Source organism: Photobacterium lutimaris (genome assembly GCF_003025555.1).
Lineage (GTDB): Bacteria > Pseudomonadota > Gammaproteobacteria > Enterobacterales > Vibrionaceae > Photobacterium > Photobacterium lutimaris.
The window spans coordinates 1-57,671 of record NZ_PYMH01000012.1 but is presented as its reverse complement, the minus strand read 5'-3'; the positions used below and the strand labels follow the sequence as shown (position 1 = coordinate 57,671).

49 protein-coding genes and 2 tRNA genes are annotated in these 57,671 nt (G+C 49.1%); 39 read left to right on the top strand and 12 right to left on the bottom strand.

The annotated features are described in order from the left end of the window. Positions 1-394: 394 nt before the first annotated feature. Positions 395-868: a transcription elongation factor GreA gene (gene greA, locus C9I99_RS20480; protein WP_107350691.1), complete on the top strand. Its 474-nt coding sequence runs from the start codon at positions 395-397 to the stop codon at positions 866-868. Between the two features lie 96 nt (positions 869-964). Here the strand turns inward: greA and yhbY are convergent, their stop codons facing one another. Beyond that, positions 965-1,261, bottom strand: a complete 297-nt coding sequence (gene yhbY / locus C9I99_RS20475; RefSeq protein WP_107300350.1) for a ribosome assembly RNA-binding protein YhbY — start codon at positions 1,259-1,261, stop codon at positions 965-967. A gap of 138 nt (positions 1,262-1,399) precedes the next feature. Here yhbY and rlmE point away from each other — a divergent pair, with 138 nt between their 5' ends. The 15 genes from rlmE (at position 1,400) to nlpI (ending at position 17,454) form a co-directional block, all read left to right on the top strand. Then, the gene (rlmE, locus tag C9I99_RS20470) at positions 1,400-2,029 is read left to right on the top strand and encodes a 23S rRNA (uridine(2552)-2'-O)-methyltransferase RlmE (protein WP_107350690.1); all 630 of its coding nucleotides are present in this window, start codon (positions 1,400-1,402) and stop codon (positions 2,027-2,029) included. 49 nt (positions 2,030-2,078) lie between these two features. Then, complete coding sequence (gene ftsH / locus C9I99_RS20465) at positions 2,079-4,055, top strand: ATP-dependent zinc metalloprotease FtsH (protein ID WP_107350689.1); 1,977 nt, start codon at positions 2,079-2,081, stop codon at positions 4,053-4,055. An 82-nt stretch (positions 4,056-4,137) separates the two neighbouring features. Next, entirely contained in the window at positions 4,138-4,977 is an 840-nt protein-coding gene (gene folP / locus C9I99_RS20460; RefSeq protein ID WP_107350688.1) for a dihydropteroate synthase, read from the top strand. A gap of 47 nt (positions 4,978-5,024) precedes the next feature. Beyond that, positions 5,025-6,362: a phosphoglucosamine mutase gene (glmM, locus tag C9I99_RS20455; protein WP_107350687.1), complete on the top strand. Its 1,338-nt coding sequence runs from the start codon at positions 5,025-5,027 to the stop codon at positions 6,360-6,362. A gap of 197 nt (positions 6,363-6,559) precedes the next feature. Next, positions 6,560-6,895, top strand: a complete 336-nt coding sequence (gene secG, locus C9I99_RS20450) for a preprotein translocase subunit SecG (protein ID WP_107350686.1) — start codon at positions 6,560-6,562, stop codon at positions 6,893-6,895. Positions 6,896-6,907: 12 nt separating this feature from the next. Then, positions 6,908-6,992 (top strand) — tRNA-Leu (locus tag C9I99_RS20445). 58 nt (positions 6,993-7,050) lie between these two features. Continuing rightward, positions 7,051-7,127, top strand: a tRNA-Met gene (locus C9I99_RS20440). Between the two features lie 178 nt (positions 7,128-7,305). Further along, positions 7,306-7,761, top strand: coding sequence for a ribosome maturation factor RimP (rimP, locus tag C9I99_RS20435; RefSeq protein ID WP_107350685.1), 456 nt, complete (start codon positions 7,306-7,308; stop codon positions 7,759-7,761). Between the two features lie 22 nt (positions 7,762-7,783). Beyond that, positions 7,784-9,271, top strand: coding sequence for a transcription termination factor NusA (gene nusA, locus C9I99_RS20430; RefSeq protein WP_107350684.1), 1,488 nt, complete (start codon positions 7,784-7,786; stop codon positions 9,269-9,271). Between the two features lie 27 nt (positions 9,272-9,298). Continuing rightward, positions 9,299-12,049 (top strand): translation initiation factor IF-2, encoded by a 2,751-nt coding sequence (infB, locus tag C9I99_RS20425; RefSeq protein ID WP_107350683.1) that lies wholly within the window; start codon positions 9,299-9,301, stop codon positions 12,047-12,049. 96 nt (positions 12,050-12,145) lie between these two features. Then, entirely contained in the window at positions 12,146-12,544 is a 399-nt protein-coding gene (rbfA, locus tag C9I99_RS20420) for a 30S ribosome-binding factor RbfA (protein ID WP_107350682.1), read from the top strand. Between the two features lie 3 nt (positions 12,545-12,547). Next, complete coding sequence (gene truB, locus C9I99_RS20415) at positions 12,548-13,492, top strand: tRNA pseudouridine(55) synthase TruB (RefSeq protein WP_107350681.1); 945 nt, start codon at positions 12,548-12,550, stop codon at positions 13,490-13,492. A 239-nt stretch (positions 13,493-13,731) separates the two neighbouring features. After that, a complete protein-coding gene (gene rpsO / locus C9I99_RS20410) occupies positions 13,732-14,001 on the top strand; it encodes a 30S ribosomal protein S15 (RefSeq protein WP_006646210.1) in 270 nt (89 codons plus the stop codon). Between the two features lie 247 nt (positions 14,002-14,248). Next, entirely contained in the window at positions 14,249-16,372 is a 2,124-nt protein-coding gene (pnp, locus tag C9I99_RS20405; protein WP_107350680.1) for a polyribonucleotide nucleotidyltransferase, read from the top strand. A 173-nt stretch (positions 16,373-16,545) separates the two neighbouring features. Further along, the gene (gene nlpI, locus C9I99_RS20400) at positions 16,546-17,454 is read left to right on the top strand and encodes a lipoprotein NlpI (RefSeq protein ID WP_208113443.1); all 909 of its coding nucleotides are present in this window, start codon (positions 16,546-16,548) and stop codon (positions 17,452-17,454) included. Positions 17,455-17,539: 85 nt separating this feature from the next. On the opposite strand, the gene C9I99_RS20395 is transcribed toward nlpI, so the two are convergent. The 3 genes from C9I99_RS20395 to C9I99_RS20385 all read right to left on the bottom strand — a co-directional run bounded on the left by C9I99_RS20395 (position 17,540) and on the right by C9I99_RS20385 (position 21,622). Continuing rightward, positions 17,540-18,415, bottom strand: a complete 876-nt coding sequence (locus C9I99_RS20395) for a U32 family peptidase (RefSeq protein ID WP_107350678.1) — start codon at positions 18,413-18,415, stop codon at positions 17,540-17,542. Positions 18,416-18,425: 10 nt separating this feature from the next. Next, positions 18,426-19,433 (bottom strand): ubiquinone anaerobic biosynthesis protein UbiU, encoded by a 1,008-nt coding sequence (gene ubiU, locus C9I99_RS20390; RefSeq protein ID WP_107350677.1) that lies wholly within the window; start codon positions 19,431-19,433, stop codon positions 18,426-18,428. Between the two features lie 155 nt (positions 19,434-19,588). Beyond that, positions 19,589-21,622, bottom strand: a complete 2,034-nt coding sequence (locus C9I99_RS20385; RefSeq protein ID WP_107350778.1) for a sensor domain-containing protein — start codon at positions 21,620-21,622, stop codon at positions 19,589-19,591. A 197-nt stretch (positions 21,623-21,819) separates the two neighbouring features. On the opposite strand from C9I99_RS20385, the gene ubiT reads away from it, so the two are divergent. The 14 genes from ubiT to deoD all read left to right on the top strand — a co-directional run bounded on the left by ubiT (position 21,820) and on the right by deoD (position 35,690). Beyond that, positions 21,820-22,341, top strand: a complete 522-nt coding sequence (gene ubiT / locus C9I99_RS20380; RefSeq protein WP_107350676.1) for a ubiquinone anaerobic biosynthesis accessory factor UbiT — start codon at positions 21,820-21,822, stop codon at positions 22,339-22,341. Beyond that, on the top strand, positions 22,331-22,834 hold the full coding sequence (locus tag C9I99_RS20375; RefSeq protein ID WP_107350675.1) for a GNAT family N-acetyltransferase: 504 nt from the start codon (positions 22,331-22,333) through the stop codon (positions 22,832-22,834). The genes ubiT and C9I99_RS20375 overlap by 11 nt, the downstream gene beginning before the upstream one ends. A 160-nt stretch (positions 22,835-22,994) precedes the next feature. Next, positions 22,995-23,396: a DNA polymerase III subunit psi gene (locus C9I99_RS20370; RefSeq protein WP_107350777.1), complete on the top strand. Its 402-nt coding sequence runs from the start codon at positions 22,995-22,997 to the stop codon at positions 23,394-23,396. Then, positions 23,386-23,832 (top strand): ribosomal protein S18-alanine N-acetyltransferase, encoded by a 447-nt coding sequence (rimI, locus tag C9I99_RS20365; RefSeq protein ID WP_107350674.1) that lies wholly within the window; start codon positions 23,386-23,388, stop codon positions 23,830-23,832. The genes C9I99_RS20370 and rimI overlap by 11 nt, the downstream gene beginning before the upstream one ends. Positions 23,833-24,019: 187 nt before the next feature. Next, positions 24,020-25,600 carry a peptide chain release factor 3 gene (gene prfC / locus C9I99_RS20360; RefSeq protein ID WP_107350776.1) on the top strand — a complete coding sequence of 527 codons (1,581 nt, stop codon included), beginning with the start codon at positions 24,020-24,022 and terminating at the stop codon, positions 25,598-25,600. 155 nt (positions 25,601-25,755) lie between these two features. Next, positions 25,756-27,888: a glycogen debranching protein GlgX gene (glgX, locus tag C9I99_RS20355; RefSeq protein WP_107350673.1), complete on the top strand. Its 2,133-nt coding sequence runs from the start codon at positions 25,756-25,758 to the stop codon at positions 27,886-27,888. 6 nt (positions 27,889-27,894) lie between these two features. Further along, positions 27,895-28,077: a hypothetical protein gene (locus C9I99_RS20350; protein ID WP_107350672.1), complete on the top strand. Its 183-nt coding sequence runs from the start codon at positions 27,895-27,897 to the stop codon at positions 28,075-28,077. Continuing rightward, positions 28,067-28,861 carry a TatD family hydrolase gene (locus tag C9I99_RS20345; RefSeq protein WP_208113442.1) on the top strand — a complete coding sequence of 265 codons (795 nt, stop codon included), beginning with the start codon at positions 28,067-28,069 and terminating at the stop codon, positions 28,859-28,861. The genes C9I99_RS20350 and C9I99_RS20345 overlap by 11 nt, the downstream gene beginning before the upstream one ends. 205 nt (positions 28,862-29,066) lie before the next feature. Continuing rightward, positions 29,067-30,326 (top strand): NupC/NupG family nucleoside CNT transporter, encoded by a 1,260-nt coding sequence (locus C9I99_RS20340; RefSeq protein ID WP_107350671.1) that lies wholly within the window; start codon positions 29,067-29,069, stop codon positions 30,324-30,326. A gap of 363 nt (positions 30,327-30,689) precedes the next feature. Next, positions 30,690-30,860, top strand: a complete 171-nt coding sequence (locus C9I99_RS20335) for a XapX domain-containing protein (protein WP_107350670.1) — start codon at positions 30,690-30,692, stop codon at positions 30,858-30,860. 415 nt (positions 30,861-31,275) lie between these two features. Beyond that, positions 31,276-32,049: a deoxyribose-phosphate aldolase gene (deoC, locus tag C9I99_RS20330; protein ID WP_107350669.1), complete on the top strand. Its 774-nt coding sequence runs from the start codon at positions 31,276-31,278 to the stop codon at positions 32,047-32,049. Between the two features lie 212 nt (positions 32,050-32,261). Beyond that, positions 32,262-33,593 carry a thymidine phosphorylase gene (gene deoA, locus C9I99_RS20325; RefSeq protein ID WP_107350668.1) on the top strand — a complete coding sequence of 444 codons (1,332 nt, stop codon included), beginning with the start codon at positions 32,262-32,264 and terminating at the stop codon, positions 33,591-33,593. Positions 33,594-33,603: 10 nt separating this feature from the next. After that, positions 33,604-34,824 carry a phosphopentomutase gene (locus C9I99_RS20320; protein WP_107350667.1) on the top strand — a complete coding sequence of 407 codons (1,221 nt, stop codon included), beginning with the start codon at positions 33,604-33,606 and terminating at the stop codon, positions 34,822-34,824. Positions 34,825-34,970: 146 nt separating this feature from the next. After that, positions 34,971-35,690, top strand: coding sequence for a purine-nucleoside phosphorylase (gene deoD / locus C9I99_RS20315; RefSeq protein ID WP_107350666.1), 720 nt, complete (start codon positions 34,971-34,973; stop codon positions 35,688-35,690). 88 nt (positions 35,691-35,778) lie between these two features. On the opposite strand, the gene C9I99_RS20310 is transcribed toward deoD, so the two are convergent. After that, positions 35,779-36,393, bottom strand: coding sequence for a YtjB family periplasmic protein (locus C9I99_RS20310; RefSeq protein ID WP_107350665.1), 615 nt, complete (start codon positions 36,391-36,393; stop codon positions 35,779-35,781). A 153-nt stretch (positions 36,394-36,546) separates the two neighbouring features. Here C9I99_RS20310 and serB point away from each other — a divergent pair, with 153 nt between their 5' ends. Further along, positions 36,547-37,512, top strand: a complete 966-nt coding sequence (gene serB, locus C9I99_RS20305) for a phosphoserine phosphatase (RefSeq protein WP_107350774.1) — start codon at positions 36,547-36,549, stop codon at positions 37,510-37,512. Positions 37,513-37,534: 22 nt separating this feature from the next. On the opposite strand, the gene C9I99_RS20300 is transcribed toward serB, so the two are convergent. Beyond that, entirely contained in the window at positions 37,535-39,892 is a 2,358-nt protein-coding gene (locus C9I99_RS20300) for a PilZ domain-containing protein (protein ID WP_107350664.1), read from the bottom strand. 136 nt (positions 39,893-40,028) lie between these two features. Between C9I99_RS20300 and radA the strand changes: the two genes are divergently transcribed. After that, positions 40,029-41,417, top strand: a complete 1,389-nt coding sequence (gene radA, locus C9I99_RS20295; protein WP_107350663.1) for a DNA repair protein RadA — start codon at positions 40,029-40,031, stop codon at positions 41,415-41,417. Positions 41,418-41,491: 74 nt separating this feature from the next. Here radA and ettA read toward each other — a convergent pair whose 3' ends face one another. After that, positions 41,492-43,159, bottom strand: a complete 1,668-nt coding sequence (ettA, locus tag C9I99_RS20290) for an energy-dependent translational throttle protein EttA (RefSeq protein ID WP_107350662.1) — start codon at positions 43,157-43,159, stop codon at positions 41,492-41,494. Positions 43,160-43,547: 388 nt separating this feature from the next. On the opposite strand from ettA, the gene sltY reads away from it, so the two are divergent. Next, positions 43,548-45,479, top strand: coding sequence for a murein transglycosylase (gene sltY / locus C9I99_RS20285; RefSeq protein WP_338069668.1), 1,932 nt, complete (start codon positions 43,548-43,550; stop codon positions 45,477-45,479). A gap of 83 nt (positions 45,480-45,562) precedes the next feature. Continuing rightward, positions 45,563-45,880, top strand: coding sequence for a trp operon repressor (gene trpR, locus C9I99_RS20280; protein WP_107350660.1), 318 nt, complete (start codon positions 45,563-45,565; stop codon positions 45,878-45,880). Positions 45,881-45,940: 60 nt separating this feature from the next. Here trpR and yjjX read toward each other — a convergent pair whose 3' ends face one another. From yjjX to C9I99_RS20265, 3 genes are all read right to left on the bottom strand, one after another. Further along, the gene (gene yjjX / locus C9I99_RS20275) at positions 45,941-46,462 is read right to left on the bottom strand and encodes an inosine/xanthosine triphosphatase (protein WP_107350659.1); all 522 of its coding nucleotides are present in this window, start codon (positions 46,460-46,462) and stop codon (positions 45,941-45,943) included. A 207-nt stretch (positions 46,463-46,669) separates the two neighbouring features. After that, positions 46,670-47,308 (bottom strand): helix-turn-helix domain-containing protein, encoded by a 639-nt coding sequence (locus tag C9I99_RS20270; RefSeq protein WP_107350658.1) that lies wholly within the window; start codon positions 47,306-47,308, stop codon positions 46,670-46,672. A gap of 536 nt (positions 47,309-47,844) precedes the next feature. Then, positions 47,845-48,951: a M20/M25/M40 family metallo-hydrolase gene (locus tag C9I99_RS20265; RefSeq protein ID WP_107350657.1), complete on the bottom strand. Its 1,107-nt coding sequence runs from the start codon at positions 48,949-48,951 to the stop codon at positions 47,845-47,847. A 245-nt stretch (positions 48,952-49,196) separates the two neighbouring features. Here C9I99_RS20265 and C9I99_RS27715 point away from each other — a divergent pair, with 245 nt between their 5' ends. Beyond that, the gene (locus tag C9I99_RS27715) at positions 49,197-49,700 is read left to right on the top strand and encodes a very short patch repair endonuclease (RefSeq protein ID WP_107350656.1); all 504 of its coding nucleotides are present in this window, start codon (positions 49,197-49,199) and stop codon (positions 49,698-49,700) included. A 45-nt stretch (positions 49,701-49,745) separates the two neighbouring features. On the opposite strand, the gene C9I99_RS20255 is transcribed toward C9I99_RS27715, so the two are convergent. After that, positions 49,746-49,943 (bottom strand): hypothetical protein, encoded by a 198-nt coding sequence (locus C9I99_RS20255; protein ID WP_107350655.1) that lies wholly within the window; start codon positions 49,941-49,943, stop codon positions 49,746-49,748. Between the two features lie 234 nt (positions 49,944-50,177). On the opposite strand from C9I99_RS20255, the gene C9I99_RS20250 reads away from it, so the two are divergent. The 3 genes from C9I99_RS20250 (at position 50,178) to C9I99_RS20240 (ending at position 56,359) form a co-directional block, all read left to right on the top strand. Next, positions 50,178-51,353, top strand: coding sequence for a DNA cytosine methyltransferase (locus tag C9I99_RS20250; RefSeq protein ID WP_107350654.1), 1,176 nt, complete (start codon positions 50,178-50,180; stop codon positions 51,351-51,353). A gap of 88 nt (positions 51,354-51,441) precedes the next feature. Beyond that, positions 51,442-54,501 (top strand): ATP-binding protein, encoded by a 3,060-nt coding sequence (locus C9I99_RS20245; RefSeq protein ID WP_107350653.1) that lies wholly within the window; start codon positions 51,442-51,444, stop codon positions 54,499-54,501. After that, complete coding sequence (locus tag C9I99_RS20240; protein ID WP_107350652.1) at positions 54,494-56,359, top strand: response regulator receiver domain; 1,866 nt, start codon at positions 54,494-54,496, stop codon at positions 56,357-56,359. Before C9I99_RS20245 ends, C9I99_RS20240 begins: the two co-directional genes overlap by 8 nt. Before the next feature lie 447 nt (positions 56,360-56,806). On the opposite strand, the gene C9I99_RS20235 is transcribed toward C9I99_RS20240, so the two are convergent. After that, on the bottom strand, positions 56,807-57,361 hold the full coding sequence (locus tag C9I99_RS20235) for an HNH endonuclease (RefSeq protein WP_107350651.1): 555 nt from the start codon (positions 57,359-57,361) through the stop codon (positions 56,807-56,809). A 233-nt stretch (positions 57,362-57,594) separates the two neighbouring features. Between C9I99_RS20235 and C9I99_RS27470 the strand changes: the two genes are divergently transcribed. Next, positions 57,595-57,671 (top strand): transposase (locus tag C9I99_RS27470; protein WP_244916300.1); only part of this gene is annotated, 77 nt, incomplete at its 3' end.

Genomic DNA, 57,671 nt, shown 5'->3' with positions numbered 1-57,671 from the left:
GTGCTTTTTGTGGTGTTTATTTCGCTATATATCAGGTGGTTAGTTGTGATCGATAAAGTTCGGTTGTAGGGGTGTTTTTTAGTTATTTTTAGGCTTTGATGCTTGTTTTTTTAGCTTGGGATAATTGTTCTATTGCGTGAATTTGTGATCCCCAGCGCATAAAAAATAATCGCTATGCGTTAGGCGTATGGATTATGACGTTTTTATGATTTAGCGTGTGCAGGGTAGCGCCTGTCATGCAAAGTATGCCGCTCAATGAACAGGATGATCTCTTGGGCATCTTTGTTTAGAATGAAGTGTTCCCATTAGTAATCGCTGAGTTCGACCAACCTGTCGGACTGGCTTTGTTTTGCCTAATAGCAGTGGCTATACGGGCGTTGAGGTAATAAGAGTTATGGATAAGATTCCAATGACGGTACGCGGCGAGAAGCTGCTACGCGAAGAGCTGGAAGTACTAATGAAGCGTCGCCCGATCATTTCACAGGCCATTGGTGAAGCCCGTGAATTGGGTGATTTGAAAGAGAATGCTGAATATCATGCCGCCCGTGAAGAGCAAGGTATCTGTGAAGCACAAATCCGTGATATCGAGTACAAGCTGTCTGTATCTCAAGTCATCGACGTGACCAAGATGCAGAACACTGGCAAAGTGATTTTCGGCACGACGGTAAGCCTGATTGACGTGGATACTGAAGAAGAAGTGACTTACCAGATCGTGGGTGACGATGAGGCGGATATCAAAGCGGGTCGTATTTCTGTGAACTCGCCGATTGCCCGTGGCCTTATCGGTAAGATGCAGGATGACGAAGTGACCATCACCACGCCGGGTGGCACGCGTGAGTTTGAAATTGCGGAAGTCGCTTACATTTAATCCCATTAAATTGTTATTAAATGTATCACCAAAGAATGGATCATGGCATTCCGTGCCATGATACAGACATAAAAAAGGCCGCAGCGGCGGCCTTTTTTATTTGCGCGGAAGCTCGATCTTACGCTCTTCGCTCTGGCGGTATAGTACCAGCGTCTTACCAATCACCTGGACTTTCTCTGCCTTGGTTTCGCGAACAATTGCGTCAACGATCAAAACCTTAGTCTCGCGCTCTTCAGCAGCCACTTTAACCTTGATAAGCTCGTGATGGTTAAGTGCCAGTTCAATCTCGGCAATCACGGCTTCAGTCAGGCCATTTGCGCCCATTAGGACAACAGGCTTTAGGTTGTGGGCAAGACCTTTAAGGTATTGCTTCTGCTTGGTGCTTAGATTCATGTCGGCTCTATTATTAAATTAGGGTTGAAAACCGCGTATTCTAACGCCATATAGTCTAGATGACTAATTTGTTTAGTATACGCCATTTGTGGTGTTGCTGAGTATACTTGATAAGTACCCAAACTCATTAGGTAAATCATGAGTAAGAAAAAACATTCGGGCAGTTCAGGCCGATGGCTGAAGGAACATTTTGACGACAAATATGTTCTAGAAGCTCAAAAGAAGGGCTATCGCTCTCGCGCGATTTTCAAAATCGAAGAAATTCAAAACAAAGACAAGCTCCTGAAACCCGGTATGACTGTGGTTGACTTGGGTGCGGCTCCTGGTGGGTGGTCACAGTATGCGGCAGAGGTTGTTGGTGATGAAGGGCAGGTGATTGCCTGTGACATCTTGCCAATGGATTCGCTGCCTGGCGTGAGTTTCTTGCAGGGGGATTTTCGAGAGGAGACAGTATTGGATGCGTTACTTGAGCGTATCCAGCCGGACATGGTTGATGTCGTGTTATCGGACATGGCACCGAACATGAGTGGCAACTTGGCATCAGATCAGCCTAGAGCTATGTATCTTGTTGAACTAGCATTAGATATGTGTCGACAAGTACTTGCACCCGATGGCAGCTTTGCGGTAAAAGTTTTCCAAGGTGAAGGCTTTGACCAATATCTGGCAGAAGTGCGTAGTATGTTCAAGGCAGTCAAAATACGAAAGCCAGATTCATCACGAGATCGTTCTCGTGAGGTATATATTGTAGCTACAGGTTACAAACTGTAGTACCCTAAATTCATCTATTAGTTATCGCGAGGTTAACACCTTGAGTGACATGGCAAAAAACTTGATTTTGTGGTTGGTCATCGCTGTGGTTCTGATGTCTGTTTTTCAGAGTTTCGGTCCCGGTGATAGTGCTGGCCGTCAAGTCGACTATACAACCTTTGTCCGTGAAATCGGTCAGGATCAGATAAGGGAAGTGCGATTCAATGATCGTGAAATTACCGTATTCAAACGTGATAACACGCGATACGTCACTTATCTGCCTGTCGTTAACGACCAAAAGCTGTTAGACGATCTTATTAACGCTAACGTAAAGGTCATGGGAACTCCGCCTGAGGAGCCAAGCCTACTGGCCTCAATCTTTATATCCTGGTTCCCGATGCTCTTGCTCATCGGTGTCTGGATCTTCTTCATGCGCCAAATGCAGGGCGGAGGTGGCAAAGGAGCCATGTCGTTCGGTAAGTCTAAGGCTCGTATGATGAGTGAAGACCAGATCAAAACAACGTTCGCTGACGTAGCGGGTTGTGATGAAGCCAAAGAAGACGTGAAAGAATTGGTGGATTACCTGCGCGATCCAAGCCGCTTCCAGAAACTGGGCGGTAAGATCCCAACAGGTGTCCTGATGGTTGGTCCTCCTGGTACAGGTAAAACCCTGTTGGCGAAAGCCATTGCCGGTGAAGCGAAAGTCCCATTCTTTACTATTTCAGGTTCTGACTTCGTTGAAATGTTTGTTGGTGTGGGTGCATCCCGTGTCCGTGACATGTTCGAGCAAGCGAAAAAAGCCGCGCCTTGTATCATCTTTATCGATGAAATTGATGCGGTAGGTCGTCAGCGTGGCGCTGGTGTGGGCGGTGGTCACGATGAGCGTGAGCAAACCCTGAACCAGATGCTGGTTGAAATGGATGGTTTCGAAGGTAACGAAGGAATCATCGTTATCGCCGCAACTAACCGTCCTGACGTACTGGACCCTGCACTATTGCGTCCTGGTCGTTTCGACCGCCAGGTTGTGGTTGGCTTGCCAGATGTACGTGGTCGTGAGCAAATCCTGAAAGTTCACATGCGTAAAGTACCGTTAGACGGTGATGTTAAACCTGAGCTTATCGCTCGTGGTACGCCGGGCTTCTCGGGTGCAGATCTAGCGAACTTGGTTAACGAAGCGGCATTGTTTGCTGCCCGTGGTAACAAGCGCGTTGTATCAATGGTGGAATTCGAACTGGCGAAAGACAAAATCATGATGGGCGCAGAGCGCAAGTCAATGGTGATGACTAACGAACAGAAAGAATCGACTGCATACCACGAAGCGGGCCACGCGATTATCGGTCGCTTGGTGCCGGATCACGATCCGGTCTACAAGGTTTCTATCATTCCTCGTGGCCGTGCGCTGGGTGTGACCATGTACTTGCCTGAGCAAGACCGTGTTAGCCATTCCCGTGAATTCTTGGAGTCAATGATTTCAAGCTTGTACGGTGGTCGTTTGGCTGAAGAGCTAATCTACGGTGTTAACAAAGTATCGACTGGTGCTTCGAACGATATCGAACGTGCTACCGATATTGCCCGTAAGATGGTGACTCAGTGGGGCTTCTCTGAAAAGCTTGGTCCATTGCTGTACGCGGAAGATGAAGGCGAGGTATTCCTCGGTCGTTCAGTAACGCAAAGCAAGCACATGTCAGACGATACGGCGAAGCTTATCGATAATGAAGTTCGTACGCTTATTGACCGCAACTATGAGCGCGCACGTGAAATCCTAGAGCAAAACATGGATATCATGCACGCAATGAAAGATGCGTTGATGAAGTACGAAACGATTGATGCTGGTCAAATTGATGACCTGATGGAGCGTAAGACTGTTATTCGAGCACCAAAAGGCTGGGGTAACGAAGACGACACCATGAAAGCTGACGCTGTCGCTGATGAGCAACCTGCTGAGCAAGAGGAAGCGGTGGCCGAGCCAAAAGCCGAAACGCAACCTGAGCAAGCACCTGATACTCAGTCAGTACAGAACAAAGAAGACGATAAGCCACAAGCCTAATCGTTGATAGCTAATCAAAAACCCCGACTTAGTTCGGGGTTTTTTTGCATATAGAACACCGAATACCTCAGGAGCGGTACACGTGATCCTCAAGAGCAAAACCAAAACGTTAGATCTTTCCCGTCCCCATACCATGGGGATTTTGAATGTTACCCCTGACTCTTTTTCTGATGGCGGGCGCTTTAACCGGATGGACGCGGCCTTACGTCATGCTGAGGAGATGCTGGCTGCAGGCACGTCGATTCTGGATATCGGTGGTGAATCAACCCGACCGGGTGCCGATGAAGTGGCGGCTGAGCAAGAGCTTGAGCGAGTCGTGCCGGTAATTGAAGCCCTGCGCCAGCGCTTTGATTGCTGGATATCGATAGATACCAGCAAGGCACTGGTGATGAGCGAGGCGGTGACGGCTGGGGCCGATTTGATCAATGATGTCCGCGCCCTGCGGGAGCCAGGAGCGCTGGGGGCGGCAGCGAAGGCCGGTGTCCCTATTTGTGTAATGCACATGCAGGGTCAACCGCGTACAATGCAACATCAGCCGTCATACCAAGATGTTATCGCCGATGTCGGTGATTTTTTGGCTGAACGTATTCATGCCTGTGAGCAAGTCGGGATCCCCCGCGATCAGTTGTTGCTGGATCCTGGATATGGGTTTGGCAAAACCCTTGAGCATAATTACCAGTTACTTGCTCACCTTGATGAGTTTCATCGTTTTGGCCTCCCGCTGTTGGTTGGAATGTCAAGAAAGTCGATGGTGTTCAAATTATTAAATAAAGAGCCGGCCGATTGTTTGGCCGGTAGCCTTGCCTGCGCTGTTATCGCCGTCATGAAAGGGGCACAGATCATCAGAGTTCACGATGCGAAAGAGACCGTTGATGTCCTCAAAGTGTGCGAGATGACACTGGCCCAGTTGCGGGGCGAGTAAATGCCTGCGGGCAGGAAAGAAAATAGATAAATTGCTAGGAGCAGATAATGGCTGAGCGTAAGTACTTTGGTACCGACGGGATTCGTGGTTTGGTGGGCAAGGGCCCGATTACACCAGACTTTGTATTGAAACTGGGTTGGGCGGCGGGACGTGTGTTGTCCCAGCAGGGCACCAAGAAAGTGATTATCGGTAAAGACACCCGTATCTCTGGCTACATGCTGGAATCGGCACTGGAAGCAGGCTTGGCAGCAGCAGGCTTGCAGGCAGCATTTACCGGCCCAATGCCAACCCCGGCTGTCGCTTACCTGACGCGTACGTTTCGTGCAGAAGCGGGTATCGTGATTTCGGCGTCTCATAACCCTTATTACGACAACGGCATTAAGTTCTTTTCATCAGAAGGAACAAAACTGCCGGATGAAGTCGAATTGGCGATTGAAGCAGAACTGGACAAGCCGCTGACCTGCGTGGAATCGGCTATGCTGGGCAAGGCATACCGCATTAACGATGCGGCCGGTCGTTATATTGAGTTTTGTAAAGGCACCTTCCCGAGTAAATATGATCTATCTGGCTATAAAATTGTGGTCGACTGTGCCCACGGCGCGACGTATCACATTGCCCCAAGCGTGTTCAAAGAGTTAGGTGCCGAGGTGATCAGTATTGGCTGTGAGCCAAACGGCACTAACATCAATGACAAAGTTGGTGCGACAGATGTTGCTGCTCTTCAAGCTAAGGTGTTGGAAGAGAAAGCTAACTTTGGTATTGCGTTGGACGGTGATGGTGATCGTGTGATCATGGTCGACGAGGAAGGCAATAAAATTGATGGTGATCAGATCGCCTACATTATTGCCCGTGATGCCCTGCGCCGCGGCGAGCTCAAAGGCGGTGTGGTCGGTACGCTGATGACTAACCTGGGGATGGAGAATGCCCTGAAGAACCTAGGGATCCCGTTTGTTCGTGCCAAAGTGGGTGACCGCTACGTGATGGAAGAACTGAAGAGCCAAGGTTGGTTGATCGGTGCCGAAAATTCAGGCCATGTTATCTTGCTTGATAAGGTGACGACAGGTGACGGTATTGTTGCTGGCCTGCAGGTGATGGCGTCGATTGTTGGCAGCAAAATGACCCTGAAAGAGTTGGCAGATGGCATGACCATGTACCCCCAGGTGCTGGAGAACGTCCGTTTTGAAGGGGATTCTAATCCGTTGGAATCCGGTGCAGTTGTTGCTGCAACCGCAGCCGTTGAAGCTAAACTCGGTGATAAGGGGCGCGTATTATTACGTAAATCAGGCACCGAACCTTTGATCCGTGTGATGGTGGAAGGGGAAGATGCTGCATTGGTTAAAGAGTCAGCCTTGCTGATTGCTGACGCAGTGAAAGAAAGCTGCTGATTTTGCCCTAAATTCAACTAATCTGTGTCGGTTTTGTTTAAATCTTCGACAAGTGATTCAAGAAACAGAGTTTTCATTGAGATTTTACTTGTCAGTGAAGAGCGCTTTCGCTAGTATTCATTCCGCTCCTAATGGAAGGGGTGCGCTGGCACTGCTGAAGCAAAGCCGGCACAACAATTTAACCATAGGTGGAACCCATGTACGAAATTCTACTTGTGATTTATCTGTTGGCTGCGCTTGGTGTTATTGGCCTAGTATTGGTTCAGCAAGGTAAAGGCGCAGATATGGGAGCTTCATTTGGGGCTGGCGCATCAGGAACCCTGTTTGGCGCAAGCGGCTCTGGAAACTTTTTGACCCGAATGACCGCAGTTTTTGCGACTATTTTTTTCGTTATTAGCCTAGTGCTTGGTAATATGAGCAGCAAAAAGGCGCACGAAACCAGTGGTTGGGAAGACCTAAGCGCTCCGGCAACTGAGCAAGTTGTTGTTGAGCCAACTCAGAATGCACCTGCTAATAGTGACATTCCTGAGTAAATAAAGAATTTAGCCGAGATGGTGAAATTGGTAGACACGCTAGCATGAGGTGCTAGTGCCGCAAGGTGTAGGGGTTCAAGTCCCCTTCTCGGCACCATTATTTAGTCACTTGAAAGAGTGATGTCTGAGCGATATAATCGCTATCAGATTACGGACGCGGGGTGGAGCAGCTTGGTAGCTCGTCGGGCTCATAACCCGAAGGTCGTCGGTTCAAATCCGGCCCCCGCAACCACTTTCCGAAAAAGCAGCTATTATTAGTAAGGTTGTTTTTTCTATCACAGCGACCCGCTGTGGTAATCAGGGTCCAGTGATAAAAAACCCCGTAATTCGGGGTTTTTTATTATCTGAAACATGACCATTCAGGTATCTACTGGGCTTTATAGCCCTTTTTTTGTTTCCGGGGGGTTGTCTTGACAGCTTTAGAGATGCAATTGACCGAACTGCTTGAGGCGCCGGTAACGGCCACGGGCTATGAACTTGTCGGTCTGGAATTTATCCGTGCCGGTGAACACTCAACACTACGAGTATTCATCGATCATGAAAACGGTATTAACGTTGATGATTGTGCCGAAGTAAGCCGCCAGGTAAGCGCGGTGATGGATGTTGAAGATCCTATCACTGTAGCCTATCACCTGGAGGTCTCTTCCCCTGGTCTAGAAAGGCCGCTGTTTAAAGCCGCACATTACCAACAGTTTATTGGCCACGAGGTCAACTTGGTGTTGAAAATGGCGATGGGCAACCGTCGTAAGTGGAAAGGTGATATCGTTGCCGTTGAAGGTGAGCTTGTCACATTAAATGTTGATGGCAATGAAGAAACATTTGCACTGAGCAATATTTCCAAGGCCAACCTGGTTCCAAAATTCTAACCGCTAAATTGGGGCATTAGAAATGAACAAAGAAATCTTGGCTGTCGTTGAAGCGGTATCCAACGAAAAAGCTGTACCTCGTGAGCGTATCTTTGAAGCACTGGAGATCGCACTGGCCACAGCAACGAAGAAAAAACATGAAGCGGAAATCGATGTTCGCGTAGCTATCGACCGTAAGACTGGTGAATTCGAAACCTTCCGTCGCTGGAAAGCGGTTGAAGAGGTGACTCAGCCTACGCTGGAAATCACTTTGGAAGCAGCCCAGTTTGATGATGAAACCATCGAGCTTGACGGCTTCGTTGAAGACGAAATCGAATCGGTTACTTTCGACCGAATCACCACGCAGACTGCGAAGCAGGTTATCGTACAGAAAGTACGTGAAGCTGAACGTGCTCAAATCGTTGAACAGTTTGTTGACAACGAAGGTGAGCTAATCACCGGCGTAGTAAAGAAAGTTAACCGCGATGCTGTTATCATTGACCTTGGTAACAATGCAGAAGCTGTTATCCAGCGCGACGACCAGTTGCCGCGTGAAAACTTCCGCCCAGGCGACCGTATTCGTGGCCTTCTGTACGCAGTACGTCCTGAAGCACGCGGTTTCCAGTTGTTCATGACTCGCTCTAAGCCTGAAATGCTAACAGAGCTATTCCGCATCGAAGTGCCGGAAATCGGCGAAGAGATGATTGAACTGATGGGTGCGGCTCGTGATCCAGGTTCTCGTGCCAAGATCGCTGTGAAGACGAACGACAAGCGCATTGACCCTGTGGGTGCATGTGTGGGTATGCGTGGTGCACGTGTACAGGCTGTCTCTGGCGAACTAGGTGGCGAGCGTATCGATATCGTACTGTGGGATGAGAACCCTGCTCAGTACGTGATCAATGCGATGGCTCCGGCAGAAGTTAGCTCGATCATCGTTGATGAAGATAACCATACTATGGATATTGCGGTAGAGAAGGATAACCTTGCTCAAGCAATCGGCCGTAGTGGTCAGAACGTTCGCTTGGCGTCTCAGCTTACTGGCTGGGAACTGAATGTGATGACAGTTGAAGATCTTCAGAAGAAACACCAAGAAGAAGCCCAAGAGTCTATCGAAGTGTTCACTAAGCACCTTGATATTGACGCAGACTTCGCCACTGTATTGGTTGAAGAAGGTTTCACTACGCTTGAAGAAATCGCCTACGTACCAGTAGCCGAGCTGATGGGTGTAGAAGGCTTGGACGAAGACACAGTTGAAGAGCTGCGTAACCGCGCGAAAGAAGCGCTAACCACGCTTGCCCTTGCTCAGGAAGAAACTTTTGAAGGTGTTGAGCCTGCTGAAGATCTACTGGGTCTGGAAGGCTTGGAGCGTGAGCTTGCGTTCAAACTGGCCGCGAAAGGTGTTGCGACGCTAGAAGATCTTGCTGATCAGGGTACTGACGATCTTACTGATATTGAAGGTGTCGATGAAGCAAGAGCGGGCGAGTTAATTATGGCTGCTCGCAACATTTGCTGGTTCAGTGACGAAGCATAAAAAATTCATACGCAAGGGAGAAGCAGCATGTCAGAGGTTACAGTTAAAGCATTAGCCGAGGAAATTGGTACGCCGATTGACCGTGTGCTTCAACAGTTTGCCGATGCTGGTATCAGCAAGAAAGCTGAAGAAAGCGTAAGCCAACAGGAAAAACAGACACTGTTAGCCCACCTGAAGAAAGAACATGGTGGTGATAGCAGTGCTGGCGAGGCTCCTACACGCCTTACTTTGCAACGTAAGACCCGAAGCACCCTGAGTGTTTCGGGCTCTGGTGGCAAAAATAAAAGTGTTCAGGTAGAAGTGCGCAAAAAGCGCACCTACGTAAAGCGTTCTGCGCTTGAAGAAGAACAGCGTGCCGCGGAAGAAGCAAAGCGCCAGGCTGAAGATACAGCCCAGCGCGAAGCGGAAGAAGCCGCTCAGCTAGCAGCCAAAGAAGCTGCCAAGCGTGAAGCAGAAGAGCAGGCAAAACGCGAAGCTGAAGAAGCGGCTAAGCGTGCTGCTGAAGAAACGCGTTTAGCTGAAGAAAAAGCTAAACAAAATGCAGAACAGAATGCGGATCGCAATGCTGAGGATAAGCAGAAGCGTGACGCAGAAGATAAGCGTTTGGCCGAAGAAAAAGCTAAACGCGCCGCCGCTGATGAACAGGCTAAGAAAGAAGCTGAGTCGCTACAACGTCGCCGGGAAGAGGAAGCCAAGCGTAAAGCCGAAGAAGACAGTCAGCGTCAGCTAGAAGAGGCACGCAAAATGGCAGAAATTAATGAAAAGAACTGGTCAAAACCTGACCAGGAAAAAGGTAATATGGATAAAACAGACTACCATACTACAACGTCTAGCTACGCACGCGCAGCTGAAGACGAGCAAGATCGTAAGGAAGAGGGGGGTACTACCCGTCGCCGCAAGAAGAAAAAAGCGGCTCCTAAACAAGACAACCGCGGTGGCCGCAACCAGCGTGGCCGTGGTAAGCCTCAGATGAACAAGCCGACGTCAATGCAGCATGGCTTTGACAAGACCGCGACTGTTGCTAAGCAAGATGTCGTTATCGGCGAGACTATCGTTGTCTCTGAACTTGCTAACAAGATGTCTGTAAAGGGCGTTGAAGTTATCAAGGTGATGATGAAGATGGGTGCGATGGCAACCATCAACCAGGTTATTGATCAGGAAACTGCAGCACTAGTTGCAGAAGAAATGGGTCACAAGGTTGTTCTACGTAAAGAGAACGAACTTGAAGAAGCGGTACTGTCTGACCGTGACGAAAACCTGACCGTTGTTCCTCGTGCTCCTGTTGTTACCATCATGGGTCACGTTGACCACGGTAAAACATCAACACTGGATTACATCCGTAAAGCGCACGTTGCTTCTGGCGAAGCGGGCGGTATTACCCAGCACATCGGTGCATACCACGTTGAAACTGACAACGGTATGATCACTTTCCTTGATACTCCTGGACACGCTGCGTTTACCGCAATGCGTGCTCGTGGTGCTCAAGCGACAGATATCGTTGTTCTTGTTGTTGCAGCAGATGATGGTGTGATGCCACAGACTGTTGAGGCAATCCAGCACGCGAAAGCGGCAGGTGTTCCTCTAATTGTTGCTGTTAACAAGATCGATAAAGAAGACGCAAACCCAGACAACGTTAAGAATGAGCTAGCTCAGTATGATGTTATCCCTGAAGAGTGGGGCGGTGAGAACATGTTTGTTCACATCTCTGCGAAACAAGGGACTAACATTGACGGTCTGCTAGAAGCTATCTTGCTTCAGTCTGAAATTCTTGAACTGACAGCAGTTGAAGAAGGCATGGCGAGCGGTGTTGTTGTTGAATCACGCCTAGATAAAGGTCGCGGTCCTGTTGCAACAGTACTTGTACAAGCTGGTACACTTCGCAAAGGTGACATCGTTCTGTGTGGTCTTGAGCATGGTCGTGTTCGTGCAATGCGCGACGAGCTGGGTCAAGACATCGAGTCTGCGGGTCCTTCAATCCCGGTTGAGATCCTTGGTCTTTCTGGTGTGCCTTCTTCAGGTGATGAAGCGACGGTTGTCCGTGATGAGCGTAAAGCGCGTGAAGTTGCACTTTACCGTCAGGGCAAATTCCGTGATGTTAAACTGGCTCGCCAGCAGAAAGCGAAACTGGAAAACATGTTCTCGAACATGACTGCCGGTGAAGTTGCTGAACTTAACGTTGTCCTAAAAGCTGACGTACAAGGTTCAGTTGAAGCGATTGCTGATTCACTACGCAAGCTATCAACTGACGAAGTGAAGGTTAACATCGTTGGTTCTGGTGTTGGTGGTCTGACTGAGACTGATGCAGTACTTGCTGCAGCCTCTAACGCGATTCTTCTTGGTTTCAACGTTCGTGCTGATGCTTCAGCGCGTCGTACTATCGAAACTGAGAACCTTGACCTACGCTACTACTCAATCATCTACCAGTTGATTGACGAAGTGAAAGCGGCAATGGGCGGTATGCTGTCTCCTGAGTTCAAGCAGGAAATCATTGGTCTTGCTGAAGTTCGTGACGTGTTCAAGTCGCCTAAGATCGGTGCTATCGCCGGTTGTATGGTTACTGAAGGTACTATCAAGCGTAACAACCCAATCCGCGTATTGCGTGATAACGTAGTTATCTACGAAGGTGAGCTTGAGTCACTACGTCGCTTCAAAGACGACGTTCAGGAAGTGAAGAACGGCTACGAGTGTGGTATCGGCGTTAAGAACTACAACGATGTTCGTGTCGGCGACCAGATCGAAGTTTACGAAATTGTTGAAATTCAGCGTACTCTTGACTAATTTCAAGAGCCAAAAAGCTGTTTTATAACAAATAATTTTATGGGGAGCTTCGGCTCCCCATTCTTTCAAGAGAGTTTTCTCTAAGAGAGGAATTGAATGTCTAAAGAATTTAGCCGCACCCAGCGCGTTGCGCAGCAGCTACAAAAAGAGCTAGCAGTGATCCTGCAGCGTGAATTGAAAGATCCACGCATTGGTATGACAACCATCTCAAGTGTTGATGTATCGCGAGATATGAACTACGCCAAAGTGTATGTGACTTTCCTAACCATTGGCGAGCAAACACCGGAAGGCAGCTTAGAAGCACTGCGTGAAATAGCACCATACATCCGTTCATTGCTAGGCAAGGAAATCCGCCTGCGTGTGACGCCTGAGCTAAACTTCATCTTTGATCAATCTTTGACTGAAGGTATGCGTATTTCTAATTTGGTCTCAAAAGCCGTGCGTGATGACGAAGATCGCCGCGGTGACGAACCAGAAGCTGAAGGCGAGGAATAAAGCATGGCACGTCGTCGTAAGGGCCGTCCGATAGACGGTGTCATTCTGGTGGATAAGCCAACGGGCATTAGTTCAAATGATACGCTGCAGAAAGTGAAGCGTATCTTTTTCGCCCAAAAAGCAGGCCATACCGGTGCCCTGGATCCTTTAGCGACGGGCATGCTGCCGATTTGTTTTGGTGAAGCGACCAAGTTCTCGCAATTCTTGCTCGATTCGGATAAGCGCTACCGGGTGATTGCCAAGCTGGGCGAGCGCACTGATACCTCAGATTCTGACGGTGAAGTGGTACAGACCCGCGAGGTGAAAGTCGATCGTGGTCAGCTTGAGCGTTGCATTGCTAAATTCCGTGGTACGACCGATCAAATCCCGTCGATGTACTCGGCGTTGAAATACCAAGGCCGTAAGCTGTACGAGTACGCCCGTGAGGGAATTGAAGTACCGCGTGAATCACGCAAAATCACCGTCTATTCGGTGGATCTGCTGCGCTTTAGCGATAACGAAGTGGAAATGGAACTGCATGTGTCGAAAGGCACGTACATCCGTACGATCGTTGATGATCTTGGTGAGATGCTAGGTTGTGGTGCACACGTCACCTTCCTGCGCCGTACGGGAGTTTCCAACTACCCGATGGAGCGGATGATGACTATCGAGCAGCTTGAAGCTTTGCTTGAGCAGGCTAAGGTGCAGGATATTGCCCCTTCAGAGCTGCTGGATCCACTTCTGCTACCCACTGACACAGCGGTGCAAGACCTGCCAGAAGTGAATATCCCTCCAGCATCGGCGGTATATATCCTTAATGGTAACCCGGTGCGTGCGGGCCGCTTGCCAGCAGAAGGTACGCTAGTGCGTATCACTGTTGCTGAGCAGAAAGAGTTTATCGGCATTGGCGTGGTTGACTCTGAGGGCCAGTTGGCGCCTAAGCGTGTCATGGCAAACCCGCAGGCATAGCGAAATAGCACCAGAACTTTCGGTATGTTGAAAGAGCAGGGTATTGATTCCAATACCCTGCTCTTTTTATATTGCATCGCCCATCGCCCATCGCCCATCGCCCATCGCCCATCGCCCATTTCCCGCATAAATTATCTTGTAGTTATTTTACGCTCCACGTATAATCCGCGGCTCGGGTGTCGGCTGAATCAGAGATTGGCTGGCGCAAATTAGAAACATCTTTGTATTAGGAATGAGTTATGTCTCTGAATGCAGAAACTAAAGCAGCAATCGTTGCTGATTACGCGCAGTGCGAAAACGACACTGGTTCTCCTGAAGTTCAGGTTGCTTTGCTAACAGCACAGATCAACCACCTTCAAGGTCACTTTGCTAACCACAAGCACGACCACCACAGCCGTCGCGGTCTACTTCGCATGGTTTCTCGTCGTCGTAAGCTTCTAGACTACCTTAAAGGTAAGAACCTAGATCGTTACCAAGACCTAATCAAGCGTCTAGGCCTACGTCGCTAAGATTGCTTTCTGAAAGGAGCCGAATGGCTCCTTTCTTTTTATCTATGCGCTTCCATCTGTAATAACACGAGTCGTTTTCGTCGACCTTCAGGTCGCGACTAATGACAGTTTTCCTCCCGAGAGGGAATTTTCATTAGTCGCGATACGTGAAATTACCGTAAAGTGCTTTTCATCACATGACGCTTTTCCTTGTGTCAGATATACTTAACGGCGCAAATAGAAAGCGGAATAAATTAAGGAAATTCACGTGAATCCTATCGTAAAGACTTTCCAGTACGGTAACCACACGGTTACTATCGAAACTGGTGTAATGGCACGTCAAGCTACTGCTGCTGTAATGGTAAGCATGGATGATACATCTGTATTCGTCTCTGTAGTTGGTAAGAAAACAGCGGTAGAAGGCCAAGACTTCTTCCCACTAACTGTTAACTACCAAGAGCGTACTTACGCTGCGGGTAAAATCCCTGGTGGTTTCTTCAAGCGTGAAGGCCGTCCATCAGAAGGCGAAACCCTAACAGCTCGCCTGATTGACCGTCCAATTCGTCCGCTATTCCCAGATGATTTCAAGAACGAAGTACAAGTAATTGCTACTGTTGTTTCTATCAACCCAGACGTTAACCCAGATATCGTGACCATGATCGGTACTTCTGCGGCACTGGCTATCTCTGGTATTCCTTTCAATGGCCCTATCGGTGCAGCACGTGTTGGTTACATCAACGATCAGTTGGTATTGAACCCTAGCAACACTGAACTTGAAGAGAGCAAGCTAGACCTTGTTGTCGCGGGTACTGAAGGCGCTGTATTGATGGTTGAGTCAGAAGCTGACCGTCTATCTGAAGAGCAAATGCTACAAGCGGTTGTTTATGGCCACGACCAGCAGCAAGTTGTTATCAACGCGATCAAAGATTTCGCGGCTGAAGTAGCAACGCCTGCATGGGATTGGACTGCACCAGCTGTCAACACTGAGCTTAAAGCACTTGTTGCTGATAAAGCAGAAGCACGTCTAGCGACGGCTTACCAAATCACAGAAAAGATGGCGCGTTACGAGCAGGTTGGCGCAATCAAATCTGACGTTGTTGAATCACTACTGGCAGAAAACGAAGCACTGGATGAGCGCGAAATTCGTGACATGCTTGGTTCTCTGGAGAAGAACGTTGTACGTAGCCGTATCATCGCGGGTAACCCACGTATCGATGGTCGTGAAAAAGACATGGTTCGTGCGCTAGACGTACGTACTGGTGTACTTCCACGTACTCACGGTTCTTCACTGTTTACACGTGGTGAAACTCAGGCGCTTGTCACTGCAACGCTTGGTACCCAACGTGATGCACAAATCATCGATAGCCTAATGGGTGAGAAGAAAGATCACTTCCTTCTACACTACAACTTCCCTCCGTACTGTGTAGGTGAAACAGGTTTCGTTGGTTCGCCGAAGCGTCGTGAAATCGGTCACGGTAAACTGGCTAAGCGTGGTATTGCTGCAGTAATGCCATCTGTTGACGAGTTCCCATACACAGTACGTGTTGTATCGGAAATCACTGAATCTAACGGTTCGTCGTCAATGGCTTCTGTATGTGGTACATCTCTTGCGCTTATGGACGCTGGTGTGCCAATCAAGGCGTCTGTTGCGGGTATCGCAATGGGTCTTGTTAAAGAAGGCGATGACTTTGTTGTTCTTTCTGACATCTTGGGTGACGAAGACCACCTTGGTGACATGGACTTCAAAGTAGCGGGTACTCAAGACGGTATCACTGCACTGCAGATGGATATCAAAATCGAAGGTATCACCAAAGAAATCATGCAGATTGCTTTGAACCAAGCAAAAGGTGCGCGTACGCATATCCTTGATGTTATGGATCAGGCGATCAACGCACCTCGCGAAGATATCTCTGAGTTCGCTCCGCGTATCCACACGCTGAAGATCAACCCTGAGAAGATCAAAGACGTGATTGGTAAAGGTGGTGCCGTTATCCGTGCACTAACCGAAGAAACGGGCACAACGATCGAAATCGAAGATGACGGTACAGTGAAGATTGCTGCGACTGAAGGTACAGCTGCGAAAGAAGCTATCCGTCGCATCGAAGAGATCACCGCTGACGTTGAAGTTGGTCGTATCTACACCGGTAAAGTAATGCGTATCGTTGATTTCGGTGCATTCGTTTCTGTTATCGGTGCGAAAGAAGGCCTTGTTCACATTTCTCAAATCTCTCAAGAGCGTATCGAGAAAGTGGCTGATCACCTAGAGATGGGTCAGGAAGTACAGGTTAAGGTACTGGAAATCGACCGTCAGGGCCGTATCCGTCTGAGCATGAAAGAAGCACAAGCTGATCAGAACCCAGCAGCCGCTGGCGAAGAGAAGCCAGAAGCCTAAGGCTTTTTGCTAAAATCATGATATAAAGGGGCTATTCAGCCCCTTTTTTTATTTTATTGAGAGCTCACCGGAAAATCCCTTGCAATAATCGGTCTGGAGAACGCGGTGGCGACTCTTATGGGCTACGATGGTATATGCTAGAGATAGACGTGTCTCACTCAGGGAGAACTGCATTGATTGCAAATAGGATAAAACTCGCGTGCCTAGCGCTAGTCTTGGTATTGTCCGGCTGTTCATCACCTCAGTCGGAGTGGACCCAGCCACCGATGGCGGTACCGTTCCAGCCGACTATCCAACAACAAATTCAGTTGGCCCGGATTGATCAGCTGTTAAAGCGTGATGATCTGGATAACCAAACCTTGGCTCAGGTTTATTATGAGCGTGGCTTGCTGCACGACAGCCTCGGGTTACGCGATTTGGCAAGACTGGACTTCAATCAGTCACTTTCTCTGAAACCGGATCAGCCGGATGTCTTCAATATCCTAGGGGTGTATTTTACCCAAGGTGCTCATTTCGATGCGGCCTATGAAGCCTTTGACTCTACCCTAGAGCTTAATGTTCGCCATCCTTTTGCCCAGCGCAACCGGGGTATTGCCCTGTACTATGGTGGCCGTTACGCGCTGGCGTTTGAAGATCTCAACGCCCATTACCAGCAGAATATCAATGATCCTTATCGGGTAATATGGCTTTATCTGGTAGAGCAGGAGCAAGACCCTGTTACCGCAGCCGAGAAGCTGCGTAACCGCTATGATGCCGCTGATGACCATCAGGACTGGGGCTGGGAACTTGTTCGCCTGTACCTCGATGATGTCAGTGAGTCCGAATTCCTGCGTCAGATCGCCACCGAAAGTGAAGATAACGATGTGCTGGCCGAGCGCCTGACTGAGGCGTATTTCTATCTGGGCAAGCGTTACCACTACAATAAAGACTTCTCTTCGGCACTGATGCTCTACAAGCTGACGTTATCCGCCAATGTCTATGAGTTTGTCGAACACCGCTTCGCCTTGCTTGAGCTCAACCGGTTGATGACCGAAGTGAGCCTCAGCCAGCCAATGACACCGCCTGAAGAAGAGGGCGTGTAGGTTAACTCCAGCCTGAATGGATAAACAAAAGCCGCGGCAATGCAATTGCCGCGGCTTTTTTGTTGCAGACGCTAAGTGTTCAGACCTATTCGATGTTAAGTCCGGCCAGGTTATGCCAGTAGCCGTTGCAGTGGTGGCCGCCTTTTAGTGGCTGCTGCTGCTCACCATGCTGGTTGGCACGGAAACTATCGACCAGCGACAGGGTATCGATACCCATCGGGCTCAGTCGTACCACGTCCACCAAACCAGCCATTCCCGGCTGATCGTTGATCAGGTTATAGCAGTAACCGGATTGGGTTTGGATTCCGTTGAGGGTGAAGATCTTCTGTTCTTCCTGGCTGTTGACAGTGATCCCGGTCGGGTATTTGATACAGCAGGTTTCGCAGTCGTCTTTGGCGCGATCTTCAGCTCGGGCGGTGAAACAGCGGGCCGAGTAGGCGAGCGGCAGGTAGCCGTAGCTGAACACCTCGGTTTCGAATTTGTCGCGGATCCCCAGTTGTTCACACTCGCTGGCCACGTTCTGTAGCCAATCGCGTGATAGCTCAACCGGCATACACCAGCGGATCATGCCTTTTTTCAAAAACAGATTGAGGGTTTGGGCGTTGTAGCAGTTCACGGCAGGGCCAACCACGAAAGGCACTTTGCTTTCATGGGCCAGCTGGATCGCCGAAACATCGTTGGCCTCGATCGCGAAATCGCCGTTATCAATGTATTTTTTCATAACATTGACCTCGCTTGGGGCCTCGAGCAGGGCCATAGTCGACAGTACGACCTGTTTACCACTGGCAGAAAGCGCCTTGGCGATATCAAACCAGTGTGCCGGTTTTATCTCGCGCCGCTTTGAACAGACGGTTTCACCGAGGTAGATGATATCGGTGTTAGCTTCTGCTGCTTGCTGGTAGAACGCCTCGACGTCCATTTTTGGCCAGAAATAGAGCAGCGGGCCAAGAGAATATTTCATTGCTGGCTCCTTATTGCCATTTACGGTGGTAGGCACCGAGGGTGGTTTGCTTGCCTTCCGAAACATTGCCGAGGCAGGCGTTCCAAGCCGGTTCAACACTGTAATTTTCTGGCGAGGCCAGGTAGCGGTCAATCGCAGCACGCCATGTGCGGGTAACCTGCTCGACATAGGCAGGACTGCGCTGGCGCCCTTCGATTTTCACCGAGGCAATATTGGCCTTAAATAGTTCAGGCAAGATCTCAAGGGTATTGAGACTGGTCGGCTCTTCGAGTGCATGGTAGCGGCGATCTTCACCATCAAGATTGACGTCGAAGCGGCCCTTGCACAGGGTCGGGTAGCCAGCATTCTCACCGTGGGCATAGCGGTCAATCAACACCTCGTTGAGGCGAGACTCCAGACCCGCAGGCGTTTCCTGCCAGCGTACGAATTTGGCCGGCGAGCAGGCACCGACGGTATTCGGTGATTCTCCCGTCATGTAGGAAGAGAGGTAGCAACGGCCCTCAGACATGATGCACAGGCTACCAAAGGCGAACACTTCCAGCTCGACACTGGTATTGCGTGCCAGCTGCTTGACCTGGTGGATCGACAGTACGCGCGGTAAGACAACCCGTTTAACATTGAAGTTTTGCTGGTAGAAGTCTATCGCGGCGGTATTGGTCGCCGATGCCTGCACCGATAAGTGCAGTTCGAGGTCCGGGTATTTGGTAGCGGCATACTCTAATACTGCGATGTCAGCAACAATCAGCGCATCGACCCCCATAGCCGCAGCGTTGTCTACAGCGGCGCGCCAGCGATCAAAGCCATCAGGATGGGCGAAAGTATTGAGGGCAACATGCAATTTACGGTCGTGGTCACGCACGTATTGCACGGCTTTTTCGAGTTTACGTCCTGTAAAATTTAAACCTGCAAAGTGGCGCGCGTTGGTATCGTCTTTGAAGCCGATATAAACCGCGTCTGCGCCGTTATCAATGGCAGTTTTCAGCGCCGGCAAGTTACCGGCGGGGCAGAGAAGCTCCATATTATTTTTTATCTACCAGTGTGAAAAGAAAGTAATAAGAGCAAATAGTAGGGGGCAGTCTGTCACCGTGTTTTGATGTCAGGCAGGTTTTGTTGATTTAGGACAACTTATTTTCCACTTTTGCACGGCTAAAGAACCGTTAATGATCGTTCGGATCAATGATGGTTGTGTTTGTGCAGCGTTGCTTCCAGTTCATTCTTTGGTAGCGGTTTGTAGAAGTGGAAGCCCTGGATTGCGTTGCAGTCGAGGTTGGACAACAGGGTAGCCTGCTGGCGGGTTTCGACGCCCTCGGCCACCACGCTCATATTGAGGGATTTACCGAGGTTGATGATGTTTTCGATCAATGTCAGCTGTTTGGGCACGTCTTCGATATCTTTGATAAAGGCGCGGTCTATCTTTAGCTCGTCCAATGGGAAGCGGGCGAGGTAGGACAGGGAGGAGTAACCGGTACCGAAATCATCAATAGAGAGTGAGAACCCCAGCTTCTTGATCGCATTGAGCATCTGAATCGTGTGTTCGCCATCGCTCATGACGGCACTCTCGGTGAGCTCGAACGTGATGTCATTGGGGTTGACTCCGGTTGCCTTGCGCAGCTTGTCGACAAATTGGATCAGGTTGGGGTTGCCAAACTGCTGCGGTGACAAGTTGATAGCCACTTTGCCGGGTAGCAGACCTTGGGTTTTCCAGTAGCGGACGGTAGTAAAGACTTCGCGCATGACCACCTGCCCCAGTTGTTCGATCAGCCCCGAGCGTTCGGCGACAGGGATAAACTGCGCCGGGCTGATATAGCCTTCAACCGGGTGTTTCCAGCGCACCAGTGCCTCGGCACCGTTAATCGAGAAGTCGCGGGCGTGCACTTTCGGTTGGTACCACACCTCGAGGCCATTATTCTGCAGGGCTTTTTGCAGCTCGATTTCCAGCCATAGCTGCATCCGGGCTTCCTTGTTCATCTCTTCGCTGAACTTGACAGCTCGGTTGCGGCCGCGGTTCTTGGCCTCGTACATCGCGGTATCGGCATTTTGCAGCAGGATCCGGGCATCATTGCCGTCACCGGGATATTGCACCATGCCGAGAGAGCAGGCCAGGTGCTTGCTGAAATGGTGCAGATCGAAAGGCTGGTTGATCAGGGCGATGACCTGATCGGCAATCAGGCTGCCTTGTTGGTCGTGCTCGAGGTTAGGCAGCAAGATCGTGAATTCGTCCCCGCTGAGGTGGCCGATAATCGCATCGTCGGGCAACAGCCGCTTGAGCCGTTGCGAAATTTCCTGCAGAACCTGGTCGCCGATATGGTGCCCAAGTGAATCATTGATATTTTTGAAGTTATCGATATCGAGGTACAGCATGACCAATGGGGTCTGCTGGTAGATCAGTTGCTCGAGCTGGCGGCTGAATCCATGGCGGTTCAGTAGCCCGGTCAGCGGGTCAATATGGAGCGACGGATCGATGTTCTCTTTTTTGGAGCTCACTGAATGGTAAGGTTTCAGGAGCACTAAATGTGCCGCCGCCCCCAATACCTCGACGGCCGACGTGGAAAGCTGGAGTGTCTGCTGTTGTGGGCAGTGGCGGCTGGTCTGGCACAGCCAGCCCTCTCCATGTTGGAGTGTGGCCAATTGCGCATGGGTAACGGGCTGCTGCTGGTTATCAACCACCAGTTTGCTGAATGTCTTGCCCTTGAGATCATTGGGGTGCTCGAAGCCAAAGAGCAAGGCCGCTTGGTCATTGGCCGAGGTCACTGTGTCGCCTTCGACGAGGCAGCTACCGTCATTGATCAACTTGTTGAGGCTTTGCAGGTGACTTTCATGCTCTTGAATGGCATTGATCAGGATTTGGCGTTCAGAAGTGTCGACACAATGCAGCACGATATGGTTTATATTGCCATCACGGCTACGCAGCGGTGTCAGGCTGAAGTGCATACTGGTGTCGTGGTGGTTGTCATCGAGGATGACTTCGCTCTCCAGTGTTTCGCCATTTAAAGCCCGATCATAAAAAGGGCGCATTGAGTGGTAGAATGTCTTGCCAAGGATATCGGTATCGCCGAGCCCGATGAGATCGTCGCGGCTAAGGCCGCTAAGCTCGCAGTATCGGTTGTTTACCATCAAATATTTATGTTGATGATCCAGTACCGCAAACAGAAATGGGCTGTGATCAGTGAGAAGGGGAAACCAATGGTTCAGTTGCTCTGTCTGCATGATCTTGGGACATTCTTCCGTAGTTTCTGCCAACTGGCGCGAGGTGGCAGGTGGGTTTGCAACCACTATATCTAGGTCATTGTCACAATACCAAGTTTTACCCATTCAAAGCTGTATTTTTTGACTCAAGGCATAAAAATACTGCATTGTCTTGCCATACAATCATCAAATAGACCGAATACAGGATAAATTATTCAGTGATTGCTCAACTTAGAAAACAGCTGGTGCAAAATGGCCCGGCGTTATTGCGTGTCCCAGCCAAACTGGCTCCTTTTCCGCTGCAAAAAAAAGTGATGTTGGATGGACTGGCCATGGTATTCAAAGAAGCACTGGAAGACGGTGACTTTGAGTTTCTTGAAGATCGCTGGCTAAAAGTGGAAGTACGTGATTTGGATCTGCGCTGGTACATCAGTTATCAAAATGAGCAATTGGTGGTGGCCGAGCATGTAGAGCAGGAAGATGTCAGCTTCAGCGGCGAATGCAATGATCTGGTATTAATTGCTGCTCGCAAGGAAGATCCTGATACACTGTTCTTCCAGCGTCGCCTTCGTATCGAAGGCGACACCGAGCTGGGGTTGGAAGTGAAGAACCTGATGGACAGTATCGATCTGGATTCGCTACCGGCACCGGCTAAATTTGTACTGCACCAGTCGGCTGACTTTATCCATAAAGGCATGCAGTCGGCGGCTGGGCAAGAAGAGGTCATGAATGCTCATTAGATCTGAGGCTCCGGCCGATATTCTGCCGATCGACTCTTTGCTTAAGTCTGTATTTGAGACTGAGGCTGAAGCAGAGTTGGTGATGCGGTTGCGTGAAAACGGCAAGCGTACCCTATCGCTGGTGGCGTGCAATGATGACGGTGAGCTCGTCGGCTATATGTGCTTTAGCCCAGTGATGCTCGACGGTGAGGATCACAACTGGCAGGGTTTGGCACCGATGGCGATTAAGTCGGAATACCAGCGTCAGGGGATCGGCCTGGCCATGATCGAAGAAGCCAAGCAAACCCTTGCTGAGCTGGGCTACCCGGTGATCGTGGTGCTGGGACACAGTGACTACTACCCGAAAGCGGGTTTTGCCCCTGCTGCCCCCCAAGGTATTCAGTGCCCATGGCCAGTGCCAGAAGAAGTCTTCATGGTATTGGAAGTGGTACCGGGAGCGATGGACGGCAAGACCGGTATGATCAGTTACAGCGAAGAGTTCGACGCGCTGTAGGCCGTTATGGCGTCTTTGTTTTATTAAAGTACCACCGCAAGGTGGTATTTTTTTATGTTTGAGTGGTCTTGAATACGGTAATACCAAACTGAATATTACTCAGTTTGGCCGAAATTCTGATAGTATTCCGGGCCAAAGTGAACATCATCAAGGTGAGTGGATGAAACAGCGTGATTTACAGCTGATGAAGGCGATTGGGTTAACCTATTGGCAGATCCGTAAACCGGGCTTTTTTCCCGAGCAGGAGCAGCCGATGATCGACTTGCCGGACACTTGCCAGCTGTTGTTTGTCTGCGACGAAGAGCTGGACGAGCATGACCGTTGGCTGTTCGGCCGGATCCTCGGCAGTATGAAGCTGACGCCGGAGCAAGCTCTGTGTATTCCCGCGGCTGCTGTTGAGCAAGTCCGTGAGCACCACCTCAAATGGTGTTGGGTGGCTGGCTGTGAAGCGGCCCACCCGGCAGGTTGCCAGCTACTGACGTCGCCCTCACTGAAATCGATGCATACCAATCCCGGCGCGAAAAAGGCGCTGTGGCAACAGATTTGTTCTTATGACGCATAATATCGTTTTACTAGCGCCACATCACCTGGATGATGTTTGGCGTATCGAGCAGGCCGCTCACATGTACCCTTGGGCGGAATCGATGATCCGCAAGGCACCCAATAAGATCGCAGCCAATTATGCGCTGGAGATCGATGGCCAGCTGGCGGGGTATTGTTTTGGCCAACTGGTCGCAGGAGAAGCCACCTTGCTCAATATTGCTATCGACCCAGCCTTTCAGGGCAAGGGGTACGGAAAGCTATTGCTGGAAGGTTTCCTGTCACAACTTGAGCAACTGAATGCGCAAGATGTATGGCTGGAAGTCAGGGCAAGCAACCAACGCGCTTATCAGTTGTATGAATCTTTGGGTTTCAATGAAATAAACCGCCGTGAAGGCTATTATCCCGCACCGGATGGCCGCGAAGATGCATTAATCATGACTTATATGATGATGTGACGAGTCGCTAAGTTTACTTTGCGCTGCCCCCATAGTGTTAGCACTGTCTCTTTGGCTGGAGTTTGCGTATAATTCCGCCATCTTTGGGGCCTGCACCCTAAAAAAACACATTGGAGCCTGCCGCTGTGTGTTACACATGGCCGTTGCGGGTTCAATCAGAGAAATCTCTCACAGGATTATCAACGTTATGTCTTTTCTATCTGAAGTGAACAAACGTCGTACGTTTGCCATCATTTCTCACCCGGATGCGGGTAAAACAACCATTACCGAAAAAGTACTGCTATTCGGAAACGCTATCCAGAAAGCCGGTACGGTTAAAGGCCGTGGCTCAAACCAGCATGCTAAGTCTGACTGGATGGAGATGGAAAAAGAACGTGGTATCTCGGTGACCACGTCGGTGATGCAGTTCCCATACAATGATTGTTTGGTTAACCTGCTGGATACCCCGGGGCACGAAGACTTCTCGGAAGATACCTACCGTACGCTTACCGCTGTTGACTCATGTCTGATGGTTATCGATGCCGCGAAAGGTGTCGAGGATCGTACCCGCAAACTGATGGAAGTGACCCGTCTGCGTGATACGCCAATCGTCACTTTCATGAACAAATTGGACCGTGATGTGCGTGATCCAATGGAAGTGCTTGATGAAGTTGAAAGCGAGCTTGGCATGGCTTGTTCACCGATTTCATGGCCGATTGGTTGCGGTAAAGAATTCAAGGGTGTTTACCACATCCACCGTGATGAAACGATCCTGTATGAATCTGGCCATGGCCATGAAATTCAGGAAGTACGTATCATCAAAGGTCTTGATAACCCAGAGCTGGATGCCGCTGTGGGCGATGATCTTGCTGCCAGCGTCCGCGACGAGCTTGAGCTGGTGATTGGCGCGTGTCCTGAGTTTGATCACGAGCTTTTCCTTGCTGGTGAGCTAACGCCTGTTTATTTCGGTACGGCACTGGGTAACTTCGGTGTCGACCACATGCTTGATGGCCTGACGAAGTGGGCGCCAGCGCCACAAACTCGTAAAGCCAATGAGCGTGATGTTGAAGCGAAGGAAGAGAAATTCTCTGGCTTCGTATTCAAGATCCAAGCAAACATGGATCCAAAGCACCGTGACCGTATTGCGTTTATGCGTATCGTATCGGGTACTTACAACCAGGGCATGAAAATGAACCATGTCCGTACCGGTAAAAATGTCAGTATTTCTGATGCCGTGACCTTCATGGCGGGTGATCGTGCACGTGCTGAAAAAGCATATGCTGGTGACATTATTGGCTTGCACAACCACGGTACTATCCAGATTGGTGATACCTTCACCCAAGGTGAAAACCTGAAGTTTGCTGGTATTCCTAACTTTGCGCCTGAACTGTTCCGTCGTATCCGCCTGAAAGATCCACTGAAGCAGAAGCAGTTGCTTAAAGGCCTGGTTCAGCTGTCAGAAGAAGGCGCGGTACAGGTATTCCGTCCGTTGCAGAACAACGACTTGATCGTTGGTGCGGTCGGTGTACTTCAGTTTGACGTGGTGGTTGCCCGTCTGAAAGCCGAGTACAACGTTGAAGCTATCTATGAAGGCGTTAACGTGGCAACGGCTCGCTGGGTAGAATGTGGCGACAGCAAGAAGCTGGAAGAATTCAAGCGTAAGAACCAGTCTAACCTGGCGCTGGATGGCGGTGATAACCTGTCTTACATCGCACCAACCATGGTTAACCTGAACCTGGCCAAAGAGCGTTTCCCTGATGTTGACTTCCGTGCGACCCGCGAGCACTAATCGCCCGCAAGCCGCTGGCATCATGTTCTAGCAAGAAGCCGTCACATTGTGACGGCTTTTTTTATACTTTTTGTGAAGCTGGCCTCCCCCTGTCGCTATTGGGTCTACTATTCTGGTTATGCACGCTGGTGCGCAGTGATCAGAAGGAAAATGGCATGAACAGGGTCAATGAGCTCGGAATCTCGCTCAGTACCGCGTTGGCGGCAGACAATCAGATTTATACCTTACCCGGCGAGGCATTCCCGCTCGGCTCGTCGGTTCGCGAGGGAGGGGTTAACTTCAGTGTTTATTCCAAAGATGCCACCCGGGTAACCTTGCACCTGTTTGCCAATGCCGATGCAACGGGGCCTTCCCGTTCCTTTGAGCTGAGTCCCGCACTGCACAAGCGTGGTCATTATTGGTTTATCTTTGTAGGTCATATCGGCCATGGTCAGTACTACGGCTTTCAGGTTGATGGCCCATGGATACCTGAGCGTGGACTGCGTTTCGACTGCGAGAAAGTGTTAATTGACCCCTATAGTCAGGCGATAGGCTTTGGTCGCAACTACAACCGCCAGCGGGCTATCGGGTCGGGCGATAACATGGATGCCTGCATGAAGAGCATTGTGGTCGATCACTGTGATTTCGACTGGCAAGGTGATGTCGCCCCTCGCCACTCTCTCACCGATACCATCATCTATGAAATGCATGTCGCCGGATTTACCCGCCATCCCTCTTCCGGTGTGGTGAAGGCCAAGCAAGGCACCTTCTCTGGGATCATCGAGAAAATTCCGTATTTGAAATCGCTCGGGGTGACGGCCGTTGAATTGATGCCGGTTCAGCAGTTTGATGTCGATGATGCACCTGAAGGGCGTGATAACTACTGGGGCTATAGCCCGATCAACTTCTTTGCTGTCCATGCTGACTACAGCGTCGAGAAGGCCCCGCTCAGTGCCATCGATGAATTCAAGACTTTGGTGCGTGAGTTGCATAAAGCCGATATTGAGGTGATCCTCGATGTGGTGTTCAACCATACCTCGGAAGGGGATGAGCACGGGCCGACCTTCTGCTTCAAAGGGCTACAAAATGGCGCTTATTATCTGCTGGACAAGGAAACGGGCCAATACGGTAACTACAGTGGCTGTGGCAATACCTGCAACGCCAACCATAGCGTCCTGCGCCGGATGATCATCGATGCCCTGCATTACTGGGTGACTGAGATGCACGTTGACGGGTTTCGGTTTGATTTGGCCTCTGTCCTCGCCCGCGATAGCCAGGGCCATCCGATGAAAGAGCCGCCGCTGCTGTGGTCGATCGACTCCGATCCTATCTTGTGTAGTACCAAGATCATCGCCGAGGCATGGGATGCCGCTGGGTTGTATCAGGTGGGGTCGTTTATCGGTGATCGCTGGAACGAATGGAACGGCAAGTTCCGTGACGATGTCAGGGCGTTTTGGCGAGGTGATGTCGGTTATGTTAGCCGGTTTGCTTCAAGGATCCTGGGCTCTCCGGACATGTACTGTAGCCGCCACCACTCACCGCATCGCTCGGTGAACTTTATCTGCGCCCATGATGGATTTACCCTCAATGACTTAGTGAGCTACAGCGAGAAACATAATGAAGCGAACGGTGAGGGCAACCGTGATGGTGACAACCATAATGTATCGAGTAACTACGGGGTCGAAGGGCCGACGGATATTACAGAGATAGAGTCGTTGCGGCATAGGCAGTGCAAGAACATGCTGGCGACATTGTTCTTGGCGCTCGGTACGCCGATGCTCAATATGGGCGATGAAGTCCGCCGTACCCAGCAGGGTAATAACAACGCCTATTGCCAGGACAATGAACTCAGCTGGTTTGACTGGCGCTTGGTCGATACCCACAGTGACTTGCTACGCTTTGTCACTCTGCTCAGCCAACTGCGTACCGCCGAGCCAACCATTGACTGGAATATGCATATGTCGCTCAATTCTGTGCTGGAGGATGTCGGGATCCGTTGGCACGGGATCCAACCCGAGCAGCCGGACTGGTCGGAAAGCTCCCACTCCATCGCGCTGACGGTGTATCACCCGATCACCCAGGATGAGCTGTACGTGGTGTGCAATGCCTTTTGGGATCCTCTCGAGTTTACCCTGCCGGATCGTCACTGCAGCGATTGGCATTTGGTGATCAATACCGCCAAGCCGTCTCCCCATGATATTTATTCCATTGAGGAGGCACCGCTTTATCCCCGCGATACCATTTTGGCGACCGGGCGTAGTATGATCGTCATGGTAGCCAAGGCCACCAAGGCCGTAAAAACAGGATAGATAGGCATGATGTCGTTGATTAAGCGTGGGGTAGCGGCCTATGACCGCTGGTGTGAAAAAATGGGGCTCGTGCCCGAAAACCGTCGTTGCTGCGCCCCTGTACGCTATGACAGTGACGACCCACGCCACCCAACGAACAAAGGTAAGCTGGGGAGTAGGACAGTAAAGGGCAAACCCGATGCTGATTGACAGCCATTGCCACTTCGATTTTGCGCCGTTTTGTGATGATCCCGAACACTACTTGGCATTATCGCATCAGGCTGGGGTTGGGAAAATTATCATCCCGGCGGTCGGTCAGAGAAACTGGCAGGCCATCCGTGACTTGTCTGCTCGTTTTCCCAACCTTTATTTTGGCTTGGGGCTACATCCTTTTTTCAGTGCCGAGCATGATGTCAATGCCTTGATTCAATTGGAATCTGAGCTTGCGATGGAGGCCGAGCAACGAGAAAAAAAACAATCACATTGCGTTGCTGTCGGGGAATGTGGACTAGACTTTGCCATTGTGAATGCCGACCGGGATCAACAGATTTCGTTATTGGCAGCCCAGTTACAGTTGGCTAACCGCTTTGAATTACCGGTCATACTCCACTGCCGCAAGGCTTTTCCCGAATTGCTTCGGGTTTTGAGGCAAAATATGCCTGTTGCTGGTGGGGTGTACCATGGATTCAGTGGCAGCCATCAACAAGCGGTGCAGCTTATTGATCTAGGTATCAAAATTGGGGTCGGTGGAACGATTACATATCGCCGAGCCAATAAGACTCGGCATACAATAGCAGCACTGCCATTGGGTGCATTGCTGCTTGAAACGGATGCACCCGATATGCCAGTAGCTGGGTTTCAAGGAGAGCCAAACCGGCCCGATCGGTTGGTGAAGGTGCTGGGTGAACTGGCAGCAATCCGAACGGAAAGCAAACAGGAAATTAAGCAGGCAACTAGCTTAACCACTGCTGAACTTTTCCGTATTCCGATATGAAGCGTTGTCACAAATTAAACGTTTGCGTAAATCGTTTGCGTTAAATCGTGATGGGCCTCACATTTGGGATTGAACTTTCACTCTCTTTCCTTGCAAACTGTGATGTCGGCGTTATTTTATCCGCCGCTGCATGAGTATAATGCGCCGGACTCTTAATGAGCCGAATTGTCGAGACGCCAACTTAACTAAAGGGAAGCCATAAACTATGAGCATGTTTATGAGCCTGGTTGGGATGGTCGTACTGCTAGGTCTTGCAGTACTTCTATCTGATAACCGTAAAGCTATTAATCTACGTACAGTGGGTGGCGCATTTGCCATTCAATTTTGTTTAGGTGCATTTGTTCTTTATGTACCTGTTGGCCGTGACGTACTGTATGGTATGTCTACAGCCGTTGCCAACGTTATCGCTTATGGTAACGACGGTATTAACTTCCTATTCGGTGGCCTGACTTCAGACAAAATGTTTGAAGTGTTCGGCGGTGGCGGCTTCGTGTTTGCCCTGCGCGTACTACCAGTAATCGTTTTCTTCTCTGCACTGATCAGCGTACTTTACTACCTGGGCATCATGCAGGTAGTGATCAACATCCTAGGTGGTGGTCTACAGAAAGCACTGGGTACATCTCGCGCCGAATCCATGTCTGCAACAGCTAATATCTTCGTTGGTCAAACGGAAGCACCTTTGGTGATCCGTCCGTTCGTACCAAAAATGACTCAGTCTGAGCTGTTCGCGGTTATGTGTGGTGGTCTGGCGTCTGTAGCGGGTGGTGTACTTGCTGGTTATGCCTCTATGGGTGTACCTCTAGAGTACCTAATCGCCGCATCATTCATGGCAGCTCCGGGTGGTCTTCTATTTGCTAAGATCATCAAGCCTGAAACTGAAGAAGCTGTTGAGCAGCTAGCAAGCGATGCTAACAACGCTGACGACAAGCCAGCGAACGTTATCGACGCAGCAGCAGCGGGTGCCTCTTCTGGTATGCAGCTTGCGCTGAACGTTGGTGCAATGCTTCTAGCATTCATCGGCTTGATTGCCCTAGTGAACGGTATGCTAGGTGGCATCGGTGGTTGGTTCGGTATGCCGCAGCTGACACTTGAACTTATCCTTGGTTATGTTTTCTCTCCTCTTGCATTCCTAATCGGTGTGCCATGGGAAGAAGCAACGATTGCTGGTTCATTCATCGGTCAGAAGCTGGTAGTTAACGAATTCGTTGCTTACCTGAACTTTGCCCCATACCTAGCAGAAGGTGCTGAGGTTGTTCTTTCTGATAAGACGAAAGCTATCATCTCGTTCGCACTATGTGGTTTCGCTAACCTGTCTTCAGTAGCAATCCTACTGGGCGGTCTAGGTGGTCTGGCACCAAGCCGTCGCCACGACATCGCACGTTTCGGTATGAAAGCGGTAGCCGCTGGTACGCTTTCTAACCTAATGTCTGCAACAATCGCAGGTCTATTCATCACGCTTGCTTAATCGCAGACTGCTGATAACCTGATAAAACGCCGCGGTCTTCCGCGGCGTTTTTGTTTTTCTGGCTAGAGGCTAGAGGCTAGAGGCTAGAGGTATAGCAAAGAGCTGAAGCAATAGCTTGACAGGGTTTATCCTTCACAAAATTCTGATTCGCCCATCGCCCATCGCCCATCGCCCATCGCCCATCGCCCATCGCCCATCGCCCATCGCCTTTCAACACATATGGTAAACATTCCCTCCAACGTTTCTATTCAATGCCATAAAATCGATTGCGCTCCGGTTTCTACCAACCCCCTTTGCTACCATTACTTTCATCGCGGGGCAGGCTACACTTTCTTTGTGCTGTACCAGACAGAGAAAATGATTATGAATGAAGTACTGCTGGCTGTGATTGCTGGGTTTATTGTCGGAGTGTTGTTTTCTGCGATTAAACTGCCGATACCGGCGCCCCCGGTGCTCCCGGGTGTCATGGGCATTGTCGGTGTCTACGTGGGGGGGGTTGCCTACCAGTGGATCGTCGAACGGTTCTTTACCTGACATTACTTTTCGTTGGGTAAACACATTGTCCACGCTGGGAAACGTAACTTTCGTGGTGGCGGCTAGGTCTGCTTGGTATTATAGAGCGGCACCATCACAAATTGTTTTTCGCTGTTCTAGTCAACACCATCATGGTGTTACCTATCGCTAGGCAAGGCTAGGGCAGCGTATTTGCTGGGCGGTGACTGTGGTCACTTCCTATGCGGTGAAAAGGATAGCAATCAGGAAAGTGCTCACGCATTGTTTACCTGAGTCTTCAAGGAGCAAGTCCGTAACCCCGTCGACAGATGGCTGGTTGTCGGGGCAACTGTTCGCCTAAGCGGACCGTTTGGCGGTGATGCAATCAGTACCGTCAGGCGTATCTATGCTTAGTAGACACATAGCTTGGTAGAAATTAATTGGACTGGAGATAGTCATGAGCGAATTGAAAGCGGCTGCACTACGTGCACTTAAACTAATGGACCTTACCACTCTGAACGACGACGACACAGATGCAAAAGTGATCGAGTTGTGTAAGAACGCAAAGAGCCCGGTAGGTAACACAGCGGCCGTATGTATTTACCCACGTTTTATCCCAGTTGCTAAGAAGCAGCTTCGTGAGCAGGGTACACCTGAAGTCCGTATTGCTACGGTAACTAACTTCCCGCACGGTAACGATGATATCGATATCGCGGTTGCAGAAACGAAAGCCGCTGTTGCTTACGGTGCTGATGAAGTAGACGTAGTATTCCCATACCGCGCGCTAATGGCGGGCAACGAAGAAGTTGGTTTTGAGTTGGTTAAGCAGTGTAAAGCCGCGTGTGGCGACATTATGCTGAAAGTGATCATCGAAACCGGTGAGCTGAAAACAGAAGAGCTAATCAAGAAAGCCTCTGAACTTTCAATCAAAGCCGGTGCTGACTTCATCAAGACGTCTACCGGTAAAGTGCCAGTGAACGCCACCCCTGAGTACGCTGAAATCATGCTTAACGTGATCAAAGACATGGGCGTAGCGAAAACCGTTGGTTTCAAGCCTGCTGGTGGTGTTCGTACGGCGGAAGATGCACAGCAATACCTAGCCATGGCTGATCGCATTCTAGGTGCTGAGTGGGCAGATAACATGCACTACCGTTTTGGTGCTTCAAGCCTATTGGCTAACCTTCTGAACACGCTTGGCGAAGGCGAAAAAGCCGCTGAAGGCGGTTACTAATTCTTTCCATCTAAGGTGGCCTTTGGGCCGCCTTATTTTTAATTACCTGTGACTCTTTACTGTTTGGTTCTTGCCTTACTGCATTACGCAGCCTAATGGGCGGTTGCCCCGCACCCGAGAATCAGATCTTGCGTTAAGTCATCGCTAGTCGTGAAGGCGCTAATACTGAGTAAACAGTCATAACCCTACACTAGAATTTACTGGGGAATACCATGTATTTACCACAAGAAATCATCCGTAAAAAACGTGACAACATTGAGCTAACTGCAGACGAAATTAATTTCTTCATTCAGGGTGTCGCCAAAGAGACCGTGTCTGAAGGCCAGATTGCAGCATTCGCTATGGCGATCTACTTCAACGACATGACCATGGATGAGCGTGTGGCACTGACGTGTGCGATGCGCGATTCGGGTATGGTTATCGATTGGAGCCACATGAACTTCGATGGCCCGATTGTCGACAAGCACTCGACGGGTGGAGTCGGTGATGTGACCTCATTGATGCTTGGCCCTATGGTGGCAGCATGTGGTGGTTACGTACCGATGATTTCCGGTCGTGGTCTGGGCCACACGGGTGGGACATTGGACAAGCTGGAATCTATTCCTGGTTACAATATTACCCCGAGCAACGACGTATTCGGTCAAGTAACCAAAGAGGCTGGCGTGGCAATCATCGGTCAAACTGGCGATCTTGCGCCGGCTGACAAGCGTGTTTACGCGACCCGTGATGTGACGGCAACCGTTGACAACATCTCGCTGATCACCGCTTCGATCCTGTCGAAGAAACTGGCTGCAGGCCTCGGCTCGCTAGTGATGGACGTGAAGGTAGGCTCTGGCGCATTCATGCCAACTTACGACGCGTCGGAAGAGCTGGCAAAATCTATCGTAGCGGTCGCCAACGGTGCGGGTACCAAGACCACGGCGCTGCTGACAGATATGAACCAGGTACTGGCGTCGACGGCTGGTAATGCGCTCGAAGTACGTGAAGCCGTACAATTCCTGACCGGTGAATACCGTAACCCTCGCTTATTTGAAGTCACCATGGCATTGTGTGCCGAAATGTTGGTAAACAGTGGTTTAGCAACAGATATCGAGCAGGCACGCGAGAAGCTTCAGGCGGTTCTGGATAACGGCAAGGCCGCTGAGTGCTTTGGTAAAATGGTTGCAGGCCTGGGTGGTCCGGTTGATTTTATGGTCAATTATGACAACTATTTGGACAAAGCCGAGTTGGTGAAGCCGGTCTACGCAGAAACCACAGGTTATGCCTTTGCGATGGATACCCGCGCATTAGGTATGGCGGTAGTAGGGATGGGCGGTGGCCGCCGTGTCGCTGCTGATACTATTGATTACGCCGTGGGCCTGAGTGACATGATCCGTTTGGGTGATGAAGCCAATGCTGACAAGCCGCTGGCTGTGATCCACGCTCGCAACGAAGCGCAGTGGGAAGAAGCCGCCAAAGCGGTACGTGCCGCGATTACTATTTCTGATCAGAAACCTGAGCCGACACCGGAAGTTTACCGTCGTGTTCGCCCTGAAGATGTTTAATGGAGTCATCATGAAACGTTCTATTATTCTTGTTCTAGATTCATTTGGGATTGGCGCTACTGAAGATGCCGTTGAGTTCGGTGATGTAGGCGCCAATACGATGGGTCATATTGCCAAAGCCTGTGCCCGCGGCGAAGCGGATAACGGCCAGCGCAGCGGTAAGCTACACTTGCCAAACCTTAACAAACTCGGTCTGGGCAAGGCATGTGAAGAATCTTCGGGTTACTTCCCTGACGGTCTGGATGCTGACGCTGAAATCACCGGTGCATATGCCCACGCTGCCGAGCTGTCTTCAGGCAAAGATACTCCGTCTGGTCACTGGGAAATTGCCGGTGTGCCTGTGCTGTTTGACTGGGGCTACTTCACCGACAAAGAAAACAGCTTCCCGAAAGAACTGACCGATCGCATCCTTGCTCGTGCTGGCCTGTCAGGCTACTTGGGTAACTGTCATGCATCGGGTACTCAGGTACTGGATGACTTGGGTGAAGAACACATGAAAACGGGTATGCCGATTTTCTACACCTCGGCGGACTCGGTATTCCAGATCGCGTGTCACGAAGAAACCTACGGTCTCGACCGCTTGCTAGAACTTTGCCAAATCGCACGTGAAGAGTTGGCAGACTACAACATCGGCCGAGTGATCGCCCGTCCGTTTATTGGCCCAGGTAAAGGCCAGTTCGAGCGTACCGGTAACCGCCGTGATTTGTCGGTTGAGCCACCTGCTGCAACGGTGCTGCAAAAGCTAGTTGACGAGAAAAACGGTGAAGTGATCTCTATCGGTAAGATCTCGGATATCTACGCTGGCTGTGGCATCACCCAAAAAGTGAAAGCAACAGGTATCCCTGCGCTGTTTGAGGCGACACTAGAGCAAATCAAACAAGCCGGTGACAACACCATCGTATTCACCAACTTTGTTGATTTTGATTCTGCCTACGGCCACCGCCGTGATGTTGCGGGTTACGCTGCGGCATTGGAATATTTCGATAAGCGTTTGCCTGAAATTATTGAGCTGTTGCAGGAAGACGACGTCTTGATCCTGACGGCTGATCACGGCTGTGACCCAACCTGGCCTGGTACCGACCATACTCGCGAGCATATCCCGGTATTGGTTTCTGGTCCTAAAATCGCTGCAGGTTCACTGGGTCGCCGCGAGACATTTGCCGATATCGGCCAGAGCTTGGCGGAGTACTTCGGTACGTCTGATATGGAATACGGTAAGTCATTCCTGTAACTGGCTGGGGCTGGTATCGCCAGCCCCAAAAGACGATTTTTTTTACTGTTTAGGTCTATATTTGTCCTAGATCGAAACAGTGTTTGCAAGACAAGATTACATTGAGTCGGTAATGCAAACCAACAGATGACAGAAAGGAAATAACGATGGCTACTCCTCACATTAATGCTGAAATGGGTGACTTTGCAGACGTAGTACTGATGCCGGGCGATCCGCTACGTGCCAAGTACATTGCAGAAACCTTCCTCGATGATGCAAAAGAAGTGTGTAACGTACGTAACATGTTCGGTTACACCGGTACTTACAAAGGCCGTAAGATTTCTGTAATGGGTCACGGGATGGGGATCCCTTCATGTTCTATCTACGCGACTGAGCTGATCAAAGACTACGGCGTGAAGAAAATTATCCGTGTGGGTAGCTGTGGTGCAGTACGTGATGACGTCAACCTGCGTGATGTTGTGATCGGCATGGGTGCGTCAACGGACTCTAAAGTTAACCGTATCCGCTTTGGTGACCACGACTTCGCGGCACTGGCTGACTTCGGCATGGTGCAGAACGCGGTTGACGCGGCAAAAGCAAAAGGCGTTGATGTGAAGGTGGGTAACATCTTCTCTGCCGATCTTTTCTACAACCCTGATTTCGACTTCTTCCAGACGATGAAGAAATACGGCATCGTAGGTGTTGAAATGGAAGCGGCAGGTATCTACGGCCTTGCAGCTGAGTTCGGTGCAAAAGCACTGACTATCTGTACCGTATCCGACCACATCCTGCGCGGCGAAGCGACAACGTCTGAAGAGCGTCAGCTGACCTTCAATGACATGATGGAAATCGCACTGGAATCTGTTCTGCTGGGCGACGCTGAATAAGCGTTAGCACGTAGTTCGAGAACACCTAAAAGGGCTTGCCACTGGCAAGCCCTTTTTTTATCGCTATCGGTTTGCCTACACGGGCAATTTAACCGTTTTTACCGTCGCTGAGCAGGATGGGGAAGTGCCAGCTTTCTTTTCGGTTACCGAAGGTAATGGCCAGCAAGATACCGATGATCATCGCACTGGCGATCAGAACCCGAATAATATTGGTGATAGCATCAATATCGGCCATGGTTTCGGCGATAAGCTTGTCATGTTCGAGTGTGATACGGACAAAACCCACGACTTGGTGCTGGCTCATGATGGGTTCAATCAATTGCTGGCGGCCATAACTGGCAACGGCCAGTGGCGTGGAAAGCCCGGTCACTTGCGGCAGCGGTAAGGCGTTTTGGCTTTTGGCCAGGGTAATGCCTTCCAGATCATAGATGCTGGCATCGAGCAGTAAGGGCTCCTTGGCCAGTTGCTCGACCAGCAGCTGCAGCCGGTCTTGGTTTTTTTCAATCACGTCTGTCGATGCGGTATCTGCGGCCTGCCGGACAACCAAGCGTGACAGCTGCTGGGTTTGATCGCTCAGGGTACGGTAGTTTTGCTTGGCCAGGTTAGAGCCATATTCAACCATGGTGATCAGCGCCGCCAAGCAGCCGAAAAGGATGAACAGTCGCCAGGCTTTTTGGAATTGGGTATGTTTTTTCTTCATCATATCAGCGGTGTATTCAAGACCAATCTCATCTTTGGGCTTGCCCTGGTAATTTGCAATAGGGTAAGTTGTTTAATCAAGCGACTTCAAAATGCGCGGTTCAGTATTGGATCCTGCACCTTGAAGTCACTTGGAAATTTAAGCGTTTACTTTAACATGGATGGTTTGCAAGTGCTCAAAATAAGGAAACACACCTCGTTACTACAGCGATTTCCGGAAGTGGTATCGGCCTGTAATCTTGACCGGTATCGCTCGGCAACCTTGGTTTTCGGCCGCTCGATAGATGCGGTTGCGGTTCACGCGATAGAAGCCGCGTATGGTGCTCCGCTGACGCTGACGGCAGCTTGGAAAGTGGGGCAATACGACTGTTTGTTGTTGGCGACCCCGTATTCATTGCATCTGGAGCGATGCGTGACCCGTGCGCAGCTTGATATTGCTGATCTCACTCAATGCCCAGATCTACGCGAGCCTGGCTTGGTGGTGATGGATATGGACTCGACGGCGATTGATATCGAGTGTATTGATGAGATCGCCATATTGGCCGGTGTCGGTGAGCAGGTAGCGGAAGTGACCGAGCGGGCGATGCTGGGTGAGCTGGATTTCGAACAAAGCCTGCGCCAGCGGGTGGCGGCATTGGCGGGCAACGACGCGGCTATTCTCGCTCAAGTCAAAAGTCAGTTACCGTTTATGCCTGAGCTGCGCGAGCTGGTGGCAACCCTACACCATTACGGCTGGAAGGCAGCGATTGCATCGGGCGGCTTCACATACTTTTCCGACTACCTCCAACAAGAGCTGGACTTGGCCCATGCCCAGTCGAATACGCTGGAAATCGTTGACGGCAAACTCACGGGGAAGGTATTGGGGGATGTTGTGGACGCACAGGCCAAGGCGACAATATTGCGCAGCTTGGCCGAGCAATATGACATTCTACCGCACAATACCGTGGCTATCGGCGATGGGGCCAATGATTTGGCCATGATCAATGCCGCTGGGCTAGGTGTGGCCTACCATGCCAAGCCGAAAGTCGAGGCTGAGGCCCCGGTGGCGATACGCTTTGCCGATCTCGGTGGCTTGATTTGTTTGCTGTCGGTCTCTTTGGTACCGCAGCAGCTAGGCTGGTAGGCACCAAAGAGAAGCGGGCGGGTTATCGTATTTCGAGCCTGATCAGCACTTCATCGGTGATATCTAGGATCTCGCCGCTGCCGATAACCGAATTGAGCTCTTGCTCCAGTGCCCTTGCCCGGTGCAGTACCAGTCGGGCAAGCTCGCCGAGCTCTTTGCCGATCAAAGCCGTCATCGGACTCAGTACCGGGGCGGCCGTGATCCTGAGTGCCATAAAGTTACCGACCGTTTTGGCGTGCTTGATATAATTGATCCGCTCTTCGATAGTCCGGAATTCATCAAGCAGCTTGGCATTAACCCGCAGGGGGTGGCCTGGTTGTTGTTCAACCGCCAGGTAGAGCTCATGGATGAAGGGCTGGTTGATCTCAACCGGTCGCATGGTCTCGGCCAGCAGCTGTTTTACCCGGTTGCGAAACAGTGGCTCCAGCGAGCAACCTTTTCCGCCGGCCAGCTGGTTGAACAGTTTGATTGGCGGTGGGGGTGGGAAGTTACAGCCGACGGCCTTCAATCTGATCTTGTGATCAACCTTTTCGGCAAAATACGGGATCGTCTTCAGCTTGGTCAGCAGCATTTGGTGCATGGCCAGCAGCAGTTCACCTTGCGGTAATTTCTCCTCGGTCATCACCAGTTTATTTTCGTTGTGCAGAATTAATTTGCGCAGAAAATGCTCACTTTGCGCGGCTTGTTGCCCAGCCCCAGTCGTCAACTGGATATTGCAGTAATCAGGGCTGACCCTGACAACGTGGTAGGGGACATGGCTCAATGGGCCATTTTTATTGCTTTTTTGCAAGCCGGGGAACGAAATCTCTACCTGCTCATCGCGGCACAGCGCGACTGGGCTGGTCAGTTTGATATTCAGGCCACGGGTAGAGAAGTCGATACTTTGCCCTGTGACCGCCTGGCTATCCGCCGTGTACAGGGTTATGGGGGTATCGAACAGGTATCGGTCTTCGCTGCGCTGTGGCCGCGGATCAAAAAACACCGCTTTGGCTACCGAAACCGGATTGCGAGGGTGACGAAATGCCTGCAGGTTTTTGCTTGGGAGTTGCGGTTTGACGCTCAGACGGTAATCTTGCTGGGCATTGTGGTTGGTGAGATCTTGCAGCACCCCGACATGGGTCAAGGTGCTTAACTTATCGACCATGTCCGGCGCAATTTGCTTGAGGCTGTCGATATCTTCTTGGTCGATAGGTTGCAAGCTCAAGCGCATGACTCGCCAACTGTCACGCTGCGCCCCGACATGCCAGAACAACCGGCGCTGCTCGGTATTCATCTCCGGCAGGGCCGCTGAGTAGAAGAAGGTTTTGCCATCATGTTCATGGCTGAAGCTGTAAAGCAGTGTACTGGACTGTTTCAGTCCGGCTTTCCCCAGGTTGGCCAAGCGCTCTTGAGAAATCAGGTGGTTGAGGACCGGTTGGTTTCTCTCATCGCGCCAGTGGGCCCAGATATGGTGATTGTTCTGGGTCAGTAGGCAGTAGGTCAGCTGGGTATCGGAAAGAAATACCGGTAAGCTGGTACTGTGTTTGAGAAAACAGTGCTCGTAACCACGGGTGCGGATTTGGATGACTTTGTCTTCGTAGTTGTGCCGGGTCCGGTTCTGAGATTGGTTCAGACCCTGATCAATCACCGACTTGATCAATGTACTATTACTCAGCAGCTTCAGGCGCAGCCACTTATAGCTATCGTTATCCGGGTTTTCGTCAATCCCGAGGATCCGATAGTTCATCCCTTCGACCAGGCGCGGTTCATTCAATTTATCGGCCAGAGTCGGAAAGCGCACCACGATGTTCATACCGAGCTTGTAGTTGAACGCCGCGGGAACTTTGAATTTGGCACCGGAATAAGAAAGATCGGCGCTGATCCCGTTGACCGTTTGGCTCAACGGTAGATCCAGGATAACTGGGGTGGCAATTTGCCAGCGGTTCTCGTCACGGGTTAGGTAGTGGCCAAAGCGTAGCAGTGGTGCCACTAGCGGGTTGTCAGGTTGCGGGATCACTTGGGCGGCAGGCTTGGGTTGCAGTTTTCCCTGCTGGTGCATTACCCGGAAGTTATTGCGGGTGTTCATCAGTGCTTCGTAAAGGCCGACTCTGAACTGGTTACCAAAAATTTTGATCCGCTTGTGGTAGGTATTGATCGCCACATCATCGAGCCAGTGCTGGCGGCCATTGAGTTGATAGGGGCGGCATTCGCCTTGAACGCGACCGCGCAGGTCAATGGCTTTCATGCAAGGCGACATGATACGGTTCAATTCCATTTTCAACTGCAGACGGGTTGGGCCGTCTTCGCCTTCGGTCATCATCTGGAAGACGTCGTCAAAATCCTCGCTATCATAGACAGGGATGAGTCTTTCAATCAGTCCTTTGTAATCGTCAAGCACCATAGTTATTTTTGATTATCTCATTCTTCGTTTATTATCGGCATATTTCCCCAAGAGTTGAGCTTTTTTTCAACTGACAGGCAAGCTCTATTCTACATCCCTTTATGGATGTGTTTAACCAAATATATCAAGGTGAATCATGGCAAAAACCAAGCGGGCCTATGTGTGTAGTGATTGTGGCGCAGACTTCCCCCGCTGGCAGGGCCAGTGTAGCGCGTGTGCGGCATGGAATACGATAACCGAGTTCACAGTTCCTAAAACACGATCCGCCGTGGGCGCGGCTTCAGCTGCTGGAACGAGCAGCTATGCCGGTGCGGCGACCAAGGTACAAAAACTGTCCGAGGTCGAAACCAAAGATCTCCCCCGCTACAGCTCCGGTATTACCGAGCTGGATCGGGTGTTTGGCGGCGGGATTGTACCGGGCTCTGTGCTCTTGCTGTGTGGTGATCCGGGGGCGGGTAAGTCGACTCTGTTACTCCAGAGTATTGGCTCGGTGGCGGCATCGAAACCGTCGCTGTATGTGTCGGGTGAGGAATCGATTCACCAGATCTCCCAGCGGGCCAAGCGCTTGGGGACCCAGAATCTCGATAATATCAATGTGGTAGCCGAAACCTCGGTGGAAGCGATTATCGAACATATTCGGGCGCAGAAAACTGAGTTTGTGATTATTGACTCAATCCAGACCATGACGGTTGCCCACAATGATTCGGCTGCCGGTAGTCCGAGCCAGGTTAAGGAATCCGCGGCGGCTCTGACCCGGTTTGCCAAGACCGAAGGTGTGACCTTCATGATCGTCGGTCACATCAATAAAGACTCCAATGTGGCGGGGCCGATGCAGCTGATCCACATTGTTGATGGTCTGTTTGCCCTGTCGTCGACGGCGGATGAAAAGTTCCGGGTACTGCGTACGTCCAAAAACCGTTTCGGTGCCGATTCCGAATCATGCTTCTTTGCCATGACCGAAACCGGGATGAAGCAGGTGAAGAACCCATCGGCGATTTTCCTTAGCCGTTCGGACAAGAACCATGCGGGATCAGCCTGTACCACGCTGTGGGAGGGGACTCGTCCGTTGTTGGTGGAAATACAGGCGTTGTGCAACAACTCGGTGACCGAGAATCCTCGCCGCCTGACGGTTGGCTATGACAATAACCGCTTGGCAATGTCTATTGCGGTACTCGCCCGTCATGGCGGGGTGATGCTGTCTGACATGGATATTTTCGTCAACTGTGTCGGTGGGATCAAAATTGAAGAAACGTCGGCGGATTTGGCCGTGCTGTTGTCCATCTTCTCCAGTTTCAAAAATGCCCCCATCCCGCAGGATGTGCTGGTGTTCGGCGAGATCGGCCTGAATGCCGATATCCGGCCGGCAGCGAACGGGGTGGAGCGGATCCGAGAGGCGGTCAAGCAGGGCTTTACTCGGGCTATCGTCCCCAAAGCCAATGCCAGCCGTCAGATCCCGGGCATTGAAATTATCGCGGTGGAAGATCTGCAGGAAGCTCTCTCCGCGTTCGAGCGGGTAGCACTGTAAATTGGTTTAAACGATAGGTAAAAGAAAGGGCTGCATCATGCAGCCCTTTTGGTCTCTGGCGAACGGTAAGTTAATTACTTAGCAATACGCTTGTACTTGATACGGTGTGGCTCAGCCGCTTGCGCGCCCAGTGTTTTCTTCAGCCAATCCGTGTATTCGGTGTAGTTACCTTCGAAGAAGTTAACCTGGCCTTCGTCACGGTAGTCAAGAATGTGGGTCGCGATACGGTCAAGGAACCAACGGTCGTGCGAGATCACCATGGCACAGCCCGGGAACTCAAGCAGTGCTTCTTCTAGTGCACGAAGCGTCTCGACGTCAAGGTCATTGGTTGGTTCATCGAGTAGCAGTACGTTACCGCCCGCTTTCAGAAGCTTCGCCAAGTGAACACGGTTACGCTCACCACCCGACAAATCACCAATGCGTTTTTGCTGATCACTACCACGGAAGTTGAAGCGCGATACGTATGCACGAGCAGGGACTTCGTAGTTGTTGATACGGATAATTTCCGAGCCTTCAGAAATTTCCTGATACACGGTGTTGTTGTCGTTCATGCTGTCACGGAACTGATCAACAGAAGCTAGGCTTACGGTAGTACCCATATCAATGGTGCCAGAGTCAGGTTGCTCAGCACCGCTCAACATCTTGAATAGGGTTGATTTACCGGCACCATTTGCACCAATGATGCCAACAATCGCACCCTTAGGCATGCTGAATGACAGGTCATCAATAAGAACACGATCACCGTATGATTTGGTTAGGCTCGTTACATCGATGACTTTGTCACCCAAACGCTCACCTGGCGGGATGAACAGTTCGTTGGTTTCATTACGCTTTTGGTGATCGCTGGTGTTTAGCTCTTCAAAGCGCGCCATACGGGCTTTTGATTTCGCCTGACGGCCTTTCGGATTCTGACGAACCCACTCTAGCTCTTTGGCGATGGTTTTCTGGCGTGCTTGCTCTTGAGATGATTCCTGCTTTAGACGGGCATCTTTCTGCTCTAGCCAAGATGTGTAGTTACCTTCCCATGGAATACCTTCACCACGGTCAAGTTCCAAGATCCAGCCTGCAGCGTTATCAAGGAAATAACGGTCGTGGGTGATCGCCACAACGGTGCCACTGTAATCAACCAGGAAGTGCTCAAGCCAAGCCACAGATTCAGCATCAAGGTGGTTAGTTGGCTCATCAAGTAGCAGCATGTCTGGCTTGTCGAGTAGCAGACGACAGATTGCAACACGGCGACGCTCACCACCTGACAGATGTTGGATTTTCGCATCCCACTCAGGCAGGCGCAGGGCATCAGCCGCACGCTCAAGCTGCATGTCTAGGTTGTGGCCATCTTTGGTTTCGATTAGCGCTTCAAGTTCGCCTTGCTCTTTGGCCAGCACATCGAAGTCTGCATCAGGTTCTGCGTAAGCCGCATAGACAGCATCTAGACGAGTAAGAGCATGTTTAACATCAGCCACAGACTCTTCAACGATTTCACGTACGGTTTTCTCTTCGTCCAGTACCGGCTCCTGAGGTAGGTAGCCTACCTTCAAGCCTGTTTGTGGACGAGCTTCACCTTCGATATCGGTATCGATACCCGCCATGATGCGCAGTAGGGTTGATTTACCCGAACCGTTCAGGCCCAACACACCAATTTTTGCACCAGGGAAGAAGCTCAATGAAATATCTTTTAGGATTTGACGCTTTGGTGGGACGATTTTACCCACGCGCGACATGGTATAGACGTATTCAGCCATATCCGTTTGCGATCTCTAAACTAAATGAAAGGGGGTATTTTACCTGTTCTGGACACAAGTTTAACAGCAATGTTCATAATTAGTGCCCCAAGTGAGCGTTAAGGTACCACTCAGTACGTATCTTTGTGCTACCTGCGTTATTTCTTTGCAATATCGCTCTGTTAATTTTCCGTTGTGCTGCATGGCTCGATGTTTGGACCGCAATAGCGAGGAAGGAAATTGTCATTATTAAAATGTGCAAATTGGTATTACGCTCAATAATGGGTTGCCTTTTTGGCATGGTGGCGATTTTGCTGGTGGCAGAGGCTTGTAGAGATAGCGTTTATATGCAATAAAGCACACAGGTTGATTGACCTGAATCAAGATGGGCAACGAATGGAAGGGTGCTGTGTTTAGCAATAAAAACATCAAAGTATTTTCAGGTCTGGTGCTGTTTGTTGGCTTGCTGATGTCGCCTTTAATGCGGGCATCGACGCTGGAGCAGCAGCGTGAATGGTATGAGCAGGCTCAAGTATCCCTTGAGGAAAAAGATGAAGCCGCCTACAAGGCGTTGCGTCGTAAGTTGGATGACTATCCATTGACGCCTTATCTTGATTATCGCGAGTTTATTCAAACCCTGTATGCCAAATCACCCAGCGAGGTTGAGGCATTCATCGAACAATATACCGCCCTGCCATTCAGTACCACGGTCAAGGATCGTTACCTGACCCATCTGGCAACCACCGAGCGCTGGCAGAACTTTGTTGAGGTGCAGCCACTGCCCCCACGCAGCCAGGTGCTGCGCTGTCATTACTATTACGCCCAGAGCAAGCTGGGCAACAAGGATGTGGCTTGGCAAGGGGCGAAGACCCTCTGGCTGACCGGTAAGTCGACCCATGATGCGTGCGATCCGCTGCTCAATACTTGGCAAAAGGCGGGTAAGCGGACCGATGCGCTTATTTTGGATCGTATGTTGTTGGTATATGCCGAAGGTAATCGTGCACGGCTCAATTATCTCAACAAGCAGCTAGGTGCCAAGAGTAAGCAATCCGGTAAGTTAGTGCTCGATCTTTACGACAAACCGCAAGGTGTCGCCGCTTTTTCCAAGCGCAGCAAAGTCACCCCGTTAAATCAGAACCTTGCGGTACTGGCCTACAAAAAGCTGGTGCACAGCGATATCAAAGAAGCGGTGAAACAGTACCACAAAACGGTACAGGGCCAGCATTTTGACGAAGCCAAACGTCAGTCGCTAGCTGATTATACTGCTAGCCGACTAATGGCAACCGATGATGAAAAACTGCAGAAGTGGCGTGATAACGCATTGGCGAAAACCACCAATATTAACTTGCTCGAGCGCCGTATTCGTCAGGCAATGCGGGAAGATAAGTGGGATGAGGTTGAGGTGTGGGTCAACCGTTTGCCTGATAAGGCCAAACAAAGCACGCGCTGGACGTTCTGGCAGGCACGCTTGGCTGAGCGTGAAGGCAACAAAGAGCTGGCGACGGACAAGTACACCCAGATCTTGGGCCAGCGTGACTTCTACAGTGCCGCGGCGGCGACAGTACTGGGCAAGCCGATTACCTATCCGGTAAAGACCGCGGGTAATTATCAGGCTGATATAGAGGAATATGCACTGGCTCTTGCGCGGATCAAAGAGCTTATTGCCGTGGATAAACTGCTGGCGGCCAACCGCGAATGGCATTACTTGTTAAGAGGGTTGGATAACGACAAAATCGTGACCTTGGCTGCCTATGCGGCGACCAATAAATGGCACCATCTTGCGGTACAGGCGACAATCTCCGGCCAGTTATGGGATTACATTGAACTACGCTTTCCGGTTGCCCATAAATGGTGGTTTGATTTCTTCAGCAAGAAACGTGAATTGCCGGTTACCACTATGATGGCACTGGCTCGTCAAGAGAGCGCACTCAATATCGAGGCCATTTCGCCAGTTGGTGCCCGTGGACTGATGCAGCTGATGCCCGCCACGGCCAAAGAAACAGCTAAGAAGCTGGGGCGTAATTATGAGGGTAAAAGCAGCCTGTTTGATCCCGGCGTGAATATTCGCCTTGGTAGCGGCTATTTGAAAATGATGCTCGAGCAATATGATAACAACCGTATTTTTGCCTTTGCCGCCTATAATGCGGGGCCGAGCCGCGTGACACGCTGGCGTAATGGTACGGACGGCCGGCTGGATGTTTACGCCTTTATCGAGGCAATTCCGTTCAATGAAACCCGGGGGTATGTCCAGAATATACTGATGTTTGAAATCTATTACGGCGACTTGACCCAAACACCGGTGCCATTGCTGACAGAGAATGAGATTAACACCCAGTATTAGCTTTTTTGATTCAAGGGCTAGGTTGTCGGTGGCTAAAGGGATAGAATCAGTACTCGAGAACGAGTACATCAAATGAGGATGACATGCCGAATATTCAAGAAACCCCGGAATTTACCGAGTGGCAACAGGTGGTTGATATTTTACGCCAGGCAACAACAGAGCATAAAGACGATACTTTGTTGAGGCTGTTACTCACGCCCGATGAGCGGTCGGTGTTACTTTCCCGGGTCAATATTCTGCATGAACTGCTCAATGGCGAGCGTAGCCAACGTAAGATAAGTGAACTGTTGGGCGTTGGGGTCGCAACCATCACTCGGGGCTCCAACGAGCTCAAGCACCATGATGATGATATCAAGGTGTGGCTATCCACGCTGCTAAAAGAGCAGAGCCCCAAGAGCTGAGTTATTGCCTACTTGCATATAATGAACAAGCCCCCAGAACACACGTTCTGGGGGCTTTTTTTATTTAGAAAATAATGCCGGATGAATAAACGGGATGAGTGCCAAGATCAATGCCTGCTGGTAGACCGAGCTACGGCTGAGCAGATGGTTGGTTAGCATCGCAATCGCGCCGCCTTTTTGTTTGATGTTGGTCTGGTTGAACATGTCGTCCATCACATCACCCAGCTCTTCGCCTTGGTGTAGTTTTTCCAGGGCCAGTGGTGGAAGCGGTAGTGACGCTGAGCGGGCTTCGCCGCGGGTTTCGCCACTTTCTATCACCATCCAGGCAAACGTAAAAGGTCCGTCGATACCCGCTTCGAGTCCTACATAATAGTCAGCCTCCGGTACCGCTTGCCGGGCATTGCTTACGCGGTTCCTTGCACCCTGCAAGGTTTCGTCTGCGCACATTGGCTGATCGCGGACTCCGCTGTCGACGCTGATCCCCTCAATCGTAAACGGGTGATCGGGAAAGGTGTGGCTGAAGGCGTCTTCAACCGCTGAAATTTTGGCGGGGTTGGTCGAGGCGACAATAATCTTAGGCATAGCAAACATCCATTATCTGAGTGCTTCCTATTCTAATACCAAACTGAACAATAGTCTTTTGGGATACACCAGCAATCAAGTGGCTTGTCTCTGTCCCTTTTTATTCTGGCTGAAAGAGCAGAATATTACTCAGCTTGGTATATGTTTTGGCGGCGTGTTGTCACGCCGCCAAACTGGCATAATCAACAGGGGGGATCCTACCTGTGATTAACGGTCGTAAGCCCAGTCTGACTGGATGATGTAACCGTGGATCTGGAACTCACCGTTGTTGACGAACAAGTTCGGGAAATCCGGTTGTGACGTTGAAAATACGACACCGTCAGCCAGCTGCGTCATGTGGTAGAAATCAGGTTCGCTACCCCGTACAGAGGCGAATACCGGCTGTTTCGGTTGGTAAATAGCGGTTTTGGTAGCAAGGGCATAGCTACCCACAGGCGCACACTGCGAAATGTTTTCGTTATCGACTAACAGGCCCAAGCAGTCTTCACGCAGTAGGTGCTGTGGGATAGCACGCTTGCTGATCACATCCACCGAAGCGCCGCTGCGAAAAGACATGAAGTCTTTGCGGTGAATGATTGGGATGTAGGTGCTGGTGGTACCTTGGTCAACGCTGTTGTTGATCGTTGTTGTAGCCTGGGTACCAGTATCCACTTGTCCAGTTAGCAAATAGCTGATTGACGTGCTCAGTGCCTCGGCAATTTTCTCCAGCTCACGAACTTCAATACCGTATTTACCAGACAGCTTACGGCTCATTGTACCTTGCTGAAGGTCAAGGGCTTCGCCCAGTTGCTTTTGGCTGATCCCTTGGATTTTAGCTAAACGCTTAATTCGTTCTAAATATTCCATACTCACTAGCTTCCTGCTGAAAAATTGTCTGATGCAAAAACGCATTCTTAAATGTCATATTGATTGTACTGATAACAATCGTTTCGGGATCTGGCAGGTATAAAAAATGCGATTGGTTTCGTTATGGGCATATCAGTTTTTTTCAAGATGGGCAAAAAATGGAACAATTTTCGCAAATTGAAATAAGATCCCTGCGTCAAATTTGTTGGACTAAGATCACCTTTTGTAACTTTTAGTCTGGGAGGTCACGAAGAGGCTATATCGATACAGCTCGGCGCCCACTAAGCATAAGATCATGAAAAATAACAACTTAACAATAAGTGAGATAAAGGAGGAGTGACTGGTTGCTCTCAGTGATGAAAAAATCGTAGATTTTTGGTTTATATCATGAATTTTCTTCATGCAGTCGTGATTTTTACGGATGGTGGCAAAAATGAGCAATTATGCGCGGGAGATGAATCGTGATGCGGTATGCTTTTAAGGGATGAAGAGGAAGGCTGACCTTCCTCTTTAGCGCTGTGGTTTTGCGGTATAGTTTAGCGTGTCAGGTAGGTATACAAGAACTTGGTGATCTCTACCATGTCATCAATTTTGATGAACTCTTCCGTCGTGTGCACCTTCGCCATACCGGTAGACAGGTTCACCGTCTTCAGGCCTTTGCTGTTGAAGATATTTGCATCGCTACCGCCGCCAGTTGGCTTGGTCATAGGCTCGATGCCATTGGCTTCGAAAGCGGCTTTGATCTGCTCAACATGCGAGTCATTGTCGGCAATGCGGTATGCATTGTAAGCACGCGTAGATGCAATATTGATTTGTGCGCCGTGCTTCTCAGCAGCAGCTTCAAACGTGCTCACCATGTGGTCGACTTGTGCTTTCAGCTTGTCGTCATTCAGCGAGCGTGCTTCTGCTTCGATAAACAGTTCAGGCATAACGATGTTCGTCGCCTGGCCGCCGTTCACCACACCGATGTTTGCAGTGGTTTCCTCGTCGATACGAGATAGCTTCATGTTGGTGATCGCATCAGCTGCAACGGTCAGGGCGTTGATCCCTTCTTCCGGCGCAAGACCGGCGTGGGCTGGTTTGCCAGTGATGTTTACCTTGAGGTTCTGCTGTCCCGGTGCCGTCGTGATGATAGTACCGATAGGGCCGCCAGAATCGAATACGATACCGGTTAGCGACTCAACTTTGCTCATGTCGAAGTTCTGCGAACCGTGCAGGCCGCCTTCTTCATAGACAGTGAACGCCAGCTCGATAGTCTGGTGCTCTGCACCGTCAGCCTTGATAGAGCGCACTGCTTCCATAATGGCTGCGATACCTGATTTGTCATCGCCGCCTAGAATAGTATCGCCTTTCGAGCGGATGATACCGTCTTCGATGATTGGCTCGATGCCGTTACCCGGCGTCACCGTATCCATGTGGCAGCTCAGCAGGATAGTGCCTTCCTGCTTGCCTTCAAGTTTGGCGTAGATGTTGAAGCCATTGGAGATCTCAGCAGGAACAGCAAGCTTTTGTACGTCAAAGCCCATTTCACCTAGCTGCTCGGCCAGTGTCTCGGCAATTGCTTTCTCGTTGCGCGACTCACTGTCGATTTTAACCAGTTCAATAAAGTGTTGGACCAGACGGTCCTGATTGATATTTGCCATTTAAAGCACCTCCGTTATGCCACTCATATTACGTGAACTGGCTGAATTAACCTTGATCTGCTCACCAATATCGTGGGGGTAATCACTATAAAACTTCAATTGTTAGGAAGATTATTCTGGGATGTTGGGGATTTGTGCGGTCGGGGTTGGGTTGGTGTTTATAACATCTATCAAATTGCTTTTGAGAGCGTGCTCTAAAGAGCCTATAACTGTAACTGAAGTAGATAAACTATAGAGGCACGACCATGCCGGATATGTCGTTGTTCTGCTCTCGGGATACCAAACTCGAAGTTTTCCTCAGAAAGCTGCTATTCGCTAGAGGCTTTCGATACCGCATGCATGACCGGAAGCTAAAGGGGAGGCCAGATCTGGTTTTTCCCAAGTATAAGGCAGTGATTTTTGTCCACGGTTGCTTCTGGCATGCGCATAGTGGTTGTTCTCGTTTTACCTTTCCGAAGAAGAACAAAAAATTCTGGCTGGCAAAATTCAGGGCGAATCGACTACGTGACAAACTCTCAACGCACTGGCTTAAAGCTCACGGATGGCGTGTGCTGGTTGTTTGGGAGTGTGCGATACGCAAACCAGCCGACTACGATATAGATCAGTTGCTGGATTTTATCACCTGCTGGCTGGTAGCAAACTGCCACTCCTGCGAAGTAAGCGGAGGAGCTCCGCTACCTTTGCTGAAACTTAATTTTGACACCTATAAAGTTACCAAGCTTCAGTTGATAGGTAATTCTAGGCGATAACCAGTTTGTGTTCTGGGCCACAATAAAGATCTTCAGTCTTAACGGTTAAGTGTTCTCATCAACCCAGCTCTTGGCTGACGTTACTGCGTTGGTGAAGCTGAACTCAAGCCCAATTTCTAAAATATCTGTTCCCCGAGAAACACTGTACTCATATCCTTCGCTGTACTGATCTGGATTGTCTTCAATGAAGATACTAAAGCCTTTGTATTCCAGTTCATTTTCAATAACTTCATGCTCATACATAGCAAGTCCTCCTGACCGTAACTATGACGTGACTGAGCGGAATGGTCTACGGACTATGAGTCTCGTTTTTAGGTGGCAATGAGATTCAAGTTAAAATTTTAACGAAAGGAATATGTTGAGTTAAAACACCTAAAAAACAACTGTATATAATGCGTACATTTGACTGTGCAGAGTTAGCTTTTCGAAGATTTACCTGTAGAATATCCCGGTTATCGTTATTAGGTTTTTGGTTACATGAGCGCAATTGATCTTTTTGCTGGTGCTGGTGGTTTCAGTTTGGCAGCACATCTAGAAGGCCTTGATGTATTGGCGGCTATTGAGCTAGATGCTTCAGCTTCAAATACTTACCGAGCAAATATCATTGAGCGATTGGGCCAGGAAACTCGCTTACTCAATGGTGATATTTTACAGATTTCACCACAAGATTTACGCACTGAATTAGGTCTTGCTCCAGGAGAGCTGCAAATAATGCTGGGAGGCCCGCCTTGCCAAGGCTTTTCTAGCCACCGTATCAATGATGCTGGTGTGGATGACCCGCGTAATAAATTGCTACTGCGATATTATGATTTTGTGGAAGAATTTCAGCCGCAGGCTTTCTTGGTAGAAAATGTAGCGGGTCTGTTTTGGGAAAGGCATGCTCCGTATCTTGAAGCGTTCCAGCAACTTGCTGAGGATAATGGTTATGTGATCCATTTTTGCGATACGTTGAATGGCAAAGATTACGGCACACCGCAGAACCGAAAACGCGCATTTATCTTAGGTGTGCGTAATGATATAAATCGGGAGAACCTTGTATTCCCTCCTGCACAAAGTCACTTCTCTCCGAGTTCAGTAAACGTTGTCAGAGATGGTTTACCTGCCTGGCGAACCGCTTCTGCTGTTTTTGAGCCGTTAACGGAAGAGTTAATAGAGCGCTATATCCGAGAGTATTTTCGTGTGAAAACAGGGTATACAGATGAGCAGGCTCTAGAAATATTACATGGCTTAGAATTTGGCGAACCTGTGCTTCCAGGTGATCCTTGTAATATACACATGATCCCAACAGAGAGGATGCAGCAACAATTTATTGCGACTCCTTTGAATGGTGGCCGGACCGATACTGGCCCTGAGTTTGAAAAAAAATGTCATGCGAATGGTTATCCTGGCCATAAAGATGTATATGGCAGGGTGTTTATTCATTTACCATCAAACACGATGACGACAGGGTGCAATAATCCATCTAAAGGACGTTTTGTTCATCCTTGGGAAAATCACGGCTTCACTCTGCGTCATGCTGCGAGGCTACAAACTTTCCCTGATGATTACATTTTTACTGGATCGACAACAGATCAAGCGAAGCAAATTGGTAATGCGGTCCCCACAGTTCTCGGGCATGCGCTTATAAGCGCGATTATAAATGGATTGAACTAAAAAAAGTGCCTACAATATTAGGCGCTTTTTTTTTATTTTCAGTAAGCTAGATTAAATAACGAGCTTATAAATAACTGGAATCTTCTTTATGGCTTATACCTCTTCAACCTTTAAAACCAGAGCAAGGACAATTGATCATCTCGGGCGGGAGCAGATTGCAGACTGTCCGACAGCAATATCAGAACTCTGGAAAAATTCCTTCGATGCATACGCAACAGATGTAAGCCTTCATTTATTTGATGGAGATACTGATGTTGCAGCATTATTGGATAACGGCCATGGTATGAGCCGCCAAGAGTTTGAGGAGAAGTGGCTCACTGTCGGAACTGAATCTAAAACAGACGGCTTCGAAATTAAACAAGCTGACCGAAATGGGTTAAAGCACCGAGCGAAACAAGGGCAGAAAGGGATCGGTCGTCTATCAAGTGCCGCTTTAGGCCCATTATTATTGCTAGTATCTAAACGGAAAAACGATAGATTTGTCGCTGCATTAATAGATTGGCGCTTGTTTGAAAATCCTTACATTTATCTTGATGATATTCGCATTCCTATTACTGAATTTGATAATTGTGCAGATGTGTTGGAAGAGCTTCCTACAATGTTTGATAAGCTGCTAGGAAACTTGTGGGGGGATTCTGAGGCGGAAATTCAAGCTGAAGCTTCAGCACTTGCTTTCGTTGAAAAAATATCTGAAGAGGAAGCTCTAACTATTACGAAAGCTGTATCTAAAGCAAGAACTTCTCGTTTAGCTGCTGCTTGGGAGCAGTATAGTGGTTTGGAGCTAGGAAATGGCATTTCAATAAAAGAAACCACCAAATCAAAAATAGAAAACACATTGATAAAGGAAGTGTTTTCCGAGCGTCATCTTGGTAAATGGGCTGTTTGGCAAGAAAAAAGTGAACAGGGCACCGCTATGTTCACTGCTGAACTGTCTGAAGATTTGAAAGCACAGCTTTCTTCGACGCCATATGAAGAAGCCGGAGAAACAGATGTTGGTTATAAAGAGAACTTTTTCCAAACATTATCAAATTTCGTAGATCCGTTTAGTAAAAAGAATGAACCACAGACGGACAGGTTTAGCTGCTCTGTGACAGTTTGGCGAGGGATTTATCCTGACACAATTCTAGGGCAGGATAGGCAGTTTGATCTAGCTAACCTAGAAGATTTAGAGCATGTTGTCGAAGGGTATGTCGATAGTGAAGGGTATTTTCGCGGCAGAGTGAAAGTCTTTGGCGAATGGATTGAAGACTACATTGTTAAGCCTAAGCAAATATACAAAACACGAAAAGACAGTGCATTCGGCCCCTTTCATTTGAGGGCTGGAACATTTGAGATGCAGATAGGAAGCACATCTTTATCAGATGAGCAGCATGCTTCATTTGTTGAGCAAGCTGAAAAATATGCTGGGTTCCGAGTTTATAGAGACGGTTTAAGAGTTATGCCCTATGGGCGTGCAGATAATGATTATTTTCGAATTGAAGAGCGACGCTCTAAAAGTGCGGGTAGATATTTTTGGTCCAACCGTCGTATGTTTGGGCGCATTGCTATTACCCGAGAGAACAACCCTAATCTGAAAGATAAAGCGGGGCGTGAAGGTTTTATAGAAAACCGTGCATCTAAGCTATTCAAAGAAATAGTAGAGAAAATACTCATCGATGTGGCTGATGAACACTTTGGTGGAAAAGCCGAAAACCGAAAGCCAACTCTTGAATTTATTCGAGAACAGAAAGCACTGCAAAAAGCGGAAGATGATCGTAAAAAGCTGCTGTCTCGTGAAAGAAAGCGTATACGAACCGCAATAAAGAAAAATACCAGCTCACTCGTAGAGCACCTAGAGAAGCTTAGCAGCCTAAAACACAGCTTTGAAAGCCGTATTAAATTGAACTCAGTGGATGAGCTGCAAAAACTGAAGAAAGAAGCAGACGCTTTAAGTGAGTCGACCCAAAACTTTTCTTTGAGCCCAGTTCCACCAAATTTAGGTCGCCTTGAAGATGACTACCGCTATTATCGTAAGCATGAACTTGCAGCTAAAGAAATAGTCCAGCAGCTTACGGTCGTTGTTAATAAAGCATTAGAAGAGTCCTCTCAAAAGACAGATTTTGAAAAAGCCAATGAGGTATATCGCAGTAAGTTAACCAGTTTGAACAATGCCATCAACCGATATGCTACACGTGGTAAAGAAGCGTTGACTAAGCAGGTGTCTGATTTTGATAGAATAGTTAAGCAATGTCGAGACCAGTACAAACTTGAAGTTGAAGACGCTCTAGAAGATCTCAAGCTAGAAAAAATTTCTTTGGGTAAGGTGCTAACGATCCTAGATGAAACCCAATTGAAGGTTGATGTAGAAAACAGACAGAAACTGGGCCCTTATACGACTGCTCTAGAAAGCCTTGAAGAACAAATTGACTTGGAAGGTTTAGCCTTGCATAGCATGAATGAGTCAATTAAGTATCGAGAAGAGTTAGTTCGACTGCATTCTCTTGCTCAGTTAGGAATCACGGTAGAAATCGTAGGTCATGAAATGGAAAGCTTAGATCGGAGCGTAGACTTTGGGCTTAAGTCTCTGGCTGATACTCAGTTATCTACGGATCAAAATGAACACTTACGTCGCGTAGATGAAGCGCATCAAGCATTGATGGAAAAATTACGTTTTCTATCCCCATTGAAACTCTCTGGAGAGAAGGTGTCGAGAAAAATTTCGGGCAAAGAAATATGTAATTACGTCCAGGCATATTTTGGAGAGCAGTTCGAAAGAGCAGAGGTTACTTTTACCGCAACTAAAAGCTTTGAGTCTATTACTATCGTGGATATGGCATCTAGAATTTTTCCTGTATTTATTAACTTAGTTAATAATTCTTTGTACTGGGTTCAACAACATGACGCCGAGCGAAAGATTACGCTAGATATTATAGATGACGAGGTCGTTGTTTCAGATGATGGTCCTGGAGTTGATATTGATGATCTTGAACAGTTATTTACACTCTTCTTCACTCGTAAGCAGCGAGGAGGAAGAGGGGTTGGGTTATACCTCTCTAAACAAAACCTAAACGCCAGCGGCCACAAAATAAGATATGAAACACGTGACCGTTATAAAGTACATGCTGGGGCAAACTTTGCAATTGAATTCAAGGGGATGAAGAATGAATAGTTCGGCAGTGGCAACGGCTGTGGAGGTGCCAATCGAAAGTGCCCCTAAGTATCATCAAATGATTCACGAAGCTTTCATCGATCCAATTAAAAACGTAACAGTTATTGATGATGAGTACCCAACATTGTCTCAGTTTTTGGTTCAGACGACAGACGCAATACCTCATAAGCAGCTGAAGCCAGAGAATATCGAGCGTTTGCGAAGCATTATTTCAATGTGTCATCAAGAAAAGAATTGGAGTCTTGATGTTTTTGATGGCAAAGATCCAAAACTAGGAGGTGAGGATGGGGTACCTCCGTATCTTAATCATAGTGATTTAGTTGTTCTGGATTATCATTTAGAAGGGGTCCCTACGACTAATAGTGGGGAAAGAGCAAGAAAAATCATTTCTGAGCTTAAAAAAAATAACCGATTCAACATAATTCTTGTTCACACAAAAGGGTTCGATGGTGGTGATATTGAGAAAGTATTCGATGAAGTGTTGGGAGAGACTTTTGTTTTCCCAGAAAAGCACCCCTTTATAATTGATGAGGAATCAGAAGATGTTATTGATGCTTGGCTTGATGACAACGATGATGGAACTAGCTATTCATTCTTTAGCCAGAAAATGGGAATTAAAAGTATATTGGAGCACCTGGGTTTTGGTGAAAAGAACTGTGGCAATGTAATGTTTCCCCAGCATTTTCTGAACTCATTTAAACAGGAAGTTATAGATGTTGCCAAGCTAATGGATATCCCCCAGGCAACCCTGACAAAATGGTATGTTGGACAACAACTTAAAATGTTGAAAATCCCCCTTGTCAGTGGTGCCGTTGAAGACACTGTTTGGTGTTGGAAGGGGGCAGATAATCCTAACTTTATCTCTACTGGTCGAGTGTTTATATCTGTAATTAAGAAAGGAGATCAATCTCCAGAGGCTGAACTCATTGACCCCTTAAAAGCGGCATTAGTAGAAGCAAACTCTTCACCAATGCATTTACTAATGGCAAAGATACGCGCCTGTATAGACGAAAAGGGTTTGGAGCAAGCAAACAAGATTGTTTCCCAAAAAGAAGCTCAAGCAGGTTGGTTAAACAATTTGTTAAAAGAAGGGGCCTTACATACTCATAATGAAATAATCAGTGCTCATTGGGAGCAGTTAGCTAGAGCCACCCATTTGGAACTAAAGGAGTTTTCTCAACGCCTTGTATATTCGGTCTCAGAGCTAGTAGGCGGTGGTGCCAAAGATGCCGAAAAGTATTTTTTTGGAAAAAACCTCGATCCAAATAATACGCTAGCACATCTTAATGCTTTTAATTGCTCGCAACCGGAATTTGGCCCCCACTTGACTACTGGGACTGTGCTTCGTTTCGATGGTGATTTGTGGGTATGTCTAAGTCCTGCTTGCGACTTGGTTCCTCGAGAGAGAAAAAGCTGGGAAAGCCGAATAGGTTCTGATTTTCTTGCTTTTAAAGCAGTAAAGTTGCTTCCGGTGACCAAGCTTTCACGAGCGAATGAAGACGCAAACTCTAATAACTTTATTTATTTAGTGCTGGACGGTGAACCAAAAGCTTTTTGCTTAGGTCACAAACCTAGTGATAATCCTGTCTGGGATGTGTTCTATGCATTTAATCAGGGAGTGTTTTCAACAGAAGGGGATTTACGGATATTCTGTTTACGTCAACCAGCACGGGATGATGAAAGAGATGAAGAAAAGCAAGAGGCCAAGGACAAACTACTCCTTGAAACGCGAGAGCTGCTCGCAACGCCCGTTTCAGAGTTGAGATATGAATATGCGCTTAATTTATTGCAAAAATTCGGCTCCAACCAGACTCGAGTCGGCCTTGGTTTTACTGATTCAACTGGTTTCATGCAGTAGGTCTGTTTGAATTCCGGTTTCATGTAATATGCTTAGTCAAAGAAGGTGACAGTTTGAGGTGAAACGTCAACTTACTTTTGCCCTAATGTCATGGTTATAGTAGTCAACTAAAGGCGGGACAGCATTACTTATCTGTTTCGTCTGCTTTGTGCTGTTACCCAATAAATAAAATACATGAATATTCAGGATCTTATCACGATAAGTACGTTTGAACTGGTCAATGAATGAGTCCGGAGTTAGGGTTCCTAGCTGCTTAAATTCAAGCTGAATGTAATGTTCTTCAGCCCATTAAGCATGAGGTGCTGGGGAAAATACCGGCCAATTATTCATCAGAAGTTACATAAGATAACCTAGTAAGGCCAGGACTTGTTCCAATACTCGTATTATCTGTGGTGCAATAGATATAATTTATGCTTGGCGTGCTTATAGCAAGTTGAAAGGTCAGGGCTAGGTGCTCTCTTGAACAAAAGCCTCATCAAGCTGTTTGTAGAGTAGGAGTGACTTTTCCGATTCTGCTTTTATATTTTCGTATAAACTGTTTGCTATCACTCGAATTGAATGCAGTTCATTCACATTGAGATCAGGATAATTGTATTTCTTAAAGTGCTGATCTATTTTTTGTTTTCTAGCTTCATAGTTTTCCTCATGGCCATGAGTAGAACAAACTTGTTGTAGGTGCTGTTTCCAGTCGGTGTAACCGCCTCCAGGAAGTCTAGTTCTCTTATTGCAACAGCTACAGCACGGAACAATATTTCCAGGGTGGTGGAGGCCATATTCGGCTCTGTTAAACATGAATAGGTGTTCTATCTGAAGTTTATCTGCACGAACTCCGCAATAAGCGCAGGTTGATTGAAACTCTTCTTCACGAATTTCTTGCCAAATTTTCTTACCTTTCCCACTTCCTGTGTTGAACGAATAACCTAAGTAATATTCGCCAACCTTTGTAAGGAAAGCTCTTACTGCTGTATTTGCTGAGTCTGAAGGAGTGTTATAAACCGCCATTAAATAGTTGATCCTCTTAACATAAAAGTTCACAGCAGCTATGAGGGAAAATCAGGGTACTGTGAGATGGTCTGGTGGCTATGTGTTCTATCTCACATTAAGATTGCTTACCTATTGATATATTTGGATTTTAGCACGTTAATGTCTAAAACCATACTATCAACGTAACTTGAATAGCCACCGACTTGATAGACACCTTTTAGTTAGACAAAATGACTAATAAAGAGGTGCTTATGAACAGCAAACGATATCCAGAAGAATTCAAAATTGAAGCCGTAAAACAGGTTACAGAAAAAGGCCATAGCGTGGC

What these genes read in the sequence shown, in the direction of transcription:
- greA (WP_107350691.1), top strand. Translation starts at nt 395, where the DNA reads ATGGATAAGATTCCAATGACGGTACGCGGCGAGAAGCTGCTACGCGAA.
- yhbY (WP_107300350.1), bottom strand. Translation starts at nt 1,261, where the DNA reads ATGAATCTAAGCACCAAGCAGAAGCAATACCTTAAAGGTCTTGCCCAC.
- rlmE (WP_107350690.1), top strand. Translation starts at nt 1,400, where the DNA reads ATGAGTAAGAAAAAACATTCGGGCAGTTCAGGCCGATGGCTGAAGGAA.
- ftsH (WP_107350689.1), top strand. Translation starts at nt 2,079, where the DNA reads ATGGCAAAAAACTTGATTTTGTGGTTGGTCATCGCTGTGGTTCTGATG.
- glmM (WP_107350687.1), top strand. Translation starts at nt 5,025, where the DNA reads ATGGCTGAGCGTAAGTACTTTGGTACCGACGGGATTCGTGGTTTGGTG.
- secG (WP_107350686.1), top strand. Translation starts at nt 6,560, where the DNA reads ATGTACGAAATTCTACTTGTGATTTATCTGTTGGCTGCGCTTGGTGTT.
- nusA (WP_107350684.1), top strand. Translation starts at nt 7,784, where the DNA reads ATGAACAAAGAAATCTTGGCTGTCGTTGAAGCGGTATCCAACGAAAAA.
- infB (WP_107350683.1), top strand. Translation starts at nt 9,299, where the DNA reads ATGTCAGAGGTTACAGTTAAAGCATTAGCCGAGGAAATTGGTACGCCG.
- rbfA (WP_107350682.1), top strand. Translation starts at nt 12,146, where the DNA reads ATGTCTAAAGAATTTAGCCGCACCCAGCGCGTTGCGCAGCAGCTACAA.
- truB (WP_107350681.1), top strand. Translation starts at nt 12,548, where the DNA reads ATGGCACGTCGTCGTAAGGGCCGTCCGATAGACGGTGTCATTCTGGTG.
- rpsO (WP_006646210.1), top strand. Translation starts at nt 13,732, where the DNA reads ATGTCTCTGAATGCAGAAACTAAAGCAGCAATCGTTGCTGATTACGCG.
- C9I99_RS20395 (WP_107350678.1), bottom strand. Translation starts at nt 18,415, where the DNA reads ATGAAATATTCTCTTGGCCCGCTGCTCTATTTCTGGCCAAAAATGGAC.
- ubiU (WP_107350677.1), bottom strand. Translation starts at nt 19,433, where the DNA reads ATGGAGCTTCTCTGCCCCGCCGGTAACTTGCCGGCGCTGAAAACTGCC.
- C9I99_RS20385 (WP_107350778.1), bottom strand. Translation starts at nt 21,622, where the DNA reads ATGCAGACAGAGCAACTGAACCATTGGTTTCCCCTTCTCACTGATCAC.
- C9I99_RS20375 (WP_107350675.1), top strand. Translation starts at nt 22,331, where the DNA reads ATGCTCATTAGATCTGAGGCTCCGGCCGATATTCTGCCGATCGACTCT.
- C9I99_RS20370 (WP_107350777.1), top strand. Translation starts at nt 22,995, where the DNA reads ATGAAACAGCGTGATTTACAGCTGATGAAGGCGATTGGGTTAACCTAT.
- rimI (WP_107350674.1), top strand. Translation starts at nt 23,386, where the DNA reads ATGACGCATAATATCGTTTTACTAGCGCCACATCACCTGGATGATGTT.
- prfC (WP_107350776.1), top strand. Translation starts at nt 24,020, where the DNA reads ATGTCTTTTCTATCTGAAGTGAACAAACGTCGTACGTTTGCCATCATT.
- glgX (WP_107350673.1), top strand. Translation starts at nt 25,756, where the DNA reads ATGAACAGGGTCAATGAGCTCGGAATCTCGCTCAGTACCGCGTTGGCG.
- C9I99_RS20350 (WP_107350672.1), top strand. Translation starts at nt 27,895, where the DNA reads ATGATGTCGTTGATTAAGCGTGGGGTAGCGGCCTATGACCGCTGGTGT.
- C9I99_RS20345 (WP_208113442.1), top strand. Translation starts at nt 28,067, where the DNA reads ATGCTGATTGACAGCCATTGCCACTTCGATTTTGCGCCGTTTTGTGAT.
- C9I99_RS20340 (WP_107350671.1), top strand. Translation starts at nt 29,067, where the DNA reads ATGAGCATGTTTATGAGCCTGGTTGGGATGGTCGTACTGCTAGGTCTT.
- C9I99_RS20335 (WP_107350670.1), top strand. Translation starts at nt 30,690, where the DNA reads ATGAATGAAGTACTGCTGGCTGTGATTGCTGGGTTTATTGTCGGAGTG.
- deoC (WP_107350669.1), top strand. Translation starts at nt 31,276, where the DNA reads ATGAGCGAATTGAAAGCGGCTGCACTACGTGCACTTAAACTAATGGAC.
- deoA (WP_107350668.1), top strand. Translation starts at nt 32,262, where the DNA reads ATGTATTTACCACAAGAAATCATCCGTAAAAAACGTGACAACATTGAG.
- C9I99_RS20320 (WP_107350667.1), top strand. Translation starts at nt 33,604, where the DNA reads ATGAAACGTTCTATTATTCTTGTTCTAGATTCATTTGGGATTGGCGCT.
- deoD (WP_107350666.1), top strand. Translation starts at nt 34,971, where the DNA reads ATGGCTACTCCTCACATTAATGCTGAAATGGGTGACTTTGCAGACGTA.
- C9I99_RS20310 (WP_107350665.1), bottom strand. Translation starts at nt 36,393, where the DNA reads ATGATGAAGAAAAAACATACCCAATTCCAAAAAGCCTGGCGACTGTTC.
- serB (WP_107350774.1), top strand. Translation starts at nt 36,547, where the DNA reads ATGGATGGTTTGCAAGTGCTCAAAATAAGGAAACACACCTCGTTACTA.
- C9I99_RS20300 (WP_107350664.1), bottom strand. Translation starts at nt 39,892, where the DNA reads ATGGTGCTTGACGATTACAAAGGACTGATTGAAAGACTCATCCCTGTC.
- radA (WP_107350663.1), top strand. Translation starts at nt 40,029, where the DNA reads ATGGCAAAAACCAAGCGGGCCTATGTGTGTAGTGATTGTGGCGCAGAC.
- ettA (WP_107350662.1), bottom strand. Translation starts at nt 43,159, where the DNA reads ATGGCTGAATACGTCTATACCATGTCGCGCGTGGGTAAAATCGTCCCA.
- trpR (WP_107350660.1), top strand. Translation starts at nt 45,563, where the DNA reads ATGCCGAATATTCAAGAAACCCCGGAATTTACCGAGTGGCAACAGGTG.
- yjjX (WP_107350659.1), bottom strand. Translation starts at nt 46,462, where the DNA reads ATGCCTAAGATTATTGTCGCCTCGACCAACCCCGCCAAAATTTCAGCG.
- C9I99_RS20270 (WP_107350658.1), bottom strand. Translation starts at nt 47,308, where the DNA reads ATGGAATATTTAGAACGAATTAAGCGTTTAGCTAAAATCCAAGGGATC.
- C9I99_RS20265 (WP_107350657.1), bottom strand. Translation starts at nt 48,951, where the DNA reads ATGGCAAATATCAATCAGGACCGTCTGGTCCAACACTTTATTGAACTG.
- C9I99_RS27715 (WP_107350656.1), top strand. Translation starts at nt 49,197, where the DNA reads ATGCCGGATATGTCGTTGTTCTGCTCTCGGGATACCAAACTCGAAGTT.
- C9I99_RS20255 (WP_107350655.1), bottom strand. Translation starts at nt 49,943, where the DNA reads ATGTATGAGCATGAAGTTATTGAAAATGAACTGGAATACAAAGGCTTT.
- C9I99_RS20250 (WP_107350654.1), top strand. Translation starts at nt 50,178, where the DNA reads ATGAGCGCAATTGATCTTTTTGCTGGTGCTGGTGGTTTCAGTTTGGCA.
- C9I99_RS20245 (WP_107350653.1), top strand. Translation starts at nt 51,442, where the DNA reads ATGGCTTATACCTCTTCAACCTTTAAAACCAGAGCAAGGACAATTGAT.
- C9I99_RS20240 (WP_107350652.1), top strand. Translation starts at nt 54,494, where the DNA reads ATGAATAGTTCGGCAGTGGCAACGGCTGTGGAGGTGCCAATCGAAAGT.
- C9I99_RS20235 (WP_107350651.1), bottom strand. Translation starts at nt 57,361, where the DNA reads ATGGCGGTTTATAACACTCCTTCAGACTCAGCAAATACAGCAGTAAGA.